Genomic DNA, 54,732 nt, shown 5'->3' on the forward strand with positions numbered 1-54,732 from the left:
GCGCAGCGCCGGCGGCGCGCAGGCGATGCCGATGGTCAGCCCGGGGCCGACCCGCTTGGACAGGCTGTCGACCAGCACCACGCGCCCGGGCGCCCGCGCCGCCAGCGGCTCCGGCCCCGGCTTGAGGAACGCATAGATCGCGTCCTCCACCGCGGGCAGGCCCAGCTCCTCCAGGACCGCGGCGACCCGGGCCCGCCGCCCCGGCGGCATGGTGGCGCCGAGCGGGTTGTGCAGGGTCGGCTGCAGGTAGACGGCGTCCAGCGGGGCCGACCGGTGCGCGCGGCGGAGCGCCTCGGGGTCCATCCCCTCCCCGTCCACCGCCACCGGGACCAGCACCGCGCCCAGCCGGGCCGCGATGCCCTTCGCCACCGGGTAGGTCAGGCTCTCCACGGCGACCCGCCCGCCCGCCGGGACCAGGGCCGACAGCGCCGCCGCGATGGCCTGGCGCCCGTTCCCGGCGAACAGCACCCCCTCCGGGTCGGGCGCCCACCCGCCCCGGGCCACCGCACCGGCCGCCGCCGCGCGCAGCGCCGGGCCGCCCGCCGCCCCCACCGGGCCCAGCGCCGCCTCCAGCGCGCCGCGGCGCAGCACCCGGCCCACCGCCGCGGCGATCCGCTCGCCCCACTCCCCCGGCGGCAGGTGGTTGAGCTCCAGGTCGACCAGGGCCCCGCCCGGCTCGGCCAGCGGCGGGTCGGCCGGCGGGCGCCCGACGCGCACATAGGTGCCCCGCCCCACCTCCCCGGTGACCAGGCCGCGCCGGGCCAGCTCCCGGTAGACGCGGGCCGCCGTGGAGGGGGCGATGCCCCGCTCCCGCGCGAACCGGCGCTGCGGCGGGAGCCGGCGGCCGGGCCGGATCCGCCCCGCCGCGATGTCGGCCGCCACACCGTCGGCGATCGCCCGGTAGTCCTCCATGCGCCCCTCCGCCGGCTCCGTCTCGGCGCGATCTCGCATTGCACCGAGTGCAATCCAGACTATTGCACCGAGGATTCGGGGGCGCCTAGCGTCGCCCCGTACCCGCCGCCCTCCGAGAGGAGCCCCCATGCCCACCGCGTCCCTGCGCGGAATCACCCTCGCCTACGACGACGCCGGCCCCCGGCGCACGGCCGCCCCGCCGGTGCTGCTCGTGCACGGCCACCCCTTCGACCGCACCATGTGGCGCCCCCAGACCGAGCGGCTGGCCGCCGCCGGGCACCGGGTGATCGTCCCCGACCTGCGCGGCTACGGGGAGAGCACGGTGCGCGGCGGCACCTGCCCGCTGTCGGAGTTCGCCCGCGACGCCGCCGCCCTGCTGGACCTGCTCGGCCTCCCCGGCGCCGTGGTCGGCGGCCTGTCCATGGGCGGCCAGATCGCCATGGAGTTCCACCGCCTCTTCCCCGAGCGGGTGCGCGGCCTGCTCCTGGCCGCCGCCTCCGCCCCGCCGGAGACCCCCGAAGGGCGCGCCCGCCGGGCCGCCATGGCCGACCGGCTGCTCGCCGAGGGCATGGCCGGCTACGCCCGCGAGGTCCTCGACTCGATGGTCGGCGCCCGCACCCGCGCCGAGCGCCCCCGCGTCGCCGAGCACGTGCTGAACATGATGCTGGCCGCCCCGCCCGAAGGGGCCGCCGCGGCGCTGCGCGGCCGGGCGCTGCGCCCGGACCCCCGGCCCTCGCTACGCAGGGCCGCGGTCCCCGTCCTGGCCGTCGCCGGAACCGAGGACCCCTTCACACCGCTCGCCGACGCCCGGCTCATCCGCGACCTGGTACCCGGCGCCCGCCTGGCCGCCGTCCCGGGCGCCGCCCACCTGCCCAACCTGGAGCGCCCGGAGGACTTCGATCCGCACCTGGAGGCGCTGATCGGGGAGGCGGCCGCCCACCGCACCGCACCGGACGGGACAATCGCCCCATGAGCAACGACCATCAGCCGACCGTCTTCGTCACCGGCGCCAGCGCCGGGTTCGGCGCCGCCATCGCCCGCCGCTTCGCCGCCGAGGGGGCCCGCATCGTGGCGGCCGCCCGCCGCACCGAGCGCCTGGACGCGCTCCGCGAGGAGCTCGGCAAGGAGACCGTCCACCCGGTCCGGTTGGACGTGCGCGACCGCGCCGCCGTGGAGCGGGCGGTCGCCGAACTCCCCGCTCTCTTCGCCGAGGTGGACGTCCTGGTGAACAACGCCGGCCTGGCCCTGGGGCTGGGCCCGGCCCAGGAGGCCGACCCCGACGACTGGCAGCGCATGCTCGACACCAACTGCGCCGGGCTCATGTACTGCACCCGCGCCCTGCTGCCCGGCATGGTCGAGCGGAACCGCGGCCACATCGTCAACATCGGCTCCACCGCCGCCCACTACCCCTACCCCGGCGGCAACGCCTACGGGGCGACCAAGGCGTTCGTGCACCAGTTCAGCCGCAACCTCCGCACCGACCTGCACGGCACCGCCGTCCGCGTCACCTGCGTCGACCCGGGCCTGGTCGGCGGCACCGAGTTCTCCGCGGTCCGCTTCTCCGGCGACGCCGAGCGCGCCGCCGCCCCCTACGAGGACACCGAGCCGCTCACCCCCGAGGACGTCGCGGACGCCGTGTACTGGGCGGCCTCCCGCCCGGCCCGGGTCAACATCAACGCCATCGAGCTGATGCCGGTGGTGCAGAGCGCCGGCCCGCTGCGCGTCCACCGCTCCCAGGGCTGACCCGCGCCCGCCGGCCTGCCCGGGCCGGCGGGCCGCGCCTCACCCCTCCAGCTTCATCCCGACGAACCCCAGCATCAGCAGGAAGACGTCGATCAGGAAGAACGCCGCCCCCAGCCAGAACCCCCACATCGCCAGGGCCCGGCCGCGCAGCCGCTCCACGTGGGTGACCCGCAGGGCGTAGGCGCCGATCAGCGCCGCCAGCGCGGGCACCAGCGCGAACAGCCCGAACAGCGGCGTCGTCACGACACTGAGCAGGCCCAGGACGAACGCGGTGACCGCGGAGCCGGACAGCCGCGCGGGCCGCTGCCGGGGCGGCGGGGTCTGGTGGGGGTACACGTCTCTCCAAAGGTGGACGGGGCGCAGGGGCCGGGCGGCCCGGGGCGGCTCCGGGGGCACGCCCGCGACCGGCGGGCGGGGCTGAGGCCGGCCGGCCCGGGGCCGCCTCCGCGGACCGGTCGGCGCGCGGAGGAAAGACGACGATACCGCCTCCCGGCCCACACCGGCATCCTGCGCCCCACGGGCCCGCGGCCGCCCGGTCGGCAGAACCGTCCGTCGCCCCACCGGCCCGCTCCGCCGGCCCGCGGGCCGGGGTCAGCGCTCCGGCGCCGCCTCCGCGGCCAGCCCGCGGAGCAGGATCCGCACCCCCCGCCGGAACGCCTCGGCGTCGGGGACCGAGCGGGCGCAGGCCGCGGTCTCGCCGAGCAGCGGGAGGCCCTCCCCCTCCAGCGCCGCCAGCGCCCCGGTCCCCTCCCCGGCCAGCGGCCCCAGGTGCTCGGCCTGGAGCGCGCCGATCACATAGCCGCTGAACAGGCGGAAGGCGACCACCCGGTCCTCCCCGGCGAAACCCGCCTCGGTGAGCGCGCCGAGCACCGCCTCCCCCCACCGGTGCGAGGACGGGGCGCGGTGCCGCCGGGCCTGCATCAGGGGGAGCGCGCCCGGGTGGCCGAGCAGCGCGGCGCGGACCCGCTCGGCCAGCTCGGCCAGGCGGGACTCCCAGGGCCCGCCCGGGACCCCGGTGTCCACCGCGGACAGGACCCGCTCCACGACGAGCTCCTCCAGCTCCTCGCGGCCGGTGACGTAGCGGTAGAGCGACATGGTGCCCATGCCGAGCTCGGCGGCGACCGCGCGCATGGTCAGCGCGGCGGCGCCGTCGCGGTCCAGTACCGCCAGCGCGGCGTCGGCGATCCGGGGGCCGGTGAGCGATCGGGGTCGGGGCATCTCGTTGACAGCGTACAAGATACGCGCATAACGTCGTAGGCGTACGAGATACCCCTACGGATCGAGGCCGGCCATGCCCTCCCCCCTCGCCCCCGGAACCGCCATCACCCCGCGCACCCTCACCGGCGTGCACGGCGACCCCATCCCCCTGCCCGACCCCCACCGCACCGTCCACCTGCAGTTCCGCCGCTTCGCCGGCTGCCCGATCTGCAACCTGCACCTGCGCTCGTTCACCCTGCGCCGCGACGACATCACCGCCGCCGGAATACGCCCGATCGCCGTCTTCCACTCCCCCGCCGACCAGCTCCTCCCGCACGCGGAGAGCATCGGCGCCGACCTGGTCCCCGACCCCGGGCGCCGCCTCTACCGCGCCTTCGCCGTCGAAACCTCCCCCCGGGCCCTGCTCTCCCCCCGCGCCTGGCCCGGCATCGCCCGCGCCGTCGCCGCCACCCTGCGCCCCGGCCCCCGCGGCCTCCGGCAGCCCCCGCCCCCGCTCCGCGTCCCCGGCGGCCGGTTCGGCCTGCCCGCCGACTTCCTCATCTCCCCCGACGGCACCCTGCTCGCCCGCGAATACGGCACCCACGCCGACGACCAGTGGTCCGTCGACGAACTCCTCACCCTGGCCCGCCGCTGACCGGCCCTGTCCCCGCCCCCGGATAGGTTGCCCCATGCCGCTCGAGAACGACCCCGGGAACGACCGCCCCGCCCCCGCCGGGCCGGGCCCGACCGCGCGCCTGCTCACCCGCCCCTACGCACACCTCCTGGAGACCACCGGGCCCGCCCCCGAGGAGGACCTCCTCACCGCCGAGCGGGCGGTCGGCCGCCCCCTCCCCGGCGACCTCGCCGCACTGCTGCGGGAGAGCGACGGGATCGACGGCGAGTACGGGCTCGGCCTGGTCTGGAGCGCACGGCGGATCGCCGAGGAGAACCGGCGGATGCGCTCCTCCGCCCTCACCGGGCTGTACATGCCCTTCGAACCGCTGCTCTTCTTCGGCGACGCCGGAAACGGAGACCTCTTCGCCCACCGCATCCTGGGCGGCCGCGCCGACCCCGCCGGAGTGTTCGCCTGGAAGCACGAGACCGACGACCGGGTATGGGTCGCCCCCGGCCTGGAGACCTACATCGACCGACGGCTCACCGGCCGCTTCTCCCTCTGCCCCCGGCCGCCGGGCCAGGACCCCGCGGGACCCGGCGCCCTCACTCCCGGCCCGGCCGCCACGAGGCCGCGACCCGGGCCGAGAGCAGACCGGCCGCCGCCCCGAAGACCAGCGCCAGCACCACGGCCCCCAGTGCGATCGAGGCCAGCGTGTCCGGAGGAGCCACCGGCACCTGGCGGTTCTGCTGGACGACCGTGCCCAGCGGCAGGCTCAGCAGCGCCGCCAGAACCGCCGACACCGCCATCGGAGCCGCCAGGAACCCCGACGCCACCCCCAGATACCAGCGGCGGCGGCCGGTCAGCGCACTCAGCGGAGCCGTCGACCGCGCCGCCTCCACGAAGTTCCCGCCCGCCCCGATCAGCCCGGCCACCGCCAGCAAAGCCATGCCCCAGGTCCCCAGCAGCACCCCCCACTCGGACAGCCGCGCATTGGCCGGAGTCATCTCCAGCGAGGCCAGCCGCTCCACCTGGGTGGTCGGTCCCAGGACCGGCTGCACCGCATCGTGCACCCCCGACCTCGTCAGGGGATCCTCCGGCGGGGAGAGCACCACCAGCCGCTCCACCTCCCCCTCCGCCGGCGCCACCGGAGCCGCATGGACCAGCACATCGCCCCCGACCTGCCACGCGCGCAGCTCCGCCAGGCGCACGTCCCCGGCCCCGGCCTCCACCGGGACCGGCCGCCCGGGGCACCCCAGGCCCAGAGAGCGCAGGGTCGGACAAGGTGCCCGCAGCACCGGCGGACCGCCCCCCTCGGTGTCGACGGCCACCAGCCGGGCCCGCCCCGGCAGAACCCCGCCCGCCTCCGCGATCCGCCCCGCGTCCAGACCGTACGCCCGCAACTGCAGAGCACTGTCGCCCACGCGCTCATTGGCCAGACGCGCCTCCAACGAGGTCAGCGTCTCCGACGCCAGGAAGTAATGGACGTTGACCACGGTGACCACACCGATGACCACCGGAGCCACCAGCCGGGCCACGACCCCCGGGCGGTGCTCGCACCACCGCCCCGCCACGATCCACGCGGGACGGCCCGCACGCAGCCCCCGGCGAGCCGCCGCGGCACCCGCCCAGGCGATCGCGGCCGCCATCGCCGAAGGGGCCGCCACCAGCGCCGCGACGAGCCCGACCGCATAGACCGGGACCGCCAGGCCGCTCCCCGGCGGAAACAAGGCCGCCGCCGAGGCCACCCCCGTACCCACCGCGAACAGCCCGATCTTCCAGGTCGCCACCGGCCCCTGCACCGAGCGGGGCCGCACCGCCCCGCGCCGGGCCCACCGGGCGTGCAGCGCGGCGCACCCCGCCGCACAGGCGGCGACCGACACCGCCACCGCCCCGAGCAGCAGCCACCCGCCCCGCCGGACATCGGCGGCGCGCAGGGTGTAGTCGATCCCGGGAACCCCGGTGTCGGCGAGCAGCAGCGGAACGGCCGCCAGAGCCGCGGCGGCGGCCCCCGCCAGGACCGGCGGCAGGCAGGAGGACAGCCCCACCAGGAACCGGTGCCGGGTGCCCGCGCCCAGCGCGGTGAGCAGGGCGTCGCGGCGGTCCCGCCCGGCCGCCGCCCAGCGGGCCGCCACCACGAACAGGGCCGCGGCGGGCAGGACCACGAACACCAGGTAGGCGGCGGCCATCAACCGCGGCGCGGCCGGGGTGAAGGTGATGCCCTCCCCGAACGGGAACGAGCCCGGCGGGCCGAACCCGGTGATCGGGTACATCCAGTCCTCGGGCACCGCGGCGTCCTCGGGCAGGCCCACATAGGCCAGGCGCTCGGCGGGAGAGAGCAGCCCCTCAGGGCCGATGGCCCCGGCGTGGCGGCCGTAGCGCCCGGTGATCCCGGGCTCGGCGGCGGCCAGCGCAGGGGAGAGATACGCTTCACCCGACGCGGGCCACTCCGGCAGGCCGGGCGGGGGCGGCGCACCGGAGCCGGCGCCGTCGAGGTAGACCACCGAGTGCTGCCAGCGCCCGGCGCTGTCCGGGCGCTCCCCCCAGTAGGCCGCCGCCTGCTCGGCGGAGGCGGCGATGACGGGCCGGCGCTGGGCCTCGCGCAGGGCCCGCCCCTCGAAGGTCGCCGCGATCACCGCGGCGCCCAGCAGCACGGCGGTGAGCGCGGCCGCCGCGGCGGCGAGCACCGCGCGGCGGACCCGCTCCGGCGCCCCGCCGGCCCGGGTGCGGCCCAGGCGGACCAGGACCGCCGCGAGGCCCGGGGGCCGCCGCGGCTCATCGGTCCGCCCCGCGCAGCCGCCCGCCCTCGAGCCGGAGCACGCTGTCGCCGCGGGCGGCCAGCTCCCGGTCGTGGGTGACCACGACCAGCGCGCACCCCCGCCGGCGGGGCAGGGCGAACAGCAGGTCGGCGACCTTGTCCCGGTCGTCCGGATCGAGTGCGCCGGTCGGCTCGTCGGCCAGCACCAGCGAGGGCTCGGTGATCAGGGCCCGGGCCACCGCGGTGCGCTGGTGCTCGCCCCCCGACAGCTCCGCGGTGGTCTCGGCCGCGGTGGTGACGTCCAGTTCGGCCAGCAGGGCGCGGGCCCGCTCGGCGGACCGCTCCGCTCCCAGGCCGGCCAGCAGCCCGGCCAGGGCGACGTTCTCCACCGGGGTGAGCTCCGGCAGCAGCTCCCCGGCCTGGAAGACCATTCCGATCTCCCGGCCGCGCATCAGCGCCAGGGCCCGCCGGCGCATCCGGGTGACCTCGTTCCCCGCGACGCGGATACTGCCGCTCCCGGGGGCGGTCAGGCCCGTGATGCAGGCCAGCAGGGTGCTCTTGCCGCTCCCGCTGGGGCCGGTGATCACGGTGGAGGTGCCCCGGCGGGCCTCCAGCCCGACCCCGTCCAGCAGGAGGCGGCCGCCGACCCGGAGGCTCACCCCGCGGATCTGGAGCGGCACCGGTTCTCCCCCGGTGCCGGCCGGGGCCGGTTCGGCGATGCCGTGCGGCATTCTCGGTTCTCTTCTCGGAGCGGGGGCCTTTCCTGCGGGCCCGGTGGCGGTTCGGACAGAAGGCCGGGTCGTCCCGGCGGCGGCCCCGCGCGGACCGAAAAAGAGGGACTTCTCGGAAATTCTGCGCGGGGCCGCCGTTCTCTCAGCGGTCAGGCCTTCCAGTCACTGCAGGAATCGGGCCAGGACCCGATGCTCTCGCAGACGCGGAGCTTGATGATCTTGGACCCGCTTCCGCTGGTCGCGGTCGTCTTGTAGCCGCTCTTGTTGTGCAGGGTCCGCTCGGTCCCGGCCGAGGCCTGGCGGTAATAGTTCCCGTAGACGGTGCGGTTGTCGTCCTCACCGTCGTAGACGGAGATCTTGGCGCCGCTGGAGGTGGTGTAGGCCTTGTCCTTGCCCTGGGTGGCCGTGATGGCCATGGCGGTGCCGCTGAGCAGCGGCAGGGCGGCGAGGGCCGCGATCGCCGTTCCGGCGATGATCTTGCGCGCGTTCACAGGGGCGGTTCTCCTGATCCTCCATATTCGGTTGGCTGGGGGACAGGCCCGGCCGGGCGGAAGGATCATGGCAGGGAAACCGCCGGTTAACAGACACGGCCCCGAGTGAAAAGAATTGAAAACCGCATTGAAGCCTGTAGGCGGAGCGTGGCCGGATTCGGCCATGAAACCGATTTCATTTTCCGTGGTGCACTGCAAAAGCCTCCGGCGGGAATCCGCCGGAACCGCGGACCGGGGCGGCGGCCCCGGCGGGAAAGAGCGCGCGGCCGCGGTCCGCCGCGTTGGGCGGGCCGCGGCCGCGCAGAGCCGTCCGGGCGGTCCCGGGAGGACCGGTCAGGCGATCGATCCGCCGTCCACCAGGATGGCGGTGCCGGTGATGTTGCCGGCCGCCGGGCCGGCCAGGAACGCCACCGTGCCGGCGATCTCCTCGGCGGTGTTGTAGCGGCCCAGCGCGGTCAGGCCCCGCTGGGCGTCGGCGTGGCCGCCGTCGGCCGGGTTCATCTCGGTGTCGGTGGAGCCCGGGTGCACCACGTTCGCGGTGATCCCGCGCGGCCCCAGGTCCCGGGCGATCCCCTTGCTGAAGCCGACCAGCGCCGCCTTGCTCATCGAGTACAGGCTCAGCCCCGGGTTGAAGGTGCTCTCCGCCAGGTTGCTGCCGATGCTGACGATCCGGGCCCCCTCCCGCAGGTGCGGAAGCGCCGCCTTGACCGCGACGAACGCCGCGCGGACGTGCACCCCCATCACCTGCTCGTACTCCTCCAGCGTCAGCTCCGCGATGCTCTTCTGGACGTAGATCCCGGCGTTGTTGACCAGGACGTCCAGCCCGCCGAGCTCCTCCGCCGCCCGGTCCACCGCCGCGGTGAGCGCCTCCGCGTCGGCGACGTCGGCGCGGAGCGCGACCGCGGTGCCGCCCCGCTCCTCGATCCGGCGCACCACCTTCTCCGCCCGCTCCGGCGAGGCGTTGTAGGTCAGCGCCACCGCCGCCCCGTCCTCGGCCAGCCGCTCCGCGATGGCGGCGCCGATGCCCCTGCTGCCCCCGGTGACCAGCGCGGCCTTGCCGTCGAGCGAACCCATGTCCCGTCCTCCGTACGTGTCGGTGCGTTCCGTGGAACTTTTTAAGTAGCGATCGCTACATAATTGGTAGCATCGAAGCTCCACGGACCACAAGCGAGCGTCCGGCGACTGTGCAGGGGGTCACATGGCGGGAAGGGGGCGCCCCCGGCGCTTCGACCGGGACGCGGCACTGGCCGCCGCCATGGAGCTGTTCTGGCGGCACGGCTACGAGGGCACCTCGCTGAACATGCTGACCTCGGCGATGGGCATCACCCCGACCAGCCTCTACGCGGCCTTCGGCTCCAAGGACGACCTCTTCCGCGAGGCCGTCCGGCTCTACAACTCCCCCGAGCGCTCCGCGATCCCGAAGGCGCTGGGCCTCCCCGGCACCCGCGACGCCGTGGAGGCCCTGCTCCGGGAGAGCGCCGACGCCTACACCGACCCGGCCACCCCGGCCGGCTGCATGGTCTTCACCGCCGCCACCAACCTCGGCGCCGGCCACGAGCACATCGGCCGCCTCCTCGCCGACTGCCGCCGCGACACCCTCGACCTGATCCGGGAGCGCATCGAACGCGGCACCGCCGAGGGCGACCTCCCCGCCGGCACCGACGCCGCGGCCCTGGCCTGCTACGTCCAGATCGTCATGGAGGGCCTCTCCGCCCAGGCCCGCGACGCCCGCCCGCGCGAGGACCTGGACGCCGCCATCGACATCGCGATGCTGGGCTGGGACGCGGCGGTCGCCCGCACGGCCGAGGACGCCTGACTCGTCTTCGCGTCATCCCCGCCCATCGTCCTTCTGTTCTCTTCTTGAGCAGGATTTGCCCATGAAACCGACCTTTACGAAGTAGATTCGTAGTTCACCGGACGCGTCCTCGAAGCGGTGCCGCACCGGCGGGGCCCGCCTCACCGCGTCGCCGAATACTCCCGGAAGGTCCGCCCGCCGAACCGTGTCCCGGGCACCAGGTTCTCGCCTCTCGCGAAGGCCGCGAACGTCTTCCCCGGGGCGCTCACCTGCAGGATCGGTTTCCGGGAGCCGGTCGCCCGCTGCCACTGGCGGGCCAGTACCCCGGCCCTGAGGACCTCCGGGCCGCCGATGTCGGGGGCGCGGCCGGCCGGATCCCCCGAGGCCAGTTCGGTGAGGCGGTCCGCCACGTCGGTGACGTCGATCGGCTGGAACGGGATGCGCGGCACCAGCAGCACCGGCAGCCGCTTCTGCGCCGCGAAGATCCGGGCGATCAGCGAATGGAACTGCGTCGCGCGCTGGATCGTGTGCGGCAGGCCGGAGCCGGTGAGCAGCCGCTCGATCTCCAGCCGCTGCCGGTAGAAGGGCAGCGGGATCCGGTCGATGCCGACGATGCTGATCAGCACCAGGTGGCCGACGCCCGCCCGGTCCGCCTCGGCGAACAGGTTCGCGGCGGCGGTGATGTCGCTCCCGGCGTTGGCCGTGGCGCAGTGCACCACGGTGTCGGCGCCGTCCAGGGCCTGCGGGACCCCCTCCCCGGTGAGCAGGTCGCCGGTGGTCAGGCCGGGGCCGGTGCGGCGGCTGAGGACGCGGACGCGGTGGCCGGCGGTGCGGAGCGCGGCCGCCGTGGGGGTGCCGAGGTCGCCGGTGCCGCCGGTGACGAGTGTCGTGGTCATGTGAGGATGTGTTCCCTTCCCGTCCCGCGGCCGGGTGCGGCCGCACCCGTGAGGACAGGGCGGGGCCCCGGTATGTGACGGCCCCGCCGCCCCGCTCCCCCGGTGTGCGCGGCGGGGCGCCTCCCGGAGAGGGCCCGCCGCCGCGCATGCCGCGCGTACGGCCGCGGGCCGGTCAGGCTCCGGCGCGGCGGATCGGCATCATGGTGGGGACCGGGTCCCCGGTGAGGAAGTCCAGGACCAGGCGGGCGCAGAGGTCCGGCTTCTCCAGGAAGAGGACGTGCGAGGTGCCGGGGACGACCGCGAGTTCGGCGCCGGGGATCGACTCGTAGAGGAACCGGGTGTGCTCGGGGCGGACGATGTCGTCGTCGCCGGCCATGACCAGGGTCCGGGCCCGGATCGAGGCCAGGTGGTCGGCGGTCACCGGGGGCTGCGTCTCGAAGAGGTCGACCGTCTTCCGCACCACGACCGGGAAGTGCTCCCGGCCGTCCGGGGATACCTCGGCGTACATGTCGGCGATCACCTCCGGCGGCTCGCCCTCCGCGCTGGGGCGCATGCCGGGGAGGAACCCCTCGGCGTCGGCGGCGCCGCTGACCAGGACCAGGCGGGAGACCAGGTCGGGGCGGCGGACCGCCAGGTGCATGGCCAGGTGGGCGCCCTGGCTGTAGGCGACCAGGTGGGCCGGGCCGCCGGCGACCTTCTCCAGGAACGCGACGGTGTCCCCGACCAGCGCGTCGACCGTGTAGGGCCCGTCCGCGTCGGGGGTGTGCCCGTGCCCGCGGCGCTCGGGGGTGAGCACCCGGAATCGCCCGGCCAGGGCGTCCAGCGCCAGGCCGAAGTAGCGGGCGTCGCTCAGTCCGCCGTGCATGAGCACCAGCGGTTCGCCCTCCCCCTGCTCGGCGTACCAGGTGCGGACCCCGCCCAGGTCGATGGTGGTCTCCATTGCGGCTCTCCCTCGTCTGCGTCGTCGGGCGTTCGAACATGCAGACGACCGGCGGGCCGGAAACTCATCGGCGCCCGGCCGGGGCGCTGGGCGGCCCGGCCGGGCGCGGGGGTCAGGCGGGGTCGACCATCTTGGCGTTCAGCCGCTCCGGGTCGGGCCAGCGGACCTTGGTGGCCCAGCCGAGCTTCTCGAAGGCCCAGATCACCCGGGCGGAGATGTCGATCTGGCCCTTGAGCACGCCGTGCCGGGCGCAGGTGGGGTCGGCGTGGTGCAGGTTGTGCCAGGACTCGCCGAAGGAGGGGATGGCCAGCCACTACACGTTCCGGGACCGGTCCCGGACCTCGAAGTTCTCCTCGCCGATGGTGTGGCAGATCGAGTTCACCGACCAGGTCACGTGCTGCTGCAGCGCCAGGCGGATCAGGCCGCCCCAGAAGAACGCGGTCAGCGCGCCCCACCAGGACATCGTCACCAGGCCGCCGATCGCGGCCGGGGCGAGCATGGAGAACAGGAAGACCGCCCCGGCCCACCGGTCGATGCGCACGATGTCGCGGTCCTTGAGCAGGTCCGGGGCGAAGCGCCGGAGCGAGGTCTTGCGGTCGTCCAGGTAGAGCCAGCCCATGTGCGCGTAGTAGAGCCCCTTGGCGACCGAGCGCCAGTCGTCGCCGAAGCGCCACGGCGAGTGCGGGTCGCCCTCGTGGTCGGCGTACTTGTGGTGCCGGCGGTGGTCGGCCACCCACTTGATCACGCTGCCCTCGAAGGCCATGGTCCCGGCGAGGGCCAGGGCGATGCGCAGCGGCCGGCCGGCCTTGAACGAGCCGTGCGTGAAGTACCGGTGGAAGCCGACGGTGATGCCGAGTCCGCCGATCACGTAGAACACCGTGCCGATGATGATGTCGGTCCAGGTCAGCGCCCATCCCCAGGCGAAGGGCACCGCGGCGGCCAGGGCCAGCAGCGGGATGAGGACGTAGGCGAAGACGGTGAAGCGCTCGCCCCGGCCGCGCAGTTCGGGGTCGAGGTCGCCCTCCCGGATCCCGCTCCCGCGCGGCTGCTCCGCCTTGCCCTGCGAGGGCGCGGAGGGTGTCGGTGAGGCTGCGGCCATGGTCCACCTCTCGGCTGTCGGTCCGGCTTACCTACGCCACCGTAACCTACGGGACCGTAGGTTCGTGGGAGACCGGGCCCTCCGCGCCGCGCCGGACCGGCGCGCGCCTCCGCCGACCTGGCGGACTCCGGTGCGGCGGCCGGATGCGGCCACCGCACCGGAGCCGCACCGGAAGGCCTCCGCCTGCGGGCCCGTCAGTCCGCGGCGCCCTGGACCGCCTCCTCGATCGCCTCCTGCGCGGCGGAGCGGTCCATGACGGTGAAGACCTTCGTCGGCTCCTTCTCGATCACCGAGTCGCTGACGACGAGGAGCGGGCAGCCGTCCGAGCCGGGCCCGACGTCGCCGGAGGCGACGACCTCGCCGGTACGCAGCTCGTAGACGGTGTACTCGTAGGACAGCCCGTACAGCGGGAGCTCGACCGACTCCCCGCCGCCCGTCGGGATCCCGAAGCGCCCCGGCTCGTACGCGCAGGTGGTGATCTCCTCGTCGCCCTCGTCCGCGTGGTCGATGCAGGCGAGCAGCGCGGCCTCCTCCGGCGAGTCCGGAAGCCACTCCTCGTAGGGGCCGTCCTCCTGCAGCCGGTGCCCCGAGTAATCGGCGTCGTTGGTGCGGGAGTTGCTGAACACCGCGGTGGGGTGCGGCCCCTCGCCCGCGTACTCGGCCGCGCCGGGGTAGCCGTCGGCGATGTCCTCGTCACTGTTCTCCCGGCAGTAGGTGTCCAGGTCCTCCACCTCCTCGAACTCGGGGGCGGGCGAGCGGGTCGGGGAGGGCGGCGCGGAGGAGGGCGCCGCGGCGGGCTCCTCTTCTGCGCCGGAGCAGCCCGCGGCGGCCGCGAGCAGCAGCGCCGCCGGGATCGCGGCCAGGGGGCCGAGGGCGGCGCCTCCGCTGCGGGGGCGGTGGGGGGTGGGCATCCTTCGCCGTTCCTTTCGGGTGAGGTCGGGGGCGCGGGTCGCAGGGCCCCTCCGGGCCTGATCGGCGCGCCCATCATTCCAGCGGCGCCCGGCACCGGGGAGCGGCGGACGGGGCGCCGGGGCAGGGCGGGGCCGGCGGGCGCGGTCCGGGGCGGGGTCTGCGCGGTCAGGCGCGCAGGCCGCGGACGACCTCGTCGACGAGGCGGGCGAGGACCTCTTCGGGCTCGCCCCGGACCCGGCCGGCGCCCCCCTCGGCGTGCAGGTGCGCGGAGAGGGTGAAGGTCACCAGGCCGTGCAGGGTGGACCAGGTGAGCAGGGTGAAGTCGGTGGGGTCGCCGGGGCGCACGGCGCCGTCGCGCTGGCCCTGGCCGATGGCCTCGGCCGCGGTGTCGAAGAGCCGCTCGGCGGCGGCGCGCAGCGCGGCGGCCTGCGGGGTGTCGCCGTGCTTCTGGGAGAGCACCCAGTCGCCGAACATCAGCCGGTACTGCCGCGGGTACTCCAGGGCGAAGGCGATGTAGGCGCGGCAGACCTCGCGGAGCGCGCCGGGGGCGTCCCCGGCGGTCCGGCCGGCCGCGGCGGCCCGGGCGCGCAGCAGGTCGAAGGAGCGGATCGCGACCGCGCGGAGCAGGTCCTCCTTGCCCTGGAAGTGCCGGTAGGGGGCGGTCCGCGAGACCCCGGCCCGGCGGCCGACCTCGCGCAGGGTGACGGCCTCGGGGCCGCCCTCGCCCAGCAGCTCCCAGGCGGCGGCGAGCAGCCGCTCCCGGGTCGGCGGCCCGGCCCCGGCGACGGCCGAGTCCACCGGTTCAGGCCCCTGGGCTGCGATCATGCGCCGACCGTAGGACACCCCGTTGACAGCGTCAACTCGACGCCCTAGGTTGACGGTGTCAACCTCGACCTCGGGAGGCACGCCTTGGACACCACCGTCAACGGCGAACCGGCCACCGCACCCGACCCCGACGCGCCCGCCGCCGGGCTGATCCGCGAGGGGCTCGGCCTCACCGGCACCAAGGTCGCCTGCGGGCAGGGGGTCTGCGGCGCCTGCACCGTGCTGGTCGACGGCGAGCCCGCCGCCTCCTGCCTGCTGCCCTGCTCCGCGCTGGAGGGGCGCTCGGTCACCACCGTCGAGGGCCTCGGCGGCGACCACCCGGTGCAGCGCGCCTTCGCCGCGCACGACGCCCTGCAGTGCGGCTTCTGCACCCCGGGCTTCGTGGTGGAGGCCGCCGCCTTCACCGACCGCTGGCGCGCCGAGCACGGCGACACCGCCCCCGGGCGGGACGAGATCGCCGACGCGCTCGCCGGCCACCTCTGCCGCTGCGGCGCCTACCAGGGGATCTACGCCGCCGTCGCGGCCGCCTGCACCGGCGCCTTCGACGAGGACACCGGCGCCGAGCCGCCCCGGGCCGAGGCCGCGGAGAAGGTCACCGGCCGCGCCCGGTACGCCACCGACTCCTACCCGGAGGGGTACTGGGAGGCGGTGCTGGTCCGCTCCCCCGTCCCGCACGCCCGGGTCCGCTCCGTGGACACCGGGGCGCTGGCGGGCCTGGGGGCGGTCCACACCGACCTGCTCGGCGAGGACCGCACGGTGCGCTACACCGGCCGGCCGGTGCTGGCGGTGGCCGCCCCGACCAGGGCGGCGGCCCGCGCCGCGGCCGCCGCGGTCCGGATCGACTACGAGGAGCTCCCGGCCGCCCTCGACACCGAGCAGGCCGGCAAGCCCGGCGCGCCGCAGGTCTACCCCGACGCGAAGGCGCGCCGCGCCGCGCCGTCCAGCAACGAGGCCGCCGCGGTCCCCGCCCGCTGGCAGGGCAACGTCCGCGGCCCGGCCGGGCTGGGGTTCCGGCGCGGCACCGCCGTACGGCGGATCAACGAGGCGCACGCCCGCGGCGACCGGCTGCTGTTCGCCGCGGAGTTCAGCACCGCGGTGCAGGTGCACACCCCGCTCGAACCGCACGCCTGCACGGCCCGCTGGGACGGCGGCGAGCTGTACGTCGAGGCCTCCACCCAGACCGTCGACGGGCTGGCCCGGGCCGCCGCGCAGCGCTGGGGCCTGCCCCTGGACCGGGTGCACGTGCGCGCCCACCACGTCGGCGGCGGGTTCGGCGCCAAGGCCGGGCTGGGCCTGGAGACGGTCGCCGCGGTCGAGCTGGCCCGGCTGGCCGGGGCGCCGGTGCGGCTGGTGTTCGACCGGGCCGAGGAGCTCTCCGACGCCGGGAACCGGCCGGGCACCCGCACCCGGCTGGCCATGCTCGCCGGCGCCGACGGCGGGCTGTCCGCGCTGACCGTGGACTCCTGGGGCGACGGCGGCGTCTCCATCGGCTCCAGCACCGCCGCGATGGCGATGCTGCTCTACGGCCGCTCGCCGCGCCGGGTGCGCGACCACGACGTGGTCACCAACCGGCCGCCGGGCTCGCCGTTCCGCGGCCCCAACGGCGCCCCGATGGCCTGGGCCCTGGAGCAGGCGGTGGACGAGCTCGCCGACCGGCTGGGCGAGGACCCGATCGCGCTCCGCCGCCGCTGGGACGGCAACCCCAAGCGGCGCGCCCTCTACGACACGGCCGCGGCCCTGCCGCTCTGGCGGGAGCGGCCCCGCGGCCCGCAGACCGGGCGGTTCCGGCGCGGGGTGGGGGTGGCCGCCTCCAACTGGCCCTACCTGCTGGACCCCAGCGCCCGGGTGGAGCTGGCGGTGGAGGACGGCCGGGTGGTGGCCCGCACCGCCACCCAGGACATCGGCACCGGGGTGCGCACCGTCATCGCCCGGGTGGTCCGCGAGGAGCTGGGGCTGGAGGCCGACCAGGTCCGGGTGGAGACCGGCGACAGCGGCCCGGTCCCGGGCCCCGGGGCGTTCGGCAGCCGCAGCACCACCTCGGTCGGCCCCGCCGCCCGCGACGCGGCCCGCTCGCTCGCCGCGGAGCTGGCCGGGCGCGGCGCCGGCGGCGCCCCGGTCACCCGGGAGGCGCTGAAGTCCGCCGAGGGGCTGCGGGTCACCGGCCGCCGCACCCGCGACCGCCGCGGCCCGCTCACCCCGGCGGTGAACGGCGGGGTGGTCGCGGTCGGCCGCGGCCTGGCCGGGGCGCTGCACGTGATGGAGGTGGAGGTGGACACCCTCCTCGGGTCGGTGCGGCCGCTGCGCTGCTGGGCCGGGGTGGCCTCCGGGCGGATCTACGCCGAGCGGCCCGCCCGCAACCAGGCCGAGGGCGGCGTGGTGCAGGGCATCGGCTACGCCCTGTTCGAGCAGCGCGTCACCGACCCGGCCACCGGCGCGGTGCTCACCGACAACCTGGAGGACTACCGGATCCCCGGGATCGGCGACGTCCCCGACATCGACGTCCACTTCCACCGGGAGGGCTGGGAGCACGTGCCCGGCGGCGGCGTCGGCCTGGGCGAGGTCACCACCGTCGGGGTGGCGGCCTCGGTGGCCAACGCGGTCCGCGCCGCCACCGGCTGGCGCCCGCTGGACCTGCCCATCACCCCGGCCCGGCTGCTGGCGGGGATCGGGTGAGCCCCGAGCGCCCCCTCCGGCCGCCGGCCGGAGGCGCCCGCACCGAGCTTCGACGGAAGGATCCGCGATGAGTGCACCGACCGACGTCGCCGCCGCGGCGGCCCTGCTGGAGCGCGGCGGGGAGGCCCGCGCGGGCGGCACCGACGTGATGGCCCGCGCGGCCACCGGGGCCGCGGCCGGCCCCTTCACCGACCTGGGCCGGGTGGCGGGGCTGCGCGGCATCGAGTGGGACGCCGAGGGGGCGGCGCGGATCGGGGCGACCACCACCGTCGCCCGGATCGCGGCCGACCCGGCGCTGCGCGAGGCCTACCCGGCGCTGACCGCGACCGCCGCCGCGCTGGCCACCCCGCAGATCCGCGCGGTGGGCACGATCGGCGGCAACCTGCTGCAGCGCAACCGCTGCTGGTACTTCCGCAACCCGGCGTTCTCCTGCCACCAGGACGGCGGCGAGGGCTGCCCGGCCCGGGAGGGCGACCACCGGCACGGCACCGTCTTCGACACCTCCCCCTGCGTGGCGCCGCATCCGTCGTCGCTGGCGGCGGCGCTGCTGGTCTACGGCGCCCGGGTGGAGGCGGTGCGGTCCGGTGAGACGTCGGTGCTGCCGGTCGCCGACCTCTACGACCCCGCCGACGGGGCCCGCGACCACGTGCTGGCCGCCGGGGACCTGCTGACCGCGGTGCTGCTGCCGCCGCCCGCGGCGGGCGAGACGGCGGCCTACCGGCGGGCCACCGCCCGCTCCCGCGCCGAGTGGCCGATGGTGGAGGCCGTCGCCCGGGTGGTGCGCGACGGCGGCCGGGTGGTCTCGGCGGCGGTCGCGGCCGGCGGCGTCGCCCGCGCCCCCGTCCGGCTGCCCGAGGTGGAGGCCGCCCTGGTCGGCGGGGCGGCGGACCCGTCCGCCGCCGCGGAGGCGGTGGCCGGCCTGCCGGGCCGCTGCTCGCCGCTGCCGGGCACCCGGTACAAGGCCGCTCTGCTCCGCGACACGGTCCGCGACGTCCTGGAGCGGGCCCTGGCCTGACCGCCGCCGGGGCGGCGCGGGGGGATCGGTCTCCCCCGCGCCGCCCCGCGGACCGGCTCCGGGGCCGCTCAGCCGCCGGTCTCCCCCTGGTCGATCACCTGGCCGCCGCCGCCCATGAAGGGGTCGTCCGGCTCGTCGGTGAGGACCAGCTCGACCGAGCCGGAGAAGGGCCGGTAGAACACGGCCGCGACGAGCAGGCCGCCGGGGACCTGGTCCGGTTCCAGCTCGGTCCGGGGCCGGCCCTCGCCCCTCTCGGGCTCCGGCGCCAGCCGGTTGAAGGCCTCCACCTCGAAGCCGGCGCCCGCCAGCCGCTCGCGGACCTCGGCGACCGGGCGGCCCACCAGGGCCCCGGTGTCGATGACCCCGATGGCGGAGGCGTCCTCCACCGGCGAGGAGCCGTCCCAGTACTCTCCGGGGGCGGCCTCCCTCGACACGTCGATCCTCACCGTGTCCCGGTAGTCCTTGGGGACCTTCAGCACCATGGGGCAGGAGTCCGGGGCACCGCACTCCGCCCCCGGGGCCAGCCGCACGCCGCGGCCCTCGGGCGGCCCGCTGTGCCAGGACACGCTCAGCAGCTCGAACCCGCCCTCCCCCGGCATCACGGGGACCAGGTTCAGCTCCACGTCGACCCCGTACTCGGCGAGCTCTTCGGAGTACTCGGCGGTGTCGGCCGTCGGGTCGACGATCTCGGCGATGATGTAGTGGTCGTCCTCGGTGATCTCCAGGGCGCGGGCCTCGCCGGGCCCGAAGAGGGGCAGCCGGTCGGCGCCCCCCGGGGCGAGCACCGCGGCTCCGAGCACGGCGGCGGCCGCCGCCGGGACGACGAAGGCGGTGCGGAGCAGGCGCCGCCGGGACCGGTTCGGAGCGGGCGCCGGAGGGGCGTGCTCCGCGCCTCCCGCGGCGTCCCGGGCGTCGGCCTCGACCAGGGCGAGGAGGCCGTCCGCGGAGGACGCGGCGGTCTCCGGCAGCCCGTCGATGCGGGGTTCGATGGCGCGCAGCGCGCGCCCGGTCTCGTCGTTCGTGTCCTTCATCGGGTGCCTCCCAATCCGTAGGCGCGGACGGCGGTCAGCGGTTCCTCCGGGGTCTCCGGCGCGGACGCCAGCCCGGCGGCGTGCAGCGCCCTTCTGAACCGCTTGCGGGCGCGGTGCAGCCGGATGCGCGCGGCGTTGCGGGAGATCCCGAGGACGACGGCGATCTCGGCCGCCTCCAGCTCCTCCCACCCGGCCAGGGAGAGCAGTTCGCGGTCGGTCTCCGGGAGGGTGCGGAACACCCTGCCGATGTCGACCAGGTCGGCGCCGGCGGGCGGGGTGACGGTGGTGCCGGCCGTCTCCGCGCGCAGCCGCTCGGCCAGCCGGGTGCGGCGGCGCGTGCCCCGGCCCCGGTTGGCGAGCACGTTGCGGGCGACCCCGTAGAGCCAGGGGAGCCCCTGGTCGCCCGGGGGCAGCGCGTCGATGCGCTGCCAGGCGATGAGGAAGGTGTCGGCCACCGTGTCGGCGGCCTCGTCGGGGTGCCCGGTCCGGCGCAGCGCGTATCTGAGCAGGTCGTCGCGGTGGGCGGCGTAGGCCGCCTCGAAACGCTCGGCGTCCGGGGGCGGACTGGGGACGTCGGGGGGCAAATCGGCCTCTTTTCGGCGGGTGCGGTTCTCCGTCTTCCCCCCTCCATGTCCGGCTCGGCGGTCCGCGTTTCACCGGTCCCCCGGTTCCGCCGCGCTCCGGTCCCCGGCGGGCCGCGGGGGCGCCCGCCGTTTCGGGGCCGGCGTCTTGCTCCGGGACGTCCGCGCCGGGCGGGGAGGCCCTTGCCGGCGTGCCGGCGCCGTCCGGGGCCGCCGTCCTCCGCCGCTGCCGGCTGTTCCCCCGCCGGGCCCGGCGGTCTCGGGGGCGGCGGGCGGAGCCGGGCCTTCCGGAGGGCGCGGCCGCCCCGGCGCCGCTCCCCCGGGGGGCGTCCCCCGGCCGGTTCGGCGCTCCGGCCTGCGCGGTGCGGGGGCGCGGGCCGGCGCCGGTCAGCCGGTGCGCGGGGCGGTGCGGGTCCTGCGGCGGCGGACCAGCAGCGCGGCGGCCGCCGCCGCGCCCGCGGCGAACAGGCCGGCGGCGACCAGGAGCGGCCCGCCGGCGACGCCCAGGATGTAGACCGGGCGCGACACGGTGACGACCTCCCGGTAGGGCTCGTCGGAGGCCGCGGGGGCGAACCGGAAGTCGCCGGTGACCCGGGAGGGGTCGTCGATGTCGTGCTGGAGCACGGTGAGGTAGGCGCCGTCGCCGACCAGGTCGGCGGCGTCCGCGGAGGCCAGGTCGGCGGGGTCGACCGGGCCGGCGAAGTCGACCCGGGCCGGGACGTCGGCGGCCAGGGCGTCGGCGCGCTCCATCCGGTGCTCGCCGAGCAGGTAGAGGCGGACCGACTGGGGGCGCTCCGCGGCACCGGTGAGCCGCATCGGGTAGACCGGCTCATCGGTCGCGAAGTCGGCGCGGAGCGGCTGCAGACCGCCCTGGAGCTCCTCCTCCCCGTCCGGGGCGAGGCGGACCGCGACGTAGTACCAGCCCTGCTCGACGTAGGGGGCCAGCAGCCGCTCGACCTCGGGCTCCAGTTCGAAGCCCTCCTCGTCCAGCCAGCCGGCCAGCGCGCCCTCGTCGGCGGCGCCGAGCACCGCGACGTCCAGCGGGCCCAGCCTGGAGCGCTCCAGCACGTCCACCCCGCCGGGGGCGCCGCCGGCCGCGTCGCCCGCCCCGTACAGCGAGAACAGGTCCTCGGGCCACCAGTCGTCGACCTGCACCCGCTCCGGGGCGGCGACCCGGTCCAGGTCGGCGAAGACCCCGCTCTCGCCGAGGGAGACCTCCGCGGGGGCGGGGGTGGGCAGCACCAGGGCCGCCTCGGGGGCGGTGCCGCTGAGTCCCAGCCGCATCAGCACGCTCTGCTCGCCGTCGCCGACGCGCACCACCGCCGCCTCGTCGGCGACCTCGGCCTCGGAGAGCAGGGCGCCGCAGGCGCAGGCCCAGGAGCCGGTGGCGGCGGGCAGGCCGAGCCCGCCGACCAGTGCCGCGGCCGCCGCGACCGCCGCGCGCGCCGCCCATCGCCGATACCCCATGGCCCACCGCCGTTCCGCCGCCCCGCCGGGCCGTCCCGGCCCCGCCCGTCCGGGAGTGGGACGGCGCGCGGCCGCGGCCGGTTCCCCTCCGCCCCGGCGGCCGCGGGGCGCGCGGCCGGCCCGGGAGGCGCGGAGCGGGCGCTCCGCCGGGTCGGGGAGCGCCCGCCGGTGCGGGCCCGCGGGCCGGGGGCCGGGGGGCGCGCCGACGGGAAGGGCGGGGCGGACCGCGGCGGGCCCGGCGCGATCGCCGCGCCCCCGGGGTCCGCTCAGCCGCGGAGCAGCGCCTGGTGGGCCAGTTCCCGGCAGGTGATGCCGAAGTCCATGCCGGCGGCCTGGAGGGCCATCGGGAACAGCGAGGTCTCGGTCATCCCTGGGGCGACGTTGGCCTCCAGGAAGACCACCCGCCCGGAGGGTTCGACGATCATGTCGGTGCGGGACAGGTCGCGCAGGCCCAGGGCGCGGTGCGCGGTGAGCGCGGCGTCCATGGCGGCGCGGGCGGCCGCCGCGTCCAGCCGGGCCGGCGCGAAGAACTCGGTGCGCCCGGCGGTGTAGCGGGCCGAGTAGTCGTAGACCCCGCCGTCCGGCACGATCTCCACCGGCGGCAGCGCCACCGGGCCGTCGCCGGTGTCGAGCACGCCGACCGCGATCTCGGTGCCGTCGATGCGCTCCTCCACCATGGCGGTGTCGCCGTAGGCGAAGCTGCTGACCAGGGCGTTGGAGAGCTCGTCGGTGGTGGAGGCGGGGGCGGCGCCGAAGGCGGACCCGCCCTGGTCGGGCTTGACGAACAGCGGCAGGCCCAGCGCGGCGGCGATCCGGTCGACCAGTTCGCGGGCGCCCAGGTCGCGGAAGGCGGTCTTGGGCAGGGTGACGCCGCGCGGGACCGCGACGCCCTCCGCGGCGACCAGGGACTTGGCGATGGGCTTGGAGAACGCGGCCCGGCAGGCGTCGGGGCGCGCCCCGACGTAGGGCACGCCGCTGGTCTCCAGCACCTCGCGGATGGCGCCGTCCTCGCCGGGGGCGCCGTGCAGCACCGGGAAGACGGCCTGCGGCGGGTCGGCGGCCAGCCGGCCCAGCAGGGCGGCGTCGACGTCGGCGGTCTGCACCTCGACGTCGAGGCGGCGCAGGGACTCCGCCACCCGGAGCCCGGAGCGCACGCTCACCTCGTGCTCGGGGGAGAGCCCGCCGGCGAGGACGAGGACCCGGTGCAGGTCGGCCACTGTTCTGCCCACTTTCTGTCGCGCCGCGCGCGCGGACGGCGCCGCCGTCCGCGCGGCACCGGAGGGCCCCGTGCCCTCCGGCCGGTGTACTGCTGTCACGTCTGGTTCCGCCTTCTCGGGGCCGGCCCCGGAGCCGGCGGCCCCGCCCGCCTTCTCCGGGCCCGGGCCGCTAGGGCAGGTCGGGGGTGGGGGCGTCGCCGCCGGGGGCGGGCGGTGCGGGGGTGGCGCCGAAGGTGTCGCGCAGCGCGGCCTCGTTCTCGATGACGCCCACCAGCCGCCGGACGCCCTCGCGGATCTGCTCGGGGGTGGGGTAGCAGAACGACAGCCGCATGTTGCGGTGCCCCTCGTCGGAGGCGAAGAAGCCGGTGCCCGGCACGTAGGCGACCCGCTCGCCGACCGCGCGGGGCAGCATGGCCTTGGCGTCCAGCCCCTCGGGCAGGGTCACCCAGACGAAGAAGCCGCCCTCGGGCCGGGTCCAGGAGGCGCCGGGGGGCATCAGCGCCTCCAGGCTCGCGAGCATGGCGTCGCGCCGCTCGCGGTACATCTCGTTGAACTCCTTGATCTGCTCGCGCCACGGGTGCTCGGCGAGGTAGCGGCCGACCACCAGCTGGTTGAAGGTGGAGTGGCTGAGCATGGCCGACTCGGCGGCCAGGACGAGCTTGGCGCGCACCGCCGAGGGGGCCAGCGCCCACCCGATGCGGAAGCCGGGCGAGAGGGTCTTGGAGAACGAGCCCAGGTAGATGACGTTGTCCGGGGCGTCGGCGCGGAGCGCCCGCTCGGCCTCGCCCTCGTAGCGGAGCAGGCCGTAGGGGTTGTCCTCGAGCACGAGCAGGCCGTGCCGGCGGCAGATCTCCAGGACCCGGCGGCGGCGCTCGGCGGTGAGGGTGACGCCGGCCGGGTTCTGGAAGTTGGGCACGGTGTAGAAGAACTTGGCGCGGCGCCCGGCGGCGGCCAGCGCGGCCAGCCGCTCCTCCAGCGCCTCGGGGAGCACGCCCCGGTCGTCCATGGCGACGTGCTGGATGTCGGCCTGGAAGGCGGCGAAGGTGTTGATCGCGGTGACGTAGGTGGGCGCTTCGGCCAGCACCACGTCGCCGGGGTCGATGAAGACCCGGGTGACCAGGTCGAGGGCCTGCTGGGAGCCGACGGTGACGATGACGTCCTCGGCGGAGGCGTCGATGCCCTCCAGCGCCATGACCTCGCAGATCCGCTCGCGCAGCGCGGGGTCGCCCTGGGCGGACCCGTACTGCAGCGCGGTGGCGCCCTGCTCGGTGGTGACCCGGCGGACGATGTCGCCCATCTCCTCCAGCGGCAGCGCGCCCACGTTGGGCATCCCGCCGGCCAGCGAGACCACCTCCGGGCGGGAGGCGACGGCGAACAGTGCGCGGACCTCCGATGCCACCATGCCCTGTGCCCGTGCGGCGTAGGAGCCGACGTAGGGGTCGATGCGCGAGCCCTGCGGTGCGGGCTCGCCGGTGGTCTCCCGGGGATCCGTGGTCACGGTCCACCTCCGCTGTTTCGGATTGGGACAGGTGGGACGCCCGGGGGCGCGCGGTGGTTCTGCCGGGTGCCCCGGACATGCGGACCGGGACGGGCGGGCGCGGACGCCCGGGCGCCCCGGTCGGTCATCGGGCCAGTCTACGTGCGCGCGGCGGCGGCCCGGGGCCGACCCGCGGAATCAGGACGAATCGCCCGGCGGCCGCACCGGGGCGGGCCCCGGTGCGGCCGTGTGCGCTGGGCTTTCCCGGCCCGGCGCTCCCCCGCCGGTGCGCGCCGCGCCGCGCACCGGTCCGGGCATGGCCGGAATCACCGCCCCCGCAGTGGAAAAGGCCGGTCCGAACCGTTCTGACCAGGTTCTTCGGTATGGGAACATGAACCGCCCCGGCGGTGTTCCGGAATGCGCCGCGGCCCCGCCGCGGCCCGCCCGCCGGCGGTCTCTTCTCTTCCTCGATCAGAGTTCAGGGGGTGTGCAGTGCGTATCGCGATCGCGCAGACGGACGCTCGGCTCGGTGACGTCCAGAGCAATCTCAACGAGGCGCGGCAGAGGATCGCCGAAGCGGCCGAAGACGGCGCCGACCTGGTGGTCTTCCCGGAACTGAGCCTGCACGGCTATGCCCTGGGCTCGGTGGCCGAGGACACCTCGGTGGCGGTCGGCGACCCGCGGCTGGCCGCGCTCTCCGAGGCCGGCCCCGATGTGCTGGTCGGCATCTACGAGCGGGCGGGGCTACGGCACCACAACACCGCGGTCTACCTGTCCGGCGGCCGCGCGGTGCACGTGCAGCGCAAGCTCTACCTGCCGAACTACCTGATGTGGGAGGAGCGCAAGCACTTCTACCCCGGTCAGCGGCTGAACGCCTTCGACACCGCGCACGGCCGGATGGCCTCGCTGATCTGCAACGACGCCTGGCAGCCGATGCTGCCGTGGCTGGCCGCGCAGGACGGGGCGGAGGTGCTGCTGGTCACCGCGAACAGCGCGGCGGTCAGCGACGAGTCCACCGTGGACAACTTCAGCTACTGGCGCGAGCTGCTCCGCTACACCGCGCGGATGCAGCAGTGCTGGGTGGTGTTCGTGAACCGGGTGGGCGACGAGGACGGCGCGTCGTTCTGGGGCGGCTCGCACGTGGTGGACCCGGGCGGCGCGGTGGTGGCCGAGGCCCCGCTGTGGGAGCCGGCGCTGGTGGTGGCCGACGTCGACGTGCACGCGGCCCGGCAGCGGCGGCGGACCGTCCCACTCCTCCAGGACCCGCGGTTCGACCTGCTCGCCCGGGAGATCGGCCGGCTGCACTCCGCCGAGACCGGCTGAGGAGGCCGGTGGGCCGGCCGGGCCCCGGCGGAGCGTGCTCCGCCGGGGCCCGGCCCTTTTCCGGCCCGGTCCTCATCCGGGGCAGGACGGCCGGCGGGTCCCGGTCCCTCGCGGGGTCGGGGCGGCCGGCGGGGTTGCCGAGCGGGGCGCGAGGGCGCTCTGCCACGATGATCGGGTGGAGACGACGCCAGCCCCCGCCCCGCCCGCCGCCGCGGTCGCCGAACCGGTGGCCTCCCCCGAGGCCCCGGTCCGCTCGGGGGTGCCCGAGCACGGCCGGGTGCCCAAGTACTACGCGGTGAAGACCGCGGTGGAGGAGCTGGTCGGGGGGATGGCCGAGGGGTCGGTGCTGCCCACCGAGCGGGAGCTGGCCGAGCGCTTCGGGGTGGCCCGGGAGACGGTCCGCCAGGCCCTGCGCGACCTGCTGCTGCAGGGGCGGCTGCGCCGCTCCGGCCGGGGCACCGCGGTGGCCGGGCCGAAGCTGGCCCAGCCGCTGTCGCTGCGCAGCTACACCGAGGGGGTGCGCCACCGCGGCCAGGTGCCGGGCCGGACCCTGATCGGGCTGGAGCGCCGCCCGGCCGGCGGCGCGCTGGGCGCGCGGCTGGACATCGGCGCCGGGGCCCCGGTCTGGCACATGGAGCGGCTGCTCTTCGCCGACGAGGAGCGCGTCGGCCTGGAGAGCACCTACGTGCCGGCCGACCGCTTCCCCGACCTGGACACCGGTTTCGACCCGGACTCCTCGTTCTACGCCTACCTGGGCCGGCACGGGGTGCGGCTGGCCGAGGGCGAGGAGCGGATCGAGACGCTGCTGGCCACCCCGCGCGAGGCGCTGCTCATCGGCACCCCGCCGGCGCTGCCGATGCTGCTGCTGAACCGGCTGTCCCGAGACGCCGGCGGCGCCCCGGTGGAGCACGTCCGCTCGCTGTACCGGGGCGACCGGTTCAGCTTCACCGCCGCCCTCCGCGAAGAGCCCTGACCCGGGCCGGGCCCGGGCCCGGCCCGCGTTCCAGGCGGACGGCGAGACCGGAGACAAGGCCGGAAAGAGGACCGGCCAGTCGGCCGGGCGCGGCACCCCACGGGTCGGGGTTCAGACCAGCGGCGACGGCGCAGGTGGGGGCGGGGCGGAGGCGATCGCCCGAGCGCGGCATCTCGCGGAGCGAAGGTCAAGACGGGCAGCGACGGCGGAAGGGGGACCGGCCGGTCGGTCCGGCGCGGCACCCCACAGAGCGAAGCTCCAAGCAGGCGGCGACGACAGCGGTAGGGGCGGGGGCGGGGCGGAGGCGATCGCCCGAGCGCGGCATCTCGCGGAGCGAAGGTTCAAGCCAGCGGCGACGGCAGCGGTAGGGGCGGGGCGGAGGTGGCCACCCGGGCGCGGGCCCCACGGGGCGGGGGTTCAAGCGGGCGGCGAAGGCGGGCAGGGGAACCGGCCGGTCGGTCGGGCGTGGCAGAGCGGGGCGGGGCGGCAGGGGTGGGGGCAGGTGGCGGGGTGGCCGTGCCCGCGTCGCCCGGGCGGCGTGGCCGGCCGCCGCTGAAACCGACACACCTTCCTGACCTGGGTGAATACGCAGGGTGATGGCAGGGTAGGGCGCCCTGCGCACCGCGAGAGCACCCCGGTGATTCCCGGGCGCGCATCCCGACCCGGAACAGGCCCCTGGCGGCCCGAATCGCCTCGATCGGGCCGGTGTTGGGGGGTTCGAGCGGCCCGGAAGGCCGGGAGGCAGGGGGCCGGAACCCGGGGAGGGATGGCGCGGGGGCGGAATGTCGCTTTTGCCCTGCGGGGAGGACCCGCCTTGGCCACTCTGGGTGATCGGCGAGGGGGTGGTGGGGGTCTGGGGGCTTGCTACTCGCTGGTAGATGTAATCGGGGTGCTCTCGCGGTGCGCAGGGCGCCCCCACCTGCGCCCGCCCCTCGCCGCGAACCGGGCATATGGGGATAAGGCTCCCCTGGTGGGTGCGGGCCGGGCCGGTGAACGCGGCGCCCGGCCCCCTCCCGCCTTCGCCGCCTGTTTGAACCCCCGCTCCGCGAGGCGCCGCACCGGACCGACCGGCCGGTCCCCCTCCCGCCCTCGCCGCCGGTTTGAACCCCGGCCCCGCGAGACGCCGCACCCGGCTGGGGCGCCCGGCCCCGCCCCTACCGCTGCCGCCGCTGCCCGTCTTGACCTTCGCTCCGCGAGACGCCGCACCCGACCGACCGGCCGGCACGCCCTCCGGCCCTCGCTGCCCGTCTTAACCCCCGCTCCGCGGGGCGCCGCGCCCGGGTGATCGCCTCTGCCCCGGCCCTGCCCGTGCCGTCGCCGCCCGCTTGAACCCCCGCCCCGCGAGGCGCCGCACCCAACCGACCGGCCGGCACGCCCTCCCGCCGTCGCCGCCCGCTTGAACCTTCACCCCGCGGGGCGCCGCGCCCGACCGGGGCGGGCGCGGGCCGGCTTCCGCCGGGTGGGGGCGCACCTCGGACACCCCCCGAAAATCACGGAAAGGTAACGGGTCTAGTCCAAGCTTGCCTGCCGCTTCACCCGGGCGTCGGTGGCGGTTCACTGGCGCACCACCTGTGATGTGGAGTGTTGCCGCCATGAGAGTCATCGTGATCGGTGGCGGGATCCTCGGAACGATGCACGCCTGGGAGGCCGTGCAGCGCGGGCACGAGGTCCTGCATCTGGAGAGAGAAGCCGAGGCCCGGGGCGCCTCGGTGCGCAACTTCGGACTGGTCTGGGTCGGCGGGCGCGCCCCCGGCGCGGAGCTGGACGCGGCGCTGCGCGCCCGCGAGCTGTGGGAGCGCATCGGGGAGCGGGTGCCCGGCGTCGGGTTCCGCGCCAACGGGTCGCTGACCCCGGTGCGCACCGAGGCCGAGCAGGTCGTCGCAGAGCAGGTGCTGTCCCGCCCGGACGCCGGGGAGCGCGGCCTCAAGTGGCTCTCCCCCGACGAGGTCCGCCGGCTCAACCCCGCCCTGCGCGGGGAGTTCCGCGGCGCCCTGTGGTGCGAGCGGGACGCCGCGGTGGAGTCCAGGGTGGCGCTGCCCGCGCTCCGCGCGGCGCTGCAGGAGAGCGGCCGCTACACCTTTCTGCCCGGCCGGGAGGTGCGCGAGGCCGACACCGGCCGGGTGCGCGACGACCGCGGCGCGGTGCACTCCGGCGACGCGGTGCTGCTGGCCCCCGGCGCGGCGCTGTCCGGGCTGGTGCGCGAGCTGGCCCCGGAGGCCCCGGTGCGCAGGGTGCGGCTGCAGATGATGCAGACCGCCCCGCTGGACGAGCCGCTGACCACCTCCGTCGCCGACGGCGACAGCTTCCGCTACTACCCCGCCTACGCCGGGAGCGCGCTGGACGCCCTCGGCGAGGCGCAGCCCCAGCCGCCGGTCGCCGCCGAGCACCGGATGCAGCTGCTCATGGTGCAGCGCCTGGACGGCGGCCTGACCATCGGCGACACCCACGAGTACGCCGAGCCGTTCGGCTTCGACGTGCAGGAGGCCCCCTACGAGCACCTGCGCGAGACCGCCGAGGCCCTGCTGGGCCGGGCGCTGCCGCCGGTGCGGCGGCGCTGGGCCGGGGTCTACGCCCAGTGCACCGACCCGGGCGAGGTGGTGCACCGCGAGCGGGTCGCCGACGGGGTGTGGCTGGTGACCGGGCCCGGCGGGCGCGGGATGACCTGCTCCCCGGCGATCGCCGAGACGACCGCCGAGGAGCTGGGATGGTGAGCAGCGGTGCGGCCGCCCCCGGCTTCGGCCTGGTGGTGTGCGACATGGCGGGCACCACGGTGGCCGACGACGGGCTGGTGGAGCGGGCGTTCGACGCCGCGGCCGAGGCCTCCGGGATCGCCGCGGGCAGCCCGCGGCACCGGGAGATGCGCGAGTACGTCCAGGCCACCATGGGGCAGTCGAAGATCGCGGTCTTCCGCGACCTGTTCGGCGAGGAGGACCGGGCCCAGGCCGCCAACCGGGCCTTCGAGAAGGCATACGCCGAGCTGGTGGGCGAGGGGCTGTGCGCCCCGCTGCCGGGCGCTGAGGAGGCGCTGCGGCTGCTCCGCGCGCAGGGCCGCCGGGTGGTGCTGACCACCGGCTTCGCGCCGGCCACCCGGGACGCGCTGCTGCAGGCGCTGGGCTGGCACGGCCTGGCCGACCTGGTGCTGAGCCCGGCCGACGCGGGCCGCGGCCGCCCCTTCCCGGACATGGTGCTGGCCGCGTTCCTGCGCACCGCCGCGGTGGACCGGGTCGACCGGGTGGCGGTGGCCGGCGACACCCGCTCCGACGTGCTCAGCGCGCGCCGGGCCGGGGCCGGCCTGGCGGTGGGGGTGCTCACCGGCGCCCACGGCCGGGCCGCCCTGGAGGAGGCCGGCGCCCACCGGGTGCTGCCCTCCGTGGCCGAGCTGCCGGCGCTGCTGTGCGCCGAGGAGTCCGGGTGAGCGCGGCGGGCCGGGCGGGCGCCCCGGGCGGCCCGGCGGGCCCTCCCCCGGCCGCCGCCGCGACCGGGCGCCCGCCTTCCGCGCGCCTGCGCGCGCAGGGCCCGCCGCGGCACCGCCCCGGCCGGTTCCGGGGCGCCTCGGAGCCGACCGGGCCGGTACCGGCTCCGGGGGCCTGCGGCCTCGGGTCCGCGGCCGCTCCGGCGCCCGCGGGCGGACCGGGCGGGCGGCCCGCCCCCGTCCGCGTCCCGCCCGCCGCCCGGGCGCCCCGGGCCGGCGCTCCCCGCACGTATCCGCTGACGGAGATCGAGATTCGATGATGGACGGCGAAACTGTTCCCACCGCCCGCACCGAACCGGCCGGGATCCGGTTCGAGGAGGTCAGCGTCGCCTACGGGGCGTCGACCGTGCTGGACCGGTTCGACCTGGAGGTGCGCAGGGGCGAGGTGATGGCCCTGCTCGGCCCGTCGGGCTCGGGCAAGACGACGGCGCTGCGCGCGGTGGCCGGGTTCGTCCGGCCCTCGCGGGGCCGGGTCCACCTGGCCGGGCGGGACGTCACCGGCCTCGCCCCGCACCTGCGCGGCGTGGGCATGGTGGTGCAGAGCTACGCGCTCTTCCCGCACATGCGCGTCGAGCAGAACGTGGCCTTCGGGCTGAAGGCGCGCAAGGCGCCGCGCCGGGAGATCCCCGGCCGGGTGGCCGAGGCGCTGGAGATGACCGGGATGGGCGGCTACGCCGGGCGCTACCCGCGGGAGCTGTCCGGCGGGCAGCAGCAGCGGGTCGCGCTCGCCCGGGCGCTGGCGATCCGCCCCGACGTGCTGCTGCTGGACGAGCCGCTGTCCGCGCTCGACGCGCAGCTGCGCTCGGGGATGCTGGCGGAGCTGGCCCGGCTGCACCGGGAGCTGCCCGATGTGACCATGCTCTACGTCACGCACGACCAGGTGGAGGCGCTGACCCTGGCCGACCGGATCGCGGTGCTCAAGGACGCCCGGCTGGTGGACTGCGGCGCCCCGGCGGAGCTGTACCGGTCCCCGCGCACCGAGTTCACCGCGTCCTTCGTGGGCGGGGCCAACCTGCTGCCGGCGCGCGGCGCGGGGGACGGCGGCGCGCTGTTCGGCGGGGCCCGGCTGCGCGCGGCGGAGGACGCCCCGGAGGGGCCGGTGACGCTGTGCGTGCGGCCGCACCTGGTCGCGCTGGGCGGCGCCGGCGGCAACGAGCTGCGCGGCAGCCTGCTCACCGCGCAGTGGCGCGGGTCGGTGCACCGGCTCTTCGTCGACGTCGGCGGGCACGAGGTCCGCGCCGACGTGGCCGAGCTGCGCGACCCGCCGCGCCCCGGCGAGGAGGTCCGGCTGACCTTCTCCCCCGAGGACACCGTGCTGCTCCCGCCCGGGGAGCCGGGCGCCGTCGCCCCGCGGCCGGCCGAGGACGCCGAGAAGAGCGGCGCGCGGACCCCCGCGGAGGTGGCCGGTGGCTGACCTCCTCTCCCCGCTCCTCCGGGCGGAGGAACGCGCCGCGCCCGGCGCCGGCGTGCACTCGGGCGCCCCTCTCGGCCCCGTCCCGCTCTCCGCGCGCACCGGCGCCCCGCCCCTCGGCGGGAACCCGCCCTCCGGCGGGCGGCCGGGCCGAGGAGGAGTTCTCCGCGGCCGGTTCGGCCGGCCCCGCCCGCCCCGGCCCGCGAAGGCGGGGGGACCTCCCGCGCCCGGCCGGCGCGGTGCCGCCCCTCCGGGCGGGTGCCTGCGGCCGGCCACCGCGCCGGCGGGGCCGCGGACCGCCGGCTCCGATACGCCCCGACCCGACCGGAACGGAGGCCGGCCATGACCGGTGTGCTCGCTCCTCCCCCGGCGCCGCCGTCCGGCGGGCCCGGGGCCGCCCCGGGAGGAAAGGAGAACCGGCGCGCGGTCCCCGCGTGGGTGTGGGTGCTGCCGCCGGTGGCCGCCCTGGGGTTCGCCTTCCTCTACCCGCTGGTGCTGGTGGTGGTGGAGTCCTTCACCGCCCCGGACGGGAGCGGGTTCACCCTGGAGGTCTACGCCGAGACCGCCTCCTCGGAGGCGTTCCGGCGGGCGCTGGTGACCACGGTGCTGCTGGCCGTGGGGGCGACCGCGGGGTGCCTGCTGCTCGGGTTCTTCCTCTCCCTGGTGGTCGCGTTCGTGCCGTTCCCGGGGGCGCGGTTCGCCGGGAGGTTCATCAACGTCTTCCTCGCCTTCCCGTCGTTCCTGATCACGCTCTCCCTGGTGTTCGTCTACGGCACCGCGGGCCTGGCCAACGGGCTGTGGACCGGGGCGACGGGGGCGCCGGAGGGCCCCTTCGACTTCCTCACCACCCCGTGGGGCGTGCTGCTGGCGCTGATCACCTACTTCACGCCGTTCGTGATGCGCCCGCTGCTGGCGGCGTTCTCCCAGACCGAGACCGCGCAGATCGAGGCGGCGGCGTCGCTGGGCGCCCGGCCGCTGCGCATCATCGGCCGGGTGATCCTGCCCGACGCGCTGCCGGCCCTGGCCGCCGGCGGGTCGCTGGTGCTGGTGCTGTGCATGAACGAGTTCGGAATCATCCTGTTCACCGGGGCCAAGGACGTGGTCACCCTGCCGATGCTGGTCTACACGACCGCCATGCTGAAGTCGGACTACACCGCCGCCTGCGCGGTCGCGGTGGTCAACATCGCCCTGTCGTGCGCCCTGTACGGCCTGTACCGGCTGGTCCTGGCGCGCACCTCGGCGGGGAGGGGAGGCGACCGTGCTGGTGCATAGCCGGGGCGCCCGGGCGGCACTGCACGCCGTCTTCTTCGCGCTGTTCCTGCCGGTCTTCGCGCTGCCGTTCGCGGTGGTGCTGGCCGCCTCGTTCGCCGGGAACTGGAGCGGCGCGCTGCCGTCCTCCTGGACCCTGGACAACTACTCCGCCGCGGTGAGCGGGGACTCGCTGCAGGCGCTGAACACCTCGCTGGTGACCGCGGCGGTGGCCAGTGCGGCCGCGCTGATCGCCGGGACCTGGGCGGCGCTGGCCGCGCAGCGCCTGGGCCGGCGGGCGCGCACCGCGGTCGACGCGGTGTTCATGCTGCCGGTGGCGGTCCCCTCGGTGGTGGTGGGCCTGGCGCTGCTGGTGGCGTTCAGCGCCCCGCCGCTGCTGCTCAACGGCACCCGGTGGATCGTGATGCTGGCGCACGCGGTGCTGGTGACCGCCTTCGCCTACCAGTCGCTGACGGCGGCCCTGGCCCGGTTGGACCCGGCCTATGAGCAGGCCGCCGCGGGGCTGGGCGGCCGGCCCGGCTACGTGCTGTGGAAGGTGAAGCTGCCGCTGCTGCTGCCGTCGCTGGGGGCGGCCGCGGGGCTGTGCTTCGCGCTGTCCATGGGCGAGCTGAGCGCCACCATGATGCTCTACCCGCCGGACTGGCTGCCGCTGCCGGTGCGGATCTTCGCCTCCACCGACCGCGGGGCGCTCTACACCGGTGCCGCGCTGGCGGTGCTGCTGATGGCCGCGACCCTGGCCGCACTGGTGCTGCTCTCCCGGGTCCGCTCCCGGGCCGAGCAGCGCTGACCCGCCCTCTTTTCCTCCTCCTCTTCCCCACCGCCCACCGCACGGAAGGCTGAACAGAACCGCCATGCCCGCGACCGATCGGACCCCGCGCACCGCCGCCCTGGGGGCGGCCGCCCTCGCCCTCGGCCTGACCGCCGCGCTCACCGGATGCTCCGGTGGCACCGCCGACGACCCCGACGTGGTCACCGTCTACTCCGCCGACGGGCTGCGCCTGGAGTCCGGAGACGGCTTCTTCGACAAGGTGTTCGCCGACTTCGAGAAGGAGACCGGCATCCGGGTGGAGTACGTGGAGGGCGGCTCCGGCGAGGTGGTGCAGCGCCTCACCCGCGAGTCCGCCAACACCCAGGCCGACGTGCTGGTCACCCTGCCGCCCTTCATCCAGCAGGCCCAGGGCCGCGGCCTGCTCGCGCCCTATGAGCCCGAGGGCTCGGAGAAGGTCCCCGAGGATGCCAAGGACCCCGACGGCTCCTGGACCGCGGTGGTCGACAACTACCTGTGCTTCATCTACAACACCGAGCAGCTGGACGAGCCGCCGAAGACCTGGGACGACCTGCTCGACCCGGCGTACGAGGGGCGGCTGCAGTACTCCACGCCGGGCGTGGCCGGGGACGGAACCGCGGTGATGCTCAAGGCGATGCACGACTTCGGCGGGCTGGAGCCGGCCATGGAGTACCTGGGCGAGCTGCAGGCCAACAACGTGGGGCCGTCCTCCTCCACCGGGGCGCTCGCCCCCAAGGTGGACAAGGGCGAGCTGCTGGTCGCCAACGGCGACGTGCAGATGAACTTCGCCAACATGGAGGCGATGCCGTCCCAGGGCATCTTCTTCCCCGCGGCCGAGGAGGGCGAGGCGCCGAGCACGCTCTCGCTGCCCTACTCGGCCGGGGCGGTGCAGGGCGCCCCGCACCCCGAGAACGCCCGGAAGTTCCTCGACTACCTGCTCTCCGAGGAGGTGCAGGAGCAGGTCAGCGAGGTCGGCGGCGGTTTCCCGGTGCGCACCGACGTGGAGGCGGAGGGCGCCAACGCCGAGCGGCTCACCGAGATCATGGACGGCGTCGAGGTGTTCTCCCCGGACTGGGTGGAGGTCGACGAGAACTTCGACTCCTACGTCAGCGCGTGGGAGGAGGCGACGGGCAGCTGAGCCGGCGCCCTCCCGCCCGGGGGCGGCTCCGGGCGCCCGGCCGCTCCTCCGCCGGCGCGGAGGCCGCCGGGCCCCGGGGCGGCTCTCGTCCGGGGGCCGGTGCGCCGGGCCCCGGACGCGGGTGAGGCGGCGGCCCGAGTGCTCCCCAAGCCCCGGGCCGCCGCCTTGGGACGTCCCCCCATGTGCACACTCCCGAAACCCCCCTCAAGGTACGGGCACGGGCGGACGTGGTCCTCGGCCGGCGGCGGGCGGCGCGGCGGGCCGCGCCCGGCGGATCCCGCCCGCCGACGGGCCCCAGTTCACCGCGGTTCGCACCACCCCGCAAAGGTTGCGACGGGTTGCACGACGACTACATTCTGTCACGTCCCGGCTCTGGGTGCGCGGGCCGCCCGGACCGCCGGCGCCTGCGACTCCGGCAGGAAGAACGCGTCCGCGGTGCCGCGCAGCTCCACCTGGACCCGCTCGCTGAACCGGTAGGGGCGGCTCTCCAGGATGCCGCCCAGCCGCCGGCGCAGCCGGGACATCTCGGCGCGCACCGTGACCACGTGCGCCGGCGACCCGAACAGGTCCTCCGACAGGCCGGCCGCGCTCCGCCCCTCGGGGTTGCGGGCCAGCACGAACAGCACCTCGGCGTGGCGCACCGACAGCCGGTGCGTCCACTGCCCGCTGGGGCCGCTGAGGGAGACCTCCGGCGGGCCGGCCAGGTCCAGAACGACCCGGGTGGCGGGCGCGGCCTCGCCGCCGCCGGGCCGCACCAGCCAGCCGCCGGGCAGCGGCTCCATCAGGCACTCGCCCAGTTCCGGGATCCACGCCGAGGGGCCCGGTATGCGGCGGGGCAGCGCGACGCGGCGCACCGGCTCGGTGTGCACGGCCGCCGCGGTCCACCCGTTCTCGTCGACCACCAGCGCCTTCTCCCGCAGGCCAGCCAGGAGCGGGGCGGCGACCGCGCGCAGCCGCTCCAGGTTGTCGTGGTGGCGTTCGCGCAGGTGCGCCTCGGCCAGCCGGGCCACCGCGTTGACCAGGGCCAGGGTGGAGGCGTGCGCGGTCGCCGCGGGGCCGGTGACGTCGATCGCGCCGAGCACCCGCCCGTCGCGGGGGTCGCGCACCGGCGCGCAGGCGCAGGTCAGCCGGTGCAGCCCGCGGACGTAGTGCTCGGCCGAGTAGACCTGGACCGGGCGGCCGACGACCAGCGCGGTGCCGATGGCGTTGGTGCCGGTGGCGGCCTCGTCCCAGACCGCGCCCTCGACCAGGCCGGCGCCCTCCGCCAGCCGGCGCATGGGGTCGGACCCGTCCCGCCACAGGATGCAGCCCCGGGCGTCGGTCACCAGCATGACGTGCCCGGCGTCCTCGGCGGCGCCCAGCAGCGACCCGCTGATCAGCGGGACCACCTCGGCCAGCGGGGACGCCTCGCGGTGGACGGCGAGCTGCTCGTAGCGGAGCTCCGCGGAGGGCCGGCCCCGCTCCGGGTCCACCCCGTGGCCGCGCATCCGCTCCCAGGAGTCCTCGATCACCGGCCGGAGCCGGGCCGGCGGCCTCCCTCCGGAGACCGCCGCCTCGTGCACCCGCTTCAGCAGGCGTGCGTGGCGCACCGGGTCGGCCCCGGCCGGCAGAGCGGTGTCGAGCCGGTCAGCGCACACCTCTCCCCCTCCCCCTCTGCGGCGGGCTCCCCCGCGGCCCGCCTCGGAGCACACATCTTTTCCACCCTCGCCCCGGCTGGCAACCCGGGGTCGCGGCATTGCACCGGTCGGGCCGCCCAGGGCCGCCGCAGGCGCCGTTTCCGCACCTCGGACGGGCATCGGGCCGCGGGAACGGCGGCTCCTCCTCCGGTTCCCCCGGGCGGGGCGGGCGGACTTTGCCGGATCCTTCCCGTTTCTTTCGCCTCCATCCCTGCGGCGGACGGCGAGCGGGCCGAAACGTTGCGTGATAGTTGCCGGTGTGCGCCTGCACCGGCCGCGATCCGAACGGAGGTCCCGATGCGTGCTCGCCGCCCCCGCCTCCCGGCCTGGACGGCCCCGGCGCTGCTCGCCGCGGCGGCGGCGCTGCCGCTGTCGGCCTGCGCGGCCGACGGCGACGCGGAGGCCGCGCGGGCCGCCGCGGGCGGGCTCTCCGCCTCCCTGGTCCGGCCCCGCGCCGAGGCCGCCTTCGAGCGGAAGGGCCACCCCATCTCCGGGCGGCTGGAGTGCTCCACCGCCCCCGATGAGGAGGGCGCCCTGCTCATCGACTGCTCCGGCACCACCTTCGAGGAGGAGGACGCCGAGTTCTCCGGCCGGATCGAGTACCGGGCCATCGCCGACCGCCCGCCGGGGGACGACGGTGTCCCCGGCCGCTTCGTCGGCAAGGTCTCCGGCGAGCAGGTCTATGTGATGGACTGCTTCTCCTGCCGCCCCCACCCGCCCTCCGCCCCGGCCCGGGAGGGCCAGACCCGCGGCGTCGACGCCGAGCCCGACCCGCGGAAGGACGGCGAGGGCGGGAAGGGCGGCGGGAAGGACGCGGACGCCGGCCAGGACGGGTGACCGGCGGCGGCGCGCCGCCGCCGGCCGCGCACCGCCCCCGCCGCCCCGGGGAAGGCCCCCGGGGCCGGGTCCGGACCCCCGGGAGTGGTTGCGCCCCGCGGGAAAGCGGGGAATGGAGATAGGGCACCGACCCCGCGGGCGCGACGCACAGGGAGCCGCCCGGGAGACGCCACCGGGAGGCAAGCGTGTCCGTTCCCCGTCCGGCCGTGATCGCGTTCGACGTCCTGGAGACCCTGGTCCCGCTGGACGCGCTGGAGTGGCGGTTCCGGGAGGCCGGGGTGCCCCGGGTGCTGATGCGGCGGTGGAGCGACCACCTGCTCCGGGACGCCTTCGCGCTGGCGGCCGCCGGCGGCCTGCGCACCTTCCGGGAGCTGGCGCTGGCCGCGCTCGACGACGTCACCGGCCACCAGGTGGGGCGGCCCGCGGCCGAGGCCCTGGTGGACGCGGTCGCCGAGCTGGACCCGCGCCCCGACGCCGGGGAGGCGCTGGCCCGCGCGCGCGAGTCGGGGGCGCGGGTGATCGCCCTGGACAACGCACCGGAGGCGGTGGTGCTGGCGCTGCTGGAGCGGACCGGTCTCGCGTCGGAGGTGGAGGCGGTGGTCAGCGCGGACGCCTCCGGCCGGTGGAAGCCCTCGGCGGGGATCTACCTGCACGCCGCCGACCGCTGCGACACCGATCCGGCGCGCGTCGCCCTGGTGACGGCGCACGGCTGGGACGTGCACGGCGCCCGCCGGGCCGGGCTCTCCGCGGCCTGGTCGGCGCACGTGGAATCGCGCTTCCCCTCGGCCTTCGACCCGCCGGACGCCTCCGGCCCCGACCCGGTGCGCACCGTGGAGGCCCTGCTCACCTGCGCGGAGGGAGCGGCGCCCCCGGCCCCCGGCCGGTGAGGGGCGCCCGCACCGAGGAGGCCGCCCGCCCTCCGGGCCCGGCGCACGCCCCGGACCGGCCCGCCGGCGCGGGCCCGTCCGGCCGGGGCCGCCGCGTCCGGCGGGCCGCCCGCCGGGACCCCCTTCCGCCCTGCGGCCCGGTCCTCGGGGCCGGGGCGTTGCCCCTTCGCCGTCGCCGCCGTTCACGGCACGGCTTCTGGAGGCATGTCCGACTCCGCGATGTTCCACGGCCGCACCCGGGACCTCGCGACCGAGGTCCTGAGGCTGAACGGCGCGCTCGTCGGGCGCGCCGACCTGCTCGCGGTCGACCTGCCGCGCTACGGCACCAGGTACTGGCTCGTTGAGCGCCACACGGGCTTCGGCCAGGCCACGGCGGCCTGCCGCGCGCTCTACGGCCACGCCGCGCGGCGGCCGGGCGCCTTCCCCGCCTTCCCGGCCTCCGGCTTTCCATGGCGACATCAACTTGCCAAGTTGGAAAGTAGTTGCCAGACTTGAAACACGTCGAGAGATTCGGAGCCCCCCATGGACCGAGAGCAAGCCCTGAGAGACCTCTCCGCCGCCGACGAGATCGCCGGGCGGGTCCGCCGCCGGGGGACCTGGTACGCCGGGTTCTGCGCCGGAGCCGCCGCCGCCTCGCTCGCCGGCGTCTTCGCCATCGGCATGTCCCCCGACCCCTGGTGGACCGTCCCGGCCTCGGCCCTGATCGCGGCTTTCGTGGCCCTGGCCGTCTACGGCGCCCGGCAGCCGGTCAGCCCGCGCGGCTTCGCCGCCTGGCACACGGGCTCCATGGCCGCCTGGGGCGTGCTGTACGCCGCCGCCCTGGGCATCGGCATGGCGGTCTTCCCCGGCGAGATCTCCTGGTGGATGCCGGCGGCGGCCGCCACCACGCTGCCCTTCCTCGCCGCCGGCGCGGCGGCGCTGCGCGCGGCCCGGAGGCCCGCGTGACCCGCCATCCGCGCGCCCGCCTGGACGACGTCATCCACGCCCCGGTGCGGTTCTCCATCGTGGCGGCGCTCGCCTCGGCCCGGGAGGCCGACTTCAGGTTCGTCCGCGACACCGTGGAGGTCTCCGACTCCGCGCTGTCCAAGCAGGTCTCCACCCTGGAGAAGGCCGGCTACGTCAAAGTCCGCAAGTCCTCGGTCGGCCGGCGGCCGCGCACCTTCCTCGCGCTGACCGCCGAGGGCCGCACCGCCTTCGAGCGGCACGTCGCCGCCCTGCGCGACATCGCCGAGGGCCGCGCGGTCCCCGCCTCCGGCGGGGAGTGACGCCGGGCCCGCCGCGCGCGGGCGCCGCGCCCCTGGTCCACACTTGCCCTCGGGGGCGCGGCCCGGGCACCGCGCACGGCAGCAGGACACGGAGGGATCGCGTTGCACATCGCCGTCATCGGGGCCGGGGCCGTCGGACTGGCCACCGCCCGGGAGCTCGCGCTCCGGGGGAACCGGGTGACCGTCGTCGAGGCGTCCCGGCCGGGCGCCGGAACCACCGGGACCACCTTCGCCTGGGTCAACTCGCACGGCAAGGAGCCGCAGGGCTACTTCGAGCTCAACCTGGCCGGGCTCCGCGCCCACCACGGGCTGGACGCCGAGCTCGGCGGCGGTCCGCGCTGGTTCCGCGCCACCGGCAACCTGGAGTGGGCCGTCGAGCCCGGCCACGCCGAGGCCCTGCGCGCCAGGGCGGCCCGGCTGCGCGAGCGCGGCTACGCCGTACTGGAGCCCTCCCCGGAGCAGGCCCGGGAGCTGGAGCCGGGCGCCCGCGTCCCGGACGGCGCCGAGGCGGTCGCGTTCTTCCCCGAAGAGGGGCACGTGCTGACCGGGGAGTTCCTGGCCCGGATGCTCACCGACGCGCTGGCCTGCGGGGCTGTGCTGCGCTGCCCGGCCCGGGTGGCCGAGGTCGCGCCGCGCTCCGGCGGGGTGCGGCTGCTGCTGGAGGACGGCTCGGCGGTGCAGGCCGACGTCGCGGTCACCGCCGCCGGCCGGTGGACCGAGGCGCTGACCGCGACCGCGGGGCACCCGGTGCCGATGGCCGATCCGGACGCCCCGGGGTCGGCGGCGGTGGGCCTCCTCGGCTACACCGCTCCGGCTCCGGTCCGGCTGGAGCGGGTCCTCACCACCGGCCGGCTCAACGTGCGGCCCGACGGCGGCGGGCGGCTCGTCCTGCAGGGCCTGGACCTGGACGAGGGCGCGGACCCGGCGGCGGGCCCCGGCCCGCGGGCGGCCGGGGCGCTGCGCGAGCGGCTGGCCGAGGTCCTGGTCGGCGGCGAGTTCGCCGAGGTGGCCGAGGTGCGGGTGGGGCGGCGCGCGCTGCCCGCCGACGGCCTGACGGTGTGCGGGTTCGCCGACCCGGGGTCCCGGCTGTACACGATCGCGACGCACAGCGGCATCACCCTGGCCCCGGTACTGGCCCGGTGGGCCGCCGAGGAGATCCTGGACGGCGCCGACCGGCCGGAGCTGGCCGGTTTCCGCCCGGGCCGGTTCCGCGGCGGCCGGCCCGATGCGCCCCTCACCCGGGTGCGCCTGCCCGGGCAGCAGTAGCCCGGACCGGAAGTGGGGAGGGCGCCCGTCCCCTCCCCCGCCGCCCCCGCGCGGACCGCGGCGGCGCCGGTGACCGGCGCGGTCCTCCCCCGCCGGCACGCGCCGCTCCGGGAGCCGTCGCCGACCGGAGAGGACGTGCAGGTGCACGGGGAAGACCCCGCGGAGGGCGGCCCCCGCCGGCCGGGAGGGCGCCGGCGCCCTCGGAGCGCGGCGGCGCGCGGCCGGCCCCGCCGGGGCCCTTCCGGCGCCGCGCCGAGAGCACCGGTCCGAAGGGGCGCCCGCCGGCGTTTCGGCCGCCCCGCCTCCGCGGCCCGGCGCGGAGAGGGCCTCCCCTGCGGCGCCCGCGGAACGTATCCTCGGCCTGTGCCGCCGGGGCCGGCGGAAGGGCCGGACGGCCTCCCCGCCGCCCCGCGAACGCCGCCCCCGGGTCCGCCCGGGGCCGTCCCGCGAGGAGTCGCGATGAAGCGAGTGGTCCGCGAGGGGTTCGGCGGAACCGGGCCCGGGGCGATCACCCCCGACGGGTGCGCCGTGGAGCTGTACGCCCGGCTCCCGGCGCAAGGCGAGCCGGACGTCATCGCCTCGGCGGTGCCGGCCGGGGCGCGCCTGCTGGAGCTGGGCTGCGGGGCCGGCCGCGTCACCCGCCCGCTGGTGGAGCGCGGTTTCGCGGTGACCGCCGTGGACGAGTCCCCGGAGATGCTGGAGCGGGTGGAGCGGGCGGCCGGGGCGGCGACGGTCTGCTCCCCGATCGAGGTGCTCGACCTGGGGGAGCGCTTCGACGCGGTGCTGCTCTGCTCCTTCCTGGTGCACAGCGGGGACCCGGGGGTCGCCCGCGGGATGCTGGAGGCCTGCCGCCGGCACGTCTCCGGCGGCGGCTGCGTGATCCTGCAGCGCGAGCCCTACGACGCCCACACCTCGGTGCCCAGGACCAGGGATGTCGCCGGCGGGACGGTGCGGATCGCCTCCAGCACCCCGGTCGCGCCCGGGGTGCGCCGGGTCTTCGCCGAGTACGAGTTCCCCGATGCGCGGTGGACGCAGACGTTCCTGTCCCGGCCGCTGACCCGGGAGGCGTTCGAGGCGGCGCTGGCCGGGGCCGGGCTGGCGGTGGACGCCTACCTCACCGACGACCACGTGTGGGTGCGGGCGGTCCCGGCCGGGTGAGCGGCACCGGACGGCGGACGGGGCCGGGGACAATGGAGGTATGGACGTCGAGCTCCTCTACTCCACCGGCTGCCCGAACCGCTACGCCGCCGAGGAGCGCCTCGCGGAGGCCGCGGCCGCCACCGGCCTGCCGCTGAACGTGGTGGCGCGCGCGGTGGACACCGAGGAGGAGGCCCGGGACCTGGGCTTCCCCGGCTCGCCCACGTTCCGTGTCGGCGGGCGCGACCTCTTCCCGTGCGGGGCCGGCTCCCCGGTCCTGTCCTGCCGCCTCTATCCCACACCGGAGGGCCCGCGGGGGGCGCCCGGCGCCGCGGCGCTCGCGCGGGCGCTCGCCCGCCACCTCAGCTGAGCCGCCGCCCCGGCCGGCCCGCCCCGGAGGGGCGCGGGGGCGGGGCCGGTCATTCCTCGGCGGGCTCCTCCAGGCGCTTCATGGCCGCGCGCGGCGACCGGGAGCGGCGGGCGAAGTCCTTCCACGGGTCGGCGGTGGCGCGGCGGCCGAAGGTGCGGACCGTCCAGGCCCGGGAGCCGGAGATGGTGCCCAGCTCCTCCCAGGAGATCGGGGTGGCCACCGGCGCCTCGGGGGCGGCGCGCACCGCATAGGGCGCCACCGCGAGCTGGGCGTAGCCGTTGCGCAGGTAGTCGACGAAGAGCCGGCCGCGGCGTTGGTCCTTGCGCTGCTCCACGGTGAGCTCGTCGGAGCGGCGGGCGGCGACCCGCTCGGCGACGGCCCGGGCGAAGTCCTTGGCGTCGTCGGTGTCGACCTCCCGGCGGATCGGGCAGACCACGTGCACGCCGCGCGACCCGGTGGTCATCGGGTAGCCGATCAGGCCCAGGTCGTCCAGTTCGGCGCGGATGTCGCGGGCCGCGGCGCGCACCGCGTCGAAGGCGGCGGAGTCGTCGGGGGCGGTGCCCTCGGGCGGGTCGAGGTCGAAGACGATCCGGTCCGGCCTGCGCGGCCGGTCGATCCGGCTGAGCCACATGTGCAGCGGGAAGGCGTCCTGGTCGGCGAGCCAGGCCAGGGTGGCCGAGTCGTCGCAGACCAGGACCTCGGCGTCGTCGTCGCCGCTCTCCCTGGGCACCCGGGCCGAGTGCACCCAGTCGGGCGTTCCGGGCTGCCGGTTCTTCACGAAGAACCCGCCGCCGTCCTCGATGCCCTGCGGCCAGCGCTGCACGGCGATCGGGCGCCCGCGCAGGTGGCGCAGCATGACCGGGGCCGCGTGCAGGTAGTGGTCGGCCAGTTCGCGCTTGGTCACCCCGCCCTTGCCGAACAGCTCCTTGTCGGGGTGGTGCAGTTCGACGACCGATCCTCCGGCCCGAGGCGACCGCCTTCCTCCGGACATATCCCCCTTGTACCCGTCTCGTCGCCTATCGCCACATCCGCCCCGCGGGGACCGCCCCGCCCCGGCCGGCCCGGCGGCGGACGCGCCGGCCCGGCGCCCCGCCGCATGTCACCCGGAGGCGACAGGAGTATCACCCTTTTTGCAGCGCACAATTGGACCGCATTACCCGAAGGGCCGGCCTCCGCCCAGACCGGCCCCCGCCGGGAAAGGGCGGAACCCCCGCTCCGCAGCGCTCCCCCGAATTCCCGAAGGGCGATACCAGTCGCCCGGAAGGCCTTTCCCCGGTGCGGCCGGTGAAATTTTCGCCATATTTCTCTGTGATGTTCGCGCCATTCACCCTTGACCGCTTATGGCCGCCTCATTACGGTCTAGACCAATCGGAGGACGCGAACCCGCTCTCGCCCCCTTCCATTGCCGCCTATCCCCTGCGACCGGCGGGAACACGCGCCTTCGGGAGCCCTGGCGCACGCTTCTCGGCACCTCGCCACCGGCTCCTTCCGCATGCCCTCGGCGTTGCCGGCGGGCGTCCGGAAGCGCCGATGCGGGGCGCCGCGATCGGACCCGGGGCCGCGATCCCTCATTCCCGCTACCGCGAACCCCCGGACGGCCGACGGCCGCGCAGCCTCTGATCCCGGCCGGCCCGGAAACGCGGAACACCTCGGAAGGGCCGAACATGAGCCTGAAAAGAAAAGCCGTCTCCGCCGCGACCGTCGCCGCCGCCACCCCGCTGCTGTTCGCGCTGATGCCCGCGGCGGCGGCCAACGCGCACGGCTACGTCTCCTCCCCGGCCAGCCGGCAGGCCCAGTGCGCCGCCGGCACGGTGGACTGCGGGCCGATCAAGTGGGAGCCGCAGAGCGTCGAGGGCCCCAAGGGGCTGACCAGCTGCAGCGGCGGCAACTCCCGCTTCGCCGAGCTGGACGACGACTCCAAGGGCTGGGAGGTCCACCCGGTCGGCAGCTCCCTCGACTTCACCTGGACGCTGACCGCCCGGCACGCCACCAGCACCTGGCAGTACTACGCCGACGGCCAGAAGGTCGCCGAGATCGACGACGGCGGGGCCCGCCCCGCCCCGACGGTCACGCACAACGTCGACCTCAGCGGGCACAGCGGCCCGACGAAGGTCCTGGCGGTGTGGAACATCGCCGACACCGCCAACGCCTTCTACGCCTGCATCGACGTCAACGTCGGCGCCGCCTGACCCGCGGCCTCGCCTCCCCTTCCCCCGATGGCGCCCCGCCCCTCCTGCCCCCGGAGGCGGGGCGCCCGCCCCCTGCTCCCCCGGGCCGGTCCCGGTGCGCCGTCCGCGCGGGCGGCGGCGCCGGGGCCGGCGGGCGAGGGCGCCGGGGCGCCCGTCAGCGGGCCGGGCCGCCCGCCGCGCCCGGGGCCAGGCGGGAGAGCGCCGCGTGCACCCGCTCCGGGTCGGCCGGCCCCTCCTCGACGAACGCCCGCATCATCAGGCCGTCCACGGCCGCGGTGAACGCGGCGCGGGCGGCCGGGTCGGGGCCGGCGCAGCGCAGCGCGAGCGCGTCCAGGCACCCGTTCCACCGGTGCAGTTCGGCGCGGAGCGCGGGGCGGCGGGCGGCCATCAGGTAGAGCTCGTACTCGGCGAGCGCGGAGGCGCGCTCCGCGTCGGCGGCCTCCGCGATCAGCCCGGCCAGGCCGCGCAGCGCCGCGCCGGGCTCCTCGGGCAGCGCCCGCACCCGCTCGATGTAGTCGCCGTTGACCCTGGCCAGCGCGGCGACCAGCAGCTCGTCCACGGTGGCGAAGTAGTAGAGCACCGCGCTCGGCGGCACCCCGGCCTCCTTGGCCACCGCCCGCTGGGTGACGGCGGCGATGCCGTCGCGCACGATCACCCGCAGCACCGCCTCCAGCAGCTCCCGCCGGCGCCGCTCGCCCTTGCGCCGGCGCCCGTCGGTGATCCGCTCGGCGTCCTCCCGCTCAGGCATGTCCGGCCTGCCCGCCCATCTCCAGGGCCAGCACCCCGCCGATGACCAGCAGCACCCCGCCGATCTGCACCCAGGTCAGCGACTCCCCGAGGAAGAGCGCGCCGATCAGCGCGAGCAGGGCCACCCCGGAGGCCGCCCACACGCCGTAGGCCACGCCGAGCGCCATCCCCCGGGACAGCGCCTGGGAGAGCAGGTAGAAGGCGGTGCCGTAGAAGACCACCACCAGCGCCGAGGGCAGCGGCCGGGTGAACCCGCCGGTGAACTTCAACGAGACCGTCGCCGCCACCTCGGCGGCGATCGCCCCGGCCAGCCAGAGCCACGGCATCGCGCGCACCTCCGTCCGAATCCGTCCGAAAAAACCTGAGCAACTGCTCCAGATTCTAGGCCGGGGCGGCCGCCCCCCGTCAACCCCGGCCGCTCCGGCCCGGTGCGTTCCGGAGCCCGGAAGCACCGCCGCGCCCCGCTGCGGGCGGGGCCGGCGGGCACCGCCCGGCGCGGCCGCGTTATCCGCCCGCCCCCGCGGGCACCCTCAATGACATGGGCATACTTCTACTGATCCTCGGAATCGTCCTCATCGTCGCCGGCGTCGCGGCCCTGCTCCGCCGCCAGATGCTGTGGGGAATCGTGCTGATCGTCGTCGGTGTGATCCTGGCGCCCAGCGGCGGCTTCGTCGGGTTCTGAGGCCCTTCTCCCAAGGCCGCCCGTCCGCGGACGGGGGCGTCTGAGAGGTGCGTCCGGGGCGGCGGTCCGCGGGCGGAGCGCGGCGCGCCCCGGTCCCGCCGCGCCTCCCGGCGGCGCTCCGCGGACCGCCTCCGCCCGGTCCGATCGCGGACACTCCCGCCGGGGCGCCCCCGGCCGCGGAGCGGGGCGCGTACCCTCTCCCCGTGGCCCCGCGGCGGAAGAGCGGGGCCGCGGCCGGTCCCCGACCGGCGCAGCGACGACGAGCAGGAGAGGCCGATTCTTGGTGACCTCGATCGACACCGTCCCCGGGTGGTTCTCCGACGACGAGCTGGACTGGGTCCGTGACCGGCTGCCCATCCTGTACGTCAACGCGGTCCCGGTCCGGGTGGACAACACCGGGGCGGTGACCAGCGTCGGCCTGCTGCTGCAGGCCGGGCCCGACCAGACGATCAGCCGGGCGGTGGTCTCCGGGCGGGTGCTCTACCACGAGCGGATCCGCGACGCCCTCCTGCGCCACCTGGAGAAGGACCTCGGGCCGATGGCGCTGCCCGGCATCCCCGCCACGCCGCAGCCCTTCACCGTCGCGGAGTACTTCCCCACCCCCGGGACCACCCCCTACCACGACCCCCGCCAGCACGCCGTCGCCCTGGCCTACGTGGTGCCGGTGACCGGCGACTGCCGCCCCCGCCAGGACGCCCTCGACCTGGTGTGGTTCACCCCGGAGGAGGCGGCCGGCCCGGAGGTGCAGCAGGAGATGGCCGCCGGCCAGGGCGTGCTGGTCCGCCAGGCGCTCGCGTACACCGGCCGGCTGCCCTGACGCCGGGGCGGGCGCCGCGCGGCGCCCGCCCCGCGGGTGACGGGACGTTGGTCCGCGGCGCACCCTGGCTTGACCCGGGCGCGGGTAGACAGGTGCAGACGTGCCCCGAGCGCCGCCCTCCCCGGGGCGGCGCCCGCGCGCATACCGCCCGACCAGCGCGTCCACCCGCTCCGAGGGGGAGAGCCTCAGATGACCGAGGGATACGGAAGGCCGCAGAACGGAAACCCGATCACCACCACCACCGCGGGCGCCCCCGCGCCCAGCGACGAGCAGTCGCTGTCGGTGGGGCGCGACGGCCCCATCGTGCTGCACGACATCTACCTCATCGAGAAGATGGCGCAGTTCAACCGGGAGCGCGTGCCCGAGCGCGTGGTGCACGCCAAGGGCGCCGGCGCCTACGGCGCCTTCCGGGTCACCAACGACGTCTCCGAGTACACCTGCGCCGACGTGTTCCAGCCCGGCCGGGAGACGCCGATGCTGGCCCGCTTCTCCACCGTCGCCGGCGAGCAGGGCAGCCCGGACACCTGGCGCGATCCGCGCGGCTTCGCGCTGAAGTTCTACAGCCGGGACGGCAACTACGACCTGGTCGGCAACAACACCCCGGTGTTCTTCATGCGCGACCCGCAGAAGTTCCAGGACTTCATCCGCTCGCAGAAGCGCGACCCGCGCACCGGTCTGCGCGACAACACCATGCAGTGGGACTACTGGTCGCTGTCGCCGGAGTCGGCGCACCAGGTGACCTGGCTGATGGGCGATCGCGGGATCCCGCGGACCTGGCGCAACATGGACGGCTTCAGCTCGCACACCTACATGTGGATCAACCCCGCCGGGCGCCGGGTGTGGGTCAAGTACCACTTCCTGACCGACCAGGGCAACGAGTTCCTCACCCAGGCCGAGGCCGACGCGCTGGCCGGCGAGGACGCCGACCACCACCGGCGCGACCTGTACGCCGCCATCGACCGGGGCGAGTACCCGTCCTGGACGCTCAAGGTGCAGATCATGCCGCTGGAGGAGGCCGCGGACTACCGGTTCAACCCGTTCGACCTGACCAAGGTGTGGCCGCACGGCGACTACCCGCTGATCGAGGTCGGCCGGATGACGCTGAACCGGGTGCCCGAGGACTTCTTCGTCCACGTGGAGCAGGCCGCGTTCGAGCCGTCCAACCTGGTCCCCGGGGTCGGCCCGTCGCCGGACAAGATGCTGCTGGCGCGGATGTTCTCCTATGCCGACACGCACCGGTACCGGATCGGGGTCAACTACAACGAGCTGCCGCCGAACCGGCCGCAGGTGCCGGTGCGCTCCTACTCCAAGGACGGGGCCATGCGCTCCTACCCGCCGGACACCGGGGCGGTGTACCACCCCAATTCCTACGGCGGGCCCGACGCCGCGGTGCAGGAGGGGACCGACCCGGCCTCCTGGGCCGTGCACGCCGGCGAGATCGTCCGGGAGGCCTACACCGCGCACCGCGACGACGACGACTTCGTCCAGCCCCGGGCCCTGATCCGGAACGTGCTGGACGACGCCGCCCGCGACCGGCTGGTCTCCAACATCGCCGGGCACCTCGGCGCGGTCACCGACGGCAAGGTGGCCGACCGGGCCCTGGAGTACTGGCGCGGCATCGACCGGGAGACCGGCGACCGGGTCGCCGACGCCCTCCGCCGCTGACCGCCGCCTCCCACCGAGGGCCCGGGGACTCCGCGCTCCCGGGCCCTCTCTCCTGCCCGGTGCAGGCGGCCGGCGTCCCGGTCGCCGAAGGGGCGGTGCGCGGCACGCCCCGGACGCCGGGCACACCGGAGCCCCTCCCGCGCCGCCCGGACGGGGCAGGCGCCCCGACCGCGGCGACCGGTACGTCCGAGGCGGCGTCCGGGCCTGCGGGCCGCCCTCCCCGGGCGCCCGGCCGGCGCACCCGCCGCACCGCCGCACCGCCGTCGGCCGGATGCGGCCGCACCCGCACTTGAGCGGTCGCTCAAATCCGCGTACGGTTCTTTTGAGCGACCGCTCAAATCGGGCGGCGGGGAGGGGACCGCACATGGGCCTGTACATCGAGGCGCACATCCGGACCGGCCTGGACCTGCTGTGGGAGCGGACCCAGGACCCCGCCGAGCACTGCCGCTGGGACCTGCGGTTCACCGAGATCCGCCCGCTGCCCCGGCCGGCCGGCGGACCGGCGCGGTTCCGCTACGCCACCCGCGTCGCCCCGTTCGTCCGCATCACCGGGACCGGGGTGAACGCCGGCGAGCGGCACCGGCCGGACGGCACCCGCACCTCCGCCCTGCGCTTCGCCTCCGCCCACCCGCTCTCCCCGATCGCCGAGGGGCGCGGCTACTGGCGCTACGTGCCCGCCTCCGGCGGGGTGCGCTTCCTGACCGGCTACGACTACCGGCCGCGCCGAGGGCGGGCCGGCCGGGCCGCCGACCGGCTCGTATTCCGCCCGCTGATGGGCTGGGCCACCGCCTGGTCCTTCGACCGGCTGCGGCTCTGGTGCGAGCGCGGGATCAGCCCGGAGTCCGCGCTGCGCCGGGCGCTGGCCGAGGCGGCGGTGCGCGCGGCGGTGGCGGCGGCCGCACTGGCCGCCGCGCCGCCGCCCGCCGCGGCGGCGGTCTGCGCCGCCGCCCTGCTGCTGCCACCGCTGCCCGCCACCCCGGCCGCCCGGCGCTGCCTGCGCCGGCCCCCGGAGCGGACCGCACCCGCCCCTCCCGCGCTCCTCGGCCGCCTGGAGTCCGCCGCCGAGGGCCCGCCGCAGTCCTCCGCCGCCCACCGCTGACCACCGCCCGACCAGGAAGGACCCGACCATGGCCGCCCTTTTCCAGCGCGCGATGGGAGACGGCTTCGACCGGCTGCACCCGCGGCTGCGGCAGCGCTTCTCCGCCGGTCTCGACTCGGGGACCTCCTGCATCGGCCGGGGCACGATGGACCGGATCTGGCACGGCGGCGCGGCCGTGCGTCCGTTCCTCGCCCTGGGCGCGGTGCGCAACATCCTGGTGCCGGAGGCCGGGCGGGACGTGCCCTTCACCATCGAGAACGTGCCCTACACCGACGCCCGGGGGCGCGAGGCGGTGACCTTCGTGCGGACCTTCCTGCTGCCCGGGCGCCCCCGGCGGTTCGACGCGGCCATGGTCTACAGCCCCGAGCGCGGCTGCATCGTGGACTACCTGGGCACCCACCACCACCTGGCCTGCGACCTGTTCCCGGAGCCGGACGGCCGGGGCGGCCTGGTGATCCGGTCCGGGCCGCTGCGGTTCCGCGAGGGCCCGCTGGACGCAGGGGTGCCCGCGCCGCTCGGCGGGGCGGCCGAGGTCCGGGAGCGCTACGACGAGCGGGCCGGCAGGTTCCGGATCAGCGTGCGCGTCACCAACCCGCTGCTCGGCCCGGTCTTCGGCTACCAGGGGTCGTTCACCGCCGAGCACCCCCGCACCGGTCGCCGCCCGCTCCCCGCCCGCCTGCGCCCGGCCCGCGAGGAGGCCCGCCCCTGATCCCGCCCCGGCGCGGACGGCCCCGGCCGGCCCGCCGATGGGCCGGGTGCCGCCCCAGGGGCGATGATCTCGACGTTGCGGGGGCATCAGGGCGCTCCGATGCCCCCGCAACGTCGAGGTCGCCGGGGAGGAGCGGGGCCGGGGGCGGCCGGGCGGGAGGCCCGCGGCGCGCCGGGGCCGGACGCGGTGCCGCGCGCCGGCGGGGTCGGATCCCGGGCCGGCGGCGGGGCCGTTCAGAGCGGGTCGCCGCCGAACCCGATCTCGTTGCCGTCCGGGTCGCGGAAGACCGCCTTGCGGACGCCGTTCTCGTAGGCCTCCCGGCGCGCGGGCTCCAGCCCCCGCTCGGCGATCCGGGCGAGGCGGGCGTCGAAGTCGTCGGCGAAGAGCGTGTGCATCGCGTGGCCGGCGTGCCCGGGCCGCACCTCGATGTAGATCCACCTGCCCTCTCCGAGCCCCCACACCGCCTCGGTGCCGTTGGGGAGGAACGCCGGCGGCGCGCCGAGCAGTTTCTCGTACCAGGCCAGCGCGGCGTCGTAGTCGGTGACGGGGACGCCTGCGAACGGCTCCACGGTCATGGTCGCCTCTCCACGGGTCGGCGGGTTCTCCGCTCCCGTCCTCTGCCGTACCCGCGACGTTCCCGCCGCACCGGGGCCGGCCCGGGCGGCGGTCTCCGCTCCGGGTCCCGGGCCCCGGAAAACCGGTTCCCCCGCCGCGCCTCCCGCCGCTAGGGTCCTGCCATGCCCTGACCCCTGCCCGGTGCCCGGGCACCTCCGCGGCCTCCTTCGCCCGCCGTATCCCGATTCGGAAACCCGCGGAGGAGTCCTTCACCATGACCGCGTCGACCCCGATCGACGTCCCGGACGCGTTCACCGCGTCCTACCCCGAGCAGGGTGCGGAGGCCCGCGCCTGGCTCGCCGCCCTCCCCCGCATCGGCGCCGAGCTGCTGGAGCACTGGGACCTGCGCCCCGACGGCCCGGCCGGGCACGGCATGGCCTCGGTCGTGCTCCCGGTGCGCCGGGCCGACGGCACGCCCGCCGCCCTCAAGCTCCAGCAGCCCCGGGAGGAGGCCGCGGCGGCCACCGTCGGCCTGCGGACCTGGCGGGGCGACGGCATCGTCCGGCTGCTCGACGGCGACGACGGGCGCGGCGGCCAGCTGCTGGAGCGGCTGGACGCGTCCCGCCCGCTGTCCTCGGTGGCCGACGACGGCGCCGCCGTGCAGGTCCTGGCCGAGCTGCTGGCCCGGCTGACCTCGGTGCCGGCGCCGGCGGGCCTGCGCTCGCTGGCCGACGTCGCCGGCGCCATGCTCGACCGGGCGGACGGGGCCGTCCCCGCGCTGCGCGACCCCGCGGAGCGCCGGCTGGTGCGGACCTGCGCGTCCGCCGTGGCCGAGCTGGTCGCCGAGCCCGGCGACCGGCTGCTCCACTGGGACCTGCACTACGACAACGTCCTGGCCGCGGAGCGGGAGCCCTGGCTGGCCATCGACCCCGAGCCGCTGGCCGGCGACCCCGGCTTCGACCTGCTTCCGGCGCTGGACAACCGGTGGGAGGAGGCGGTGGCGACCGGCGACCCCGGGCGGGTGGTGCTCGGCCGGTTCGACCGGCTGACCGAGGTCCTCGGCCTGGACCGGGAGCGGGCGACCGGCTGGACGCTCGGCCGGGTGCTGCAGAACGCGCTGTGGGACGTCGAGGACGGGAGGACCGCCCTGGACCCGGCCCAGGTCGCCATCGCCGGGGCCCTGCTGCGCCGGTCCGCCCCCGCCGCGGCCCGCTCCGCCGAGCGCCCCTGACCGGGGCGGGGGTCCGGCCCGGGGCCGGGCTCCCGCCCGTTCGGCGCCCGCCCCTCCCCTGCCGGGGGCGGGCGCCCGGTACCGGCGCTCTCTCCTCCGGACGGCGGGCCCCGGGGGCTGCGCGGGTCTCATATCCTGCCGGGGAGCCATAGGCCACGCGGCAGGAAGGGAGAGGGCGCCCGGCACCGGCAGGGACGGCCGCGCCCGGACATCTGATGAGCGAGGACACCCGGACCAAGCTCCTCGCCGGAGCCCTCGAAGCGCTGGTGCGCAACGGCATCGCCAAGACCTCGGCGCGCAGCATCGCGGCGGCCGCCGGGGTGAACCAGGGGCTCGTCTTCTACCACTTCGGCAGTGTGGACGAGCTGCTGGCGGCGGCCTGCCGGTACGGCGCCGAGCAGCGGGTGGCCCACTACCGGCCGCGCTTCGCCGAGGTGCGGTCCTTCGCCGAGCTGGTCCGGCTCGGGCGCGACCTGCACGCCGAGGAGCGCGACGCGGGCCACGTCGCCACGCTCGCCCAGCTGCTGGCGGGGGCGCAGACCCGCTCCTGGCTCGCGCCGGCGACCGCGGCCGGGCTGGAGCTGTGGGCGGCCGAGCTGGAAAAGGTGCTGGAGCGGGTGGTGCCCGGCACCCCGATCGAGGGCCTGGTCGACACCCGCGGCCTCGCCAGGGCGCTGGCCTCCGGTTTCATCGGCCTGGAGCTGTACGAGGGGGTGGACCACGAGGGGGCCGAGCGGGCGCTGGAGGCCCTGGAGCGCCTGGGCGACCTGGTCGCCGTGCTGGACGACCTGGGCCCCGTCACCCGCCGCGCGGTCCGCGCCCGGCTGCGCGGCGCGGCCGGCGGTACTCAGGGGAGGTCCTCCGCCAGGCCTCCCGCCTCCCCCGGCGGCGACGGCGGGGAGGCGCCGGCCGCGCCCTGACCCGCTCCACCGGGGTGGAAGGCCCCTCCCGTTCCGCCCCGCTCCGCTCGGTGCGCGGCCCCGATGGCCGGCGGGGGACGGGGGCCGCCTTTTCCGGCGCGGGCGGCCGCCCAGATCCCGGACCGCCGGCGGCCGGGCGTTCGGGGCCCGGTCGGGCCCCCTTCTCAACGCTCCCGGCGCCCGCACGGGCGGACCCGCCGGGAGCGCTCCGCCGGGCGGGCGGAGGGCCGGGCCCGGGCGCCCCGGCGGCGGGTACGGCCCCGGACCGGGAGCGCCTCGGGGCGGCCCTCCCCCTCGGAGGGCCGTCCGGGGCCGCGGGTCAGGCGGTGACGATCTGGACCAGGTTGCCGCAGGTGTCGTCGAGGACGGCGGTGGTGACCCCGCCCATCTCCATCGGCTCCTGGGTGAAGCGGACGTCCAGTGCGCTCAGCCGCTCGTACTCGGCGCGCACGTCGTCGACGGCGAACGAGGCGGCGGGGATGCCGTCGGCGACGAGCGCCCGCTTGTACGGGCCGACCGCGGGGTGGCCGTCCGGCTCCAGCAGCAGCTCGGTGCCGTCCTTCTCCTCGGGTGAGACGACCGTCAGCCACCTCGCCTCGCCCAGCGGCACGTCGTTCTTCTTCTGGAAGCCGAGCACGCGGGTGTAGAAGTCCAGCGCCTTGGCCTGGTCGTCGACGAAAACACTGGTCACATAGATCCCCATCGGGCCTCCTCGGCACGCGGTCCCGGTCTTGGGCCGGGTCTGGAGATCAGGGTTCCGGGGCGGGCCGCCGGTGCGCGGCCGCCCCTCGGGCGCGGGTCAAGGCCCGTCCCCGCCGCCGCGGGGCGGCCAGCGCTCGGCGATCGCGCGCAGCGGCGAGGTGTCGATGGTGTGGAACTTGTACCTGCCCTCGCGCTCCACCCCGATCAGCCCGGCCGCGGCCAGGACGTCGAGGTGCTGGGAGATCGCCTGCCGGGACGAGCTCAGCCCGTGCTTCACGGCGAGCCGGCCGCACAGTTCGAACAGCGTCTGGCGGTCGCGCTCGCACAGCTCGTCGAGGATCGCCCGGCGGGTCGGGTCGGCCAGGGCCTTGTAGATGTCACCCACAGCGAGAAGCATAGGCAAGTAAACACTTGCATGTCAAAGTTCGCGCAGCTCCGGCGGGTCGCCCCGGAAGTGCACCCGATTCGGGCCGATTCGCTTCCCTTCGACCGCCCCCACGGCGGGGCGCCGAGGCGCTACCGTCCACCCTTGACGCTCCCCTCCCTGAAGGGAGGGGATTCTTACGGCTCGCGCCGTGAGACTTCCTGCTTCGTCGCCGACCGCCCGCCCGGAGCGCTCCGTTGAGGTCTTACACCGGCTCCACAGGCCGAAACCGCCCGCCCGGCGGCCAGCAGGTTCTTCGCTGCGTTCACGTCCCGGTCGTGGGTCGCGCCGCAGCCGCACGTCCACGTGCGGACGTGCAGCGGCATCCTGCCCTGCAAGGCGCCGCAGACGGAGCACAGCTTGGACGAGGGGAAGAAGCGGTCCACCGCGATCACTTCCCGCCCGTACCACTGGGCCTTGTACTCCAGCATGCTCCGGAACTCCGACCACGCCGCGTCGCCGATGGCACGGGCAAGGCTCCGGTTCTTGACCATGTTGCGCACGGTCAGATCCTCGATCACGATCGTTTGGTTTTCACGAACGAGACGAGTGGTCAGCTTGTGCAGCCCATCGCGGCGACGGTCCGCGATACGGGCGTAGACCTTGGCGACCTTCCGCCGGGCTTTGCGCCGGTTGGCCCCCTCGCCCTTGGCCTTCTTCGCCAAGACCCGCTGAGCCTTCGCAAGGCGAGCGCGGTCCTTGCGCTCGTGCCTCGGGTTGGCGATCTTCTCTCCGGTGGAGAGGGTCAGAAGGTGGTCCAGGCCGACATCGGCCCCGACCGCTGCATCAGCGGGAGGGAGCGGCTCGA

At 76.6% G+C, this 54,732-nt stretch carries 53 protein-coding genes and 3 pseudogenes (2 of these 56 cut by a window edge); 31 read left to right on the forward strand and 25 right to left on the reverse strand.

Annotated elements, in window-relative coordinates; genetic code table 11:
* Window positions 1–912 carry the 5' portion of an aminotransferase-like domain-containing protein gene (locus tag D459_RS0104690; protein ID WP_017591840.1) on the reverse strand. 426 nt of this gene lie to the left of the window's left edge, so the window shows 912 of its 1,338 coding nt (coding positions 1–912); the start codon lies at window positions 910–912; the stop codon falls past the left edge of the window.
* Window positions 913–1,039: 127 nt separating this feature from the next.
* Between D459_RS0104690 and D459_RS0104695 the strand changes: the two genes are divergently transcribed.
* Both D459_RS0104695 and D459_RS0104700 read left to right on the forward strand, forming a co-directional pair.
* The gene (locus D459_RS0104695) at window positions 1,040–1,885 is read left to right on the forward strand and encodes an alpha/beta fold hydrolase (RefSeq protein WP_017591841.1); all 846 of its coding nucleotides are present in this window, start codon (window positions 1,040–1,042) and stop codon (window positions 1,883–1,885) included.
* The gene (locus D459_RS0104700) at window positions 1,882–2,655 is read left to right on the forward strand and encodes an SDR family oxidoreductase (protein WP_017591842.1); all 774 of its coding nucleotides are present in this window, start codon (window positions 1,882–1,884) and stop codon (window positions 2,653–2,655) included. Before D459_RS0104695 ends, D459_RS0104700 begins: the two co-directional genes overlap by 4 nt.
* 39 nt (window positions 2,656–2,694) lie before the next feature.
* On the opposite strand, the gene D459_RS0104705 is transcribed toward D459_RS0104700, so the two are convergent.
* The gene (locus tag D459_RS0104705) at window positions 2,695–2,991 is read right to left on the reverse strand and encodes a hypothetical protein (protein WP_017591843.1); all 297 of its coding nucleotides are present in this window, start codon (window positions 2,989–2,991) and stop codon (window positions 2,695–2,697) included.
* 255 nt (window positions 2,992–3,246) lie between these two features.
* Complete coding sequence (locus D459_RS0104710; RefSeq protein WP_017591844.1) at window positions 3,247–3,873, reverse strand: TetR/AcrR family transcriptional regulator C-terminal domain-containing protein; 627 nt, start codon at window positions 3,871–3,873, stop codon at window positions 3,247–3,249.
* Window positions 3,874–3,946: 73 nt separating this feature from the next.
* Here D459_RS0104710 and D459_RS0104715 point away from each other — a divergent pair, with 73 nt between their 5' ends.
* Both D459_RS0104715 and D459_RS37535 read left to right on the forward strand, forming a co-directional pair.
* A complete protein-coding gene (locus D459_RS0104715; RefSeq protein WP_017591845.1) occupies window positions 3,947–4,507 on the forward strand; it encodes a peroxiredoxin-like family protein in 561 nt (186 codons plus the stop codon).
* 34 nt (window positions 4,508–4,541) lie between these two features.
* A pseudogene (locus tag D459_RS37535) lies at window positions 4,542–4,991 on the forward strand (SMI1/KNR4 family protein); the annotation flags it as partial.
* Window positions 4,992–5,070: 79 nt separating this feature from the next.
* Here D459_RS37535 and D459_RS0104725 read toward each other — a convergent pair.
* The 4 genes from D459_RS0104725 to D459_RS0104740 all read right to left on the reverse strand — a co-directional run bounded on the left by D459_RS0104725 (window position 5,071) and on the right by D459_RS0104740 (window position 9,519).
* Window positions 5,071–7,152: a hypothetical protein gene (locus D459_RS0104725; protein WP_017591847.1), complete on the reverse strand. Its 2,082-nt coding sequence runs from the start codon at window positions 7,150–7,152 to the stop codon at window positions 5,071–5,073.
* Window positions 7,153–7,240: 88 nt separating this feature from the next.
* Complete coding sequence (locus tag D459_RS0104730) at window positions 7,241–7,954, reverse strand: ABC transporter ATP-binding protein (RefSeq protein WP_017591848.1); 714 nt, start codon at window positions 7,952–7,954, stop codon at window positions 7,241–7,243.
* A gap of 149 nt (window positions 7,955–8,103) precedes the next feature.
* A complete protein-coding gene (locus D459_RS0104735; RefSeq protein WP_017591849.1) occupies window positions 8,104–8,445 on the reverse strand; it encodes a hypothetical protein in 342 nt (113 codons plus the stop codon).
* Between the two features lie 333 nt (window positions 8,446–8,778).
* Window positions 8,779–9,519 carry an SDR family NAD(P)-dependent oxidoreductase gene (locus D459_RS0104740; protein WP_017591850.1) on the reverse strand — a complete coding sequence of 247 codons (741 nt, stop codon included), beginning with the start codon at window positions 9,517–9,519 and terminating at the stop codon, window positions 8,779–8,781.
* A gap of 124 nt (window positions 9,520–9,643) precedes the next feature.
* On the opposite strand from D459_RS0104740, the gene D459_RS0104745 reads away from it, so the two are divergent.
* Entirely contained in the window at window positions 9,644–10,261 is a 618-nt protein-coding gene (locus tag D459_RS0104745) for a TetR/AcrR family transcriptional regulator (RefSeq protein WP_017591851.1), read from the forward strand.
* Window positions 10,262–10,401: 140 nt separating this feature from the next.
* Here D459_RS0104745 and D459_RS0104750 read toward each other — a convergent pair whose 3' ends face one another.
* From D459_RS0104750 to D459_RS0104770, 5 genes and pseudogenes are all read right to left on the reverse strand, one after another.
* Window positions 10,402–11,136 (reverse strand): SDR family oxidoreductase, encoded by a 735-nt coding sequence (locus D459_RS0104750; protein ID WP_017591852.1) that lies wholly within the window; start codon window positions 11,134–11,136, stop codon window positions 10,402–10,404.
* Window positions 11,137–11,308: 172 nt separating this feature from the next.
* Window positions 11,309–12,076: an alpha/beta fold hydrolase gene (locus D459_RS0104755; RefSeq protein WP_017591853.1), complete on the reverse strand. Its 768-nt coding sequence runs from the start codon at window positions 12,074–12,076 to the stop codon at window positions 11,309–11,311.
* 112 nt (window positions 12,077–12,188) lie between these two features.
* Window positions 12,189–13,175, reverse strand: a pseudogene (locus tag D459_RS30745) (acyl-CoA desaturase).
* Window positions 13,176–13,369: 194 nt separating this feature from the next.
* Window positions 13,370–14,086: a hypothetical protein gene (locus tag D459_RS0104765; protein WP_017591856.1), complete on the reverse strand. Its 717-nt coding sequence runs from the start codon at window positions 14,084–14,086 to the stop codon at window positions 13,370–13,372.
* A gap of 166 nt (window positions 14,087–14,252) precedes the next feature.
* Window positions 14,253–14,912, reverse strand: a complete 660-nt coding sequence (locus D459_RS0104770; protein ID WP_051065314.1) for a TetR/AcrR family transcriptional regulator — start codon at window positions 14,910–14,912, stop codon at window positions 14,253–14,255.
* A gap of 84 nt (window positions 14,913–14,996) precedes the next feature.
* Here D459_RS0104770 and D459_RS0104775 point away from each other — a divergent pair, with 84 nt between their 5' ends.
* Together D459_RS0104775 and D459_RS0104780 are read left to right on the forward strand one after the other, a co-directional pair.
* Entirely contained in the window at window positions 14,997–17,585 is a 2,589-nt protein-coding gene (locus D459_RS0104775) for a molybdopterin-dependent oxidoreductase (RefSeq protein ID WP_017591858.1), read from the forward strand.
* A 67-nt stretch (window positions 17,586–17,652) separates the two neighbouring features.
* Window positions 17,653–18,600, forward strand: coding sequence for an FAD binding domain-containing protein (locus D459_RS0104780; protein WP_017591859.1), 948 nt, complete (start codon window positions 17,653–17,655; stop codon window positions 18,598–18,600).
* A gap of 68 nt (window positions 18,601–18,668) precedes the next feature.
* On the opposite strand, the gene D459_RS0104785 is transcribed toward D459_RS0104780, so the two are convergent.
* The 5 genes from D459_RS0104785 to D459_RS0104805 form a co-directional block, all read right to left on the reverse strand.
* Window positions 18,669–19,631: a hypothetical protein gene (locus tag D459_RS0104785; protein WP_017591860.1), complete on the reverse strand. Its 963-nt coding sequence runs from the start codon at window positions 19,629–19,631 to the stop codon at window positions 18,669–18,671.
* The gene (locus tag D459_RS0104790) at window positions 19,628–20,215 is read right to left on the reverse strand and encodes an RNA polymerase sigma factor (RefSeq protein ID WP_017591861.1); all 588 of its coding nucleotides are present in this window, start codon (window positions 20,213–20,215) and stop codon (window positions 19,628–19,630) included. The genes D459_RS0104785 and D459_RS0104790 overlap by 4 nt, the downstream gene beginning before the upstream one ends.
* A 384-nt stretch (window positions 20,216–20,599) precedes the next feature.
* Window positions 20,600–21,679 (reverse strand): DUF2330 domain-containing protein, encoded by a 1,080-nt coding sequence (locus tag D459_RS0104795; RefSeq protein ID WP_017591862.1) that lies wholly within the window; start codon window positions 21,677–21,679, stop codon window positions 20,600–20,602.
* A 266-nt stretch (window positions 21,680–21,945) separates the two neighbouring features.
* On the reverse strand, window positions 21,946–22,896 hold the full coding sequence (locus D459_RS0104800; RefSeq protein ID WP_017591863.1) for a D-alanine--D-alanine ligase family protein: 951 nt from the start codon (window positions 22,894–22,896) through the stop codon (window positions 21,946–21,948).
* 169 nt (window positions 22,897–23,065) lie between these two features.
* A complete protein-coding gene (locus D459_RS0104805) occupies window positions 23,066–24,394 on the reverse strand; it encodes an aminotransferase-like domain-containing protein (RefSeq protein ID WP_017591864.1) in 1,329 nt (442 codons plus the stop codon).
* A gap of 471 nt (window positions 24,395–24,865) precedes the next feature.
* Here D459_RS0104805 and D459_RS0104810 point away from each other — a divergent pair, with 471 nt between their 5' ends.
* The 8 genes from D459_RS0104810 to D459_RS0104845 all read left to right on the forward strand — a co-directional run bounded on the left by D459_RS0104810 (window position 24,866) and on the right by D459_RS0104845 (window position 34,746).
* Window positions 24,866–25,696 (forward strand): nitrilase-related carbon-nitrogen hydrolase, encoded by an 831-nt coding sequence (locus tag D459_RS0104810; RefSeq protein WP_017591865.1) that lies wholly within the window; start codon window positions 24,866–24,868, stop codon window positions 25,694–25,696.
* A gap of 226 nt (window positions 25,697–25,922) precedes the next feature.
* Entirely contained in the window at window positions 25,923–26,669 is a 747-nt protein-coding gene (locus D459_RS0104815) for a GntR family transcriptional regulator (RefSeq protein WP_026120061.1), read from the forward strand.
* Between the two features lie 1,592 nt (window positions 26,670–28,261).
* Window positions 28,262–29,380, forward strand: a complete 1,119-nt coding sequence (locus D459_RS0104820; RefSeq protein ID WP_020380057.1) for a TIGR03364 family FAD-dependent oxidoreductase — start codon at window positions 28,262–28,264, stop codon at window positions 29,378–29,380.
* On the forward strand, window positions 29,374–30,084 hold the full coding sequence (locus tag D459_RS0104825; protein ID WP_017591868.1) for a phosphonatase-like hydrolase: 711 nt from the start codon (window positions 29,374–29,376) through the stop codon (window positions 30,082–30,084). Before D459_RS0104820 ends, D459_RS0104825 begins: the two co-directional genes overlap by 7 nt.
* 313 nt (window positions 30,085–30,397) lie before the next feature.
* Window positions 30,398–31,555, forward strand: coding sequence for an ABC transporter ATP-binding protein (locus D459_RS0104830; protein ID WP_017591869.1), 1,158 nt, complete (start codon window positions 30,398–30,400; stop codon window positions 31,553–31,555).
* 339 nt (window positions 31,556–31,894) lie between these two features.
* On the forward strand, window positions 31,895–32,824 hold the full coding sequence (locus D459_RS0104835; RefSeq protein WP_017591870.1) for a 2-aminoethylphosphonate ABC transporter permease subunit: 930 nt from the start codon (window positions 31,895–31,897) through the stop codon (window positions 32,822–32,824).
* Entirely contained in the window at window positions 32,811–33,608 is a 798-nt protein-coding gene (locus D459_RS0104840) for an ABC transporter permease (RefSeq protein ID WP_017591871.1), read from the forward strand. The genes D459_RS0104835 and D459_RS0104840 overlap by 14 nt, the downstream gene beginning before the upstream one ends.
* A 64-nt stretch (window positions 33,609–33,672) precedes the next feature.
* A complete protein-coding gene (locus D459_RS0104845) occupies window positions 33,673–34,746 on the forward strand; it encodes a 2-aminoethylphosphonate ABC transporter substrate-binding protein (protein ID WP_017591872.1) in 1,074 nt (357 codons plus the stop codon).
* A 359-nt stretch (window positions 34,747–35,105) separates the two neighbouring features.
* Here D459_RS0104845 and D459_RS0104850 read toward each other — a convergent pair whose 3' ends face one another.
* Complete coding sequence (locus D459_RS0104850; protein ID WP_017591873.1) at window positions 35,106–36,383, reverse strand: GAF domain-containing protein; 1,278 nt, start codon at window positions 36,381–36,383, stop codon at window positions 35,106–35,108.
* A 336-nt stretch (window positions 36,384–36,719) separates the two neighbouring features.
* Between D459_RS0104850 and D459_RS30755 the strand changes: the two genes are divergently transcribed.
* From D459_RS30755 to D459_RS0104890, 8 genes are all read left to right on the forward strand, one after another.
* Window positions 36,720–37,259, forward strand: coding sequence for a hypothetical protein (locus D459_RS30755; protein WP_017591874.1), 540 nt, complete (start codon window positions 36,720–36,722; stop codon window positions 37,257–37,259).
* 185 nt (window positions 37,260–37,444) lie between these two features.
* Window positions 37,445–38,146: an HAD family hydrolase gene (locus D459_RS0104860; protein ID WP_026120063.1), complete on the forward strand. Its 702-nt coding sequence runs from the start codon at window positions 37,445–37,447 to the stop codon at window positions 38,144–38,146.
* A gap of 204 nt (window positions 38,147–38,350) precedes the next feature.
* On the forward strand, window positions 38,351–38,641 hold the full coding sequence (locus tag D459_RS0104865) for a hypothetical protein (RefSeq protein WP_017591876.1): 291 nt from the start codon (window positions 38,351–38,353) through the stop codon (window positions 38,639–38,641).
* A 27-nt stretch (window positions 38,642–38,668) separates the two neighbouring features.
* Window positions 38,669–39,091: a hypothetical protein gene (locus tag D459_RS0104870; RefSeq protein WP_017591877.1), complete on the forward strand. Its 423-nt coding sequence runs from the start codon at window positions 38,669–38,671 to the stop codon at window positions 39,089–39,091.
* Entirely contained in the window at window positions 39,088–39,411 is a 324-nt protein-coding gene (locus D459_RS0104875) for a winged helix-turn-helix domain-containing protein (RefSeq protein ID WP_017591878.1), read from the forward strand. Before D459_RS0104870 ends, D459_RS0104875 begins: the two co-directional genes overlap by 4 nt.
* 102 nt (window positions 39,412–39,513) lie before the next feature.
* On the forward strand, window positions 39,514–40,677 hold the full coding sequence (locus D459_RS0104880) for an NAD(P)/FAD-dependent oxidoreductase (RefSeq protein WP_017591879.1): 1,164 nt from the start codon (window positions 39,514–39,516) through the stop codon (window positions 40,675–40,677).
* Between the two features lie 459 nt (window positions 40,678–41,136).
* Window positions 41,137–41,835 (forward strand): class I SAM-dependent methyltransferase, encoded by a 699-nt coding sequence (locus tag D459_RS0104885; RefSeq protein WP_017591880.1) that lies wholly within the window; start codon window positions 41,137–41,139, stop codon window positions 41,833–41,835.
* 40 nt (window positions 41,836–41,875) lie between these two features.
* Window positions 41,876–42,184, forward strand: coding sequence for a hypothetical protein (locus D459_RS0104890; RefSeq protein WP_017591881.1), 309 nt, complete (start codon window positions 41,876–41,878; stop codon window positions 42,182–42,184).
* A 49-nt stretch (window positions 42,185–42,233) separates the two neighbouring features.
* On the opposite strand, the gene ligD is transcribed toward D459_RS0104890, so the two are convergent.
* The gene (gene ligD, locus D459_RS0104895; RefSeq protein WP_017591882.1) at window positions 42,234–43,175 is read right to left on the reverse strand and encodes a non-homologous end-joining DNA ligase; all 942 of its coding nucleotides are present in this window, start codon (window positions 43,173–43,175) and stop codon (window positions 42,234–42,236) included.
* Between the two features lie 673 nt (window positions 43,176–43,848).
* Between ligD and D459_RS0104900 the strand changes: the two genes are divergently transcribed.
* Complete coding sequence (locus tag D459_RS0104900; RefSeq protein ID WP_017591883.1) at window positions 43,849–44,373, forward strand: lytic polysaccharide monooxygenase auxiliary activity family 9 protein; 525 nt, start codon at window positions 43,849–43,851, stop codon at window positions 44,371–44,373.
* A gap of 154 nt (window positions 44,374–44,527) precedes the next feature.
* Here D459_RS0104900 and D459_RS0104905 read toward each other — a convergent pair whose 3' ends face one another.
* Window positions 44,528–45,121: a TetR/AcrR family transcriptional regulator gene (locus tag D459_RS0104905; RefSeq protein ID WP_017591884.1), complete on the reverse strand. Its 594-nt coding sequence runs from the start codon at window positions 45,119–45,121 to the stop codon at window positions 44,528–44,530.
* Entirely contained in the window at window positions 45,114–45,446 is a 333-nt protein-coding gene (locus tag D459_RS0104910) for a DMT family transporter (RefSeq protein WP_017591885.1), read from the reverse strand. Before D459_RS0104910 ends, D459_RS0104905 begins: the two co-directional genes overlap by 8 nt.
* A 212-nt stretch (window positions 45,447–45,658) precedes the next feature.
* On the opposite strand from D459_RS0104910, the gene D459_RS36090 reads away from it, so the two are divergent.
* From D459_RS36090 to D459_RS0104935, 5 genes are all read left to right on the forward strand, one after another.
* On the forward strand, window positions 45,659–45,802 hold the full coding sequence (locus D459_RS36090; protein ID WP_017591886.1) for a GPGG-motif small membrane protein: 144 nt from the start codon (window positions 45,659–45,661) through the stop codon (window positions 45,800–45,802).
* Between the two features lie 283 nt (window positions 45,803–46,085).
* Window positions 46,086–46,619 (forward strand): NUDIX hydrolase family protein, encoded by a 534-nt coding sequence (locus tag D459_RS0104920; RefSeq protein WP_017591887.1) that lies wholly within the window; start codon window positions 46,086–46,088, stop codon window positions 46,617–46,619.
* A gap of 189 nt (window positions 46,620–46,808) precedes the next feature.
* Window positions 46,809–48,284: a catalase gene (locus D459_RS0104925; RefSeq protein WP_017591888.1), complete on the forward strand. Its 1,476-nt coding sequence runs from the start codon at window positions 46,809–46,811 to the stop codon at window positions 48,282–48,284.
* Window positions 48,285–48,648: 364 nt separating this feature from the next.
* Window positions 48,649–49,383: a hypothetical protein gene (locus tag D459_RS0104930; protein ID WP_017591889.1), complete on the forward strand. Its 735-nt coding sequence runs from the start codon at window positions 48,649–48,651 to the stop codon at window positions 49,381–49,383.
* Between the two features lie 28 nt (window positions 49,384–49,411).
* Entirely contained in the window at window positions 49,412–50,092 is a 681-nt protein-coding gene (locus D459_RS0104935; RefSeq protein ID WP_017591890.1) for a DUF4166 domain-containing protein, read from the forward strand.
* Between the two features lie 233 nt (window positions 50,093–50,325).
* Here D459_RS0104935 and D459_RS0104940 read toward each other — a convergent pair whose 3' ends face one another.
* The gene (locus tag D459_RS0104940) at window positions 50,326–50,667 is read right to left on the reverse strand and encodes a VOC family protein (RefSeq protein WP_017591891.1); all 342 of its coding nucleotides are present in this window, start codon (window positions 50,665–50,667) and stop codon (window positions 50,326–50,328) included.
* Window positions 50,668–50,921: 254 nt separating this feature from the next.
* On the opposite strand from D459_RS0104940, the gene D459_RS0104945 reads away from it, so the two are divergent.
* On the forward strand, window positions 50,922–51,878 hold the full coding sequence (locus D459_RS0104945; RefSeq protein WP_017591892.1) for an aminoglycoside phosphotransferase family protein: 957 nt from the start codon (window positions 50,922–50,924) through the stop codon (window positions 51,876–51,878).
* Between the two features lie 215 nt (window positions 51,879–52,093).
* Window positions 52,094–52,798 (forward strand): TetR/AcrR family transcriptional regulator, encoded by a 705-nt coding sequence (locus D459_RS30765; protein ID WP_017591893.1) that lies wholly within the window; start codon window positions 52,094–52,096, stop codon window positions 52,796–52,798.
* 319 nt (window positions 52,799–53,117) lie between these two features.
* Here D459_RS30765 and D459_RS0104955 read toward each other — a convergent pair whose 3' ends face one another.
* The 3 genes and pseudogenes from D459_RS0104955 to D459_RS0104965 form a co-directional block, all read right to left on the reverse strand.
* Window positions 53,118–53,501: a VOC family protein gene (locus D459_RS0104955; protein ID WP_017591894.1), complete on the reverse strand. Its 384-nt coding sequence runs from the start codon at window positions 53,499–53,501 to the stop codon at window positions 53,118–53,120.
* Between the two features lie 96 nt (window positions 53,502–53,597).
* Window positions 53,598–53,885, reverse strand: a complete 288-nt coding sequence (locus D459_RS0104960; protein ID WP_017591895.1) for an ArsR/SmtB family transcription factor — start codon at window positions 53,883–53,885, stop codon at window positions 53,598–53,600.
* A 160-nt stretch (window positions 53,886–54,045) separates the two neighbouring features.
* Window positions 54,046–54,732 (reverse strand): annotated as a pseudogene (locus D459_RS0104965) (RNA-guided endonuclease InsQ/TnpB family protein) (its annotated part continues 511 nt past the right edge of the window); the annotation flags it as partial.

This window comes from Nocardiopsis potens DSM 45234 (assembly GCF_000341105.1).
GTDB classification, from domain to species: Bacteria; Actinomycetota; Actinomycetes; order Streptosporangiales; family Streptosporangiaceae; genus Nocardiopsis_A; species Nocardiopsis_A potens.

Excerpts from the sequence above, each read along its gene's own strand:
- D459_RS0104695 (WP_017591841.1), top strand. The coding sequence starts at position 1,040 with ATGCCCACCGCGTCCCTGCGCGGAATCACCCTCGCCTACGACGACGCC.
- D459_RS0104700 (WP_017591842.1), top strand. The coding sequence starts at position 1,882 with ATGAGCAACGACCATCAGCCGACCGTCTTCGTCACCGGCGCCAGCGCC.
- D459_RS0104710 (WP_017591844.1), bottom strand. The coding sequence starts at position 3,873 with ATGCCCCGACCCCGATCGCTCACCGGCCCCCGGATCGCCGACGCCGCG.
- D459_RS0104715 (WP_017591845.1), top strand. The coding sequence starts at position 3,947 with ATGCCCTCCCCCCTCGCCCCCGGAACCGCCATCACCCCGCGCACCCTC.
- D459_RS0104730 (WP_017591848.1), bottom strand. The coding sequence starts at position 7,954 with ATGCCGCACGGCATCGCCGAACCGGCCCCGGCCGGCACCGGGGGAGAA.
- D459_RS0104740 (WP_017591850.1), bottom strand. The coding sequence starts at position 9,519 with ATGGGTTCGCTCGACGGCAAGGCCGCGCTGGTCACCGGGGGCAGCAGG.
- D459_RS0104745 (WP_017591851.1), top strand. The coding sequence starts at position 9,644 with ATGGCGGGAAGGGGGCGCCCCCGGCGCTTCGACCGGGACGCGGCACTG.
- D459_RS0104750 (WP_017591852.1), bottom strand. The coding sequence starts at position 11,136 with ATGACCACGACACTCGTCACCGGCGGCACCGGCGACCTCGGCACCCCC.
- D459_RS0104755 (WP_017591853.1), bottom strand. The coding sequence starts at position 12,076 with ATGGAGACCACCATCGACCTGGGCGGGGTCCGCACCTGGTACGCCGAG.
- D459_RS0104765 (WP_017591856.1), bottom strand. The coding sequence starts at position 14,086 with ATGCCCACCCCCCACCGCCCCCGCAGCGGAGGCGCCGCCCTCGGCCCC.
- D459_RS0104770 (WP_051065314.1), bottom strand. The coding sequence starts at position 14,912 with ATGATCGCAGCCCAGGGGCCTGAACCGGTGGACTCGGCCGTCGCCGGG.
- D459_RS0104780 (WP_017591859.1), top strand. The coding sequence starts at position 17,653 with ATGAGTGCACCGACCGACGTCGCCGCCGCGGCGGCCCTGCTGGAGCGC.
- D459_RS0104785 (WP_017591860.1), bottom strand. The coding sequence starts at position 19,631 with ATGAAGGACACGAACGACGAGACCGGGCGCGCGCTGCGCGCCATCGAA.
- D459_RS0104795 (WP_017591862.1), bottom strand. The coding sequence starts at position 21,679 with ATGGGGTATCGGCGATGGGCGGCGCGCGCGGCGGTCGCGGCGGCCGCG.
- D459_RS0104820 (WP_020380057.1), top strand. The coding sequence starts at position 28,262 with ATGAGAGTCATCGTGATCGGTGGCGGGATCCTCGGAACGATGCACGCC.
- D459_RS0104825 (WP_017591868.1), top strand. The coding sequence starts at position 29,374 with ATGGTGAGCAGCGGTGCGGCCGCCCCCGGCTTCGGCCTGGTGGTGTGC.
- D459_RS0104830 (WP_017591869.1), top strand. The coding sequence starts at position 30,398 with ATGATGGACGGCGAAACTGTTCCCACCGCCCGCACCGAACCGGCCGGG.
- D459_RS0104835 (WP_017591870.1), top strand. The coding sequence starts at position 31,895 with ATGACCGGTGTGCTCGCTCCTCCCCCGGCGCCGCCGTCCGGCGGGCCC.
- D459_RS0104845 (WP_017591872.1), top strand. The coding sequence starts at position 33,673 with ATGCCCGCGACCGATCGGACCCCGCGCACCGCCGCCCTGGGGGCGGCC.
- D459_RS30755 (WP_017591874.1), top strand. The coding sequence starts at position 36,720 with ATGCGTGCTCGCCGCCCCCGCCTCCCGGCCTGGACGGCCCCGGCGCTG.
- D459_RS0104865 (WP_017591876.1), top strand. The coding sequence starts at position 38,351 with ATGTCCGACTCCGCGATGTTCCACGGCCGCACCCGGGACCTCGCGACC.
- D459_RS0104870 (WP_017591877.1), top strand. The coding sequence starts at position 38,669 with ATGGACCGAGAGCAAGCCCTGAGAGACCTCTCCGCCGCCGACGAGATC.
- D459_RS0104885 (WP_017591880.1), top strand. The coding sequence starts at position 41,137 with ATGAAGCGAGTGGTCCGCGAGGGGTTCGGCGGAACCGGGCCCGGGGCG.
- D459_RS0104890 (WP_017591881.1), top strand. The coding sequence starts at position 41,876 with ATGGACGTCGAGCTCCTCTACTCCACCGGCTGCCCGAACCGCTACGCC.
- ligD (WP_017591882.1), bottom strand. The coding sequence starts at position 43,175 with ATGTCCGGAGGAAGGCGGTCGCCTCGGGCCGGAGGATCGGTCGTCGAA.
- D459_RS0104900 (WP_017591883.1), top strand. The coding sequence starts at position 43,849 with ATGAGCCTGAAAAGAAAAGCCGTCTCCGCCGCGACCGTCGCCGCCGCC.
- D459_RS0104905 (WP_017591884.1), bottom strand. The coding sequence starts at position 45,121 with ATGCCTGAGCGGGAGGACGCCGAGCGGATCACCGACGGGCGCCGGCGC.
- D459_RS0104910 (WP_017591885.1), bottom strand. The coding sequence starts at position 45,446 with ATGCCGTGGCTCTGGCTGGCCGGGGCGATCGCCGCCGAGGTGGCGGCG.
- D459_RS36090 (WP_017591886.1), top strand. The coding sequence starts at position 45,659 with ATGGGCATACTTCTACTGATCCTCGGAATCGTCCTCATCGTCGCCGGC.
- D459_RS0104925 (WP_017591888.1), top strand. The coding sequence starts at position 46,809 with ATGACCGAGGGATACGGAAGGCCGCAGAACGGAAACCCGATCACCACC.
- D459_RS0104930 (WP_017591889.1), top strand. The coding sequence starts at position 48,649 with ATGGGCCTGTACATCGAGGCGCACATCCGGACCGGCCTGGACCTGCTG.
- D459_RS0104935 (WP_017591890.1), top strand. The coding sequence starts at position 49,412 with ATGGCCGCCCTTTTCCAGCGCGCGATGGGAGACGGCTTCGACCGGCTG.
- D459_RS0104940 (WP_017591891.1), bottom strand. The coding sequence starts at position 50,667 with ATGACCGTGGAGCCGTTCGCAGGCGTCCCCGTCACCGACTACGACGCC.
- D459_RS0104945 (WP_017591892.1), top strand. The coding sequence starts at position 50,922 with ATGACCGCGTCGACCCCGATCGACGTCCCGGACGCGTTCACCGCGTCC.
- D459_RS30765 (WP_017591893.1), top strand. The coding sequence starts at position 52,094 with ATGAGCGAGGACACCCGGACCAAGCTCCTCGCCGGAGCCCTCGAAGCG.
- D459_RS0104955 (WP_017591894.1), bottom strand. The coding sequence starts at position 53,501 with ATGGGGATCTATGTGACCAGTGTTTTCGTCGACGACCAGGCCAAGGCG.